This is a genomic window from Streptomyces sp. NPDC027189 (assembly GCF_055566975.1).
In genome coordinates this window covers 396231-452471 of sequence record NZ_JBVHRI010000005.1, presented here as the reverse complement: position 1 = coordinate 452471, position 56241 = coordinate 396231, and the positions used below count along the sequence as shown (strand labels likewise).

Sequence of the window (56241 nt, the reverse complement as noted above, 5' to 3'; positions counted from 1 at the left end):
CGTAGCGCCTCCGGCCGACTGCCGTTTTTCGGGTGCCGCTGCGCTGTGGCTGGTCGCGCAGTTCCCCGCGCCCCTGAGGGGCGCTTCCACTACGGCGTGCTTTCCAGGCGCTGTCCCCTCAGCAGGAACCATGCCGCCACCGCCGTGGCGAGCAGTACCACCGCGCCGCCGCCCGCCGCGAGCGTGAGGCCGTTGACGAAGGACTCGCGGGCCGCGTTCAGCAGGGCCTCGGAGGTGTGGGCGGGGAGGCCCTGCGCCGCCTCCACCGCACCGCCCAGCGACTCATGGGCCACGGCCGGTGTGCCCGCGGGGCCGGTGAAGCCCGCGTAGACGCCGGTCACAACGGAACCGAGCAGGGCGATGCCGAGGGCGGCGCCGAGTTCGTACGCCGTCTCGGAGACCGCGGACGCGGCGCCCGCCTGCTCCTTGGGCACGCTGGAGAGGATCACGTCGGCAGTGACGGTGAACGAGAAGCCGGCGCCGACGCCGACGACCAGCAGGGCGGCGCCGAGCAGCGGATAGCCGGTGCTCTGACTCAGCAGGGTGAGTGAACCGAGCGCCAGACCCACCGCGGCGAGACCGCCGGAGACCACGGCGCGCACCGAGAACCGCCGCGCGAACGTACCCGCGACCAGACCCGCCGCCACCGCGCCGACGGCGGCGGGGACTTCGGCGAGCCCGGCCTCGAACGGTCCCCTGCCCTGCACGAGTTGCAGGTACTGGGAGAGGAAGAAGACGAGCCCGGACATTCCGAGGACGGTGAGCAGGTCGGCGAGGACGGCTCCGGAGAAGCCCCGGTTACGAAACAGCCGTACGTCCAACAGTGGTGCGGGCAGCGTGAGTTGACGGCGCACGAACCAGTACAGGGCGGCGGCACCGAGCAGGCCGGTGGCCACCGGCTGCCAGCCGAGACCGTGCGCGGCGGCCTCCTTCACCCCGTACACGACACCGATCACGCCGACGAGCGAGAGGGCGACGCCGGCCAGGTCCCAGGGCCCGGGGTTCGGGTTCTTCGACTCGGGCAGCAGCTTGCTGCCGACGAGGACGAGGACGATCATCACCGGGAGGTTGATGAGGAAGACGGAACCCCACCAGAAGTGTTCGAGCAGGAAGCCGCCGGCCACGGGGCCGACTGCCGTACCGGCGGAGGCGGTTGCGCCCCAGATGCCGATGGCGAGGCTGCGCTCGCGCGGGTCATGGAAGAGGTTGCGGATCAGGGCGAGTGTGGCGGGCATCAGCGTCGCGCCCGCGACGCCTAGCAGCGCCCGCGCCAGAATCATCAACTCCGGCGTCGTGGCATAGGCGTTGAGCACCGATATCAGGCCGAACGCCACGGCGCCGAGGAGCAGCAGCTTCTTGCGGCCGATGCGGTCGCCGAGGCTGCCCATGGAGACGAGCAGGCCGGCGATGACGAACGAGTAGACGTCACCGATCCACAGGAGCTGCGTGCCCGAGGGCTTCAGGTCCTCGCTGATGTACGGGGTCGCGAGGCCGAGGACGGTCGCGTCTACGGCCACAAGGAGCACGGCAAGGATCAGCACCGCGAGCGCGGCCCAGCGGCCCGGGCGCTGCTCCACCGCCACCGTCGCTACCGGCTGCAGGGTGCTGGTCATGATTCCTCTCTCCGTAGTGCGCCGCCGAGCAGCAGCTCGACGATCATGTAGTGGAAGTCCTTGGCGGCGACCCGGCCCTCGGTCACGGCCCACGCCCCGGAGGCCATCAGTCCGTAGAGCGCCTCGGTGAGCCAGGCCGGGGTGAGGTCGATGCGGAACTCGCCGCTCTCCTGGCCACGTCGGAACAGGGCGGCCATCCGCGCGTCCAGCCGGGCCCAGCCCTCGTTCTGCTCCTCGCCCTCGAACAGCTGGTTCTCGGTGTAGAGGAAGGCGAGCAGCCCGGCCGCTGCTTCGAGCTCCTTCACCAGGCGGCGCACGGCCTCCTGAGCGGTGCCCTCGTCGAGGCGGGCTGCATCCAGAGCGGCCTCGCACTCCTGGATGCCGAGCGACTCCAGCGCCCTTACGAGGGCGTCGCGGCCCGCGAACTGGCGGTGCAGCGTGGCCCGGCTGATCCCGGCCGCCTTGGCGACCTCGTCCATGGTGGCGGTGGATTTGCGGGTGAGCAGGGCGGCTGCGCTGCGCAGCACGTGATCACGGTCGACGGCCATGAGACAACGATAGCCCATATGAGACATCCATGTCTCATTGAATACGCGCGAGTCTCATCGGCCGGGTGTCGGTCGGGAGGCGCTCAGTGCCAGGGCAGCTGCCCGCGCCGCTCCCAGTACGCCCGCGGATCCTCCACGAGCGCGGCGAGCCGGGACAGCTGGTCGTCGTCGAGGTCGACGACCGCTGCGTGCAGGTTCGAGGCGAGCTGATTGGCGGTGGCCGCCCCGGAGAGCACGACCCCGGCCCAGGGCTGCCGCAGGATCAGCGCCAGGGCCACCGCGTCACAGCCCAGGGAAGTCTCCGCGGCTACGGATTTCAGGGCCTCCGGCGCGTACGGCTCCACGAGCCGGCCGTTGGCCACGCCCTCCTTGACGATCACCGTCAGTCCGGCGTCGTGGGCCTCGGCGAGCGCGGGCGCGGCCGAGGTCTCCAGCACGTTGTACGTGGCCTGCACCGTGCGGAAGAGCGGTTCGCCCTCGACCGTGACCGCGAGCGCGGCGCGGATGGCCTCGGCCTGGGCGGGCCCGCTGGTGGAGAAGCCGATCGACAGACCCTGCGCGGTCGCTTCGGCGAGCTTCGCGTGGAGTTGCTTGTCGGTGAGGGCCGGGCTTTCCGGGGTCACCGAGTGGATCTGGTAGAGGTCGAGCCGGTCACCGAGCAGCTCCGCCGTCTCGGCGCGCTGCCGCTCGTACGTGGCGAGGCTGTGGTCCTTGACCTCGTGCGCCTCGGCGTCGATGTGCCAGTCCGCCGTGTAGGTGTAGCCCCACTTGCTGCCGATCACGACGTCGTCGATGTCGGGCCGGTGGTTCAGCCAGTCGGCGAGGAACTCCTCGGAGCGGCCGTAGGAACGGGCGACGTCGAAGTAGCGCACGCCCTGGGCGTAGGCGGCTTCGAGGAGTTCGTGCGTGCGCTCGCGCAGGGCGTCGACGCTGCGGTCGGCCGGCAGGTCCTGTTCACGGCCCAGATTGATGTAGCCGGGGCGGCCGACGGCGGCCAGGCCGAGGCCGATGTGGGCGGTGGGAGTCGTCGCTGCGGCCAGGCGGGCGAAGGGCATCGCGGGCTCCGTTCGGTCGGCTCCGTTACGGCTCCGGACCAACGTAACCCGCGATGCCCCTCGCGTACGCGACCTGCTACTTCTTCTGCTTGGCCGTGGCCCAGGCGTGCTGGGCTGCCACGTCCGCCTTGACCTCGGCGAGCTGGACGGCGACCGCGCTGGGCGCCGTACCGCCGCGGCCGTTGCGGGAGGCCAGGGCGCCGGGGACGTTGAGGACGGTCCGCACCTCGGGCGTCAGATGCGCGGAGATCTTCGCGAACTGCTCGTCGGTCAGACCGTCGAGCTCCTTGTCCTCGGCCTCGGCGACCTTCACGCACTCGCCCGCGACCTCGTGCGCGACACGGAACGGCACGCCCTGCTTGACCAGCCACTCGGCGATGTCGGTGGCGAGCGAGAAGCCGGCCGGGGCCAGCTCCTCCATGCGCTCGCGGTTGACGGTGAGCGTGGCCATCATGCCGGTGAAGGCGGGGAGCAGGACCTCCAGCTGGTCGCAGGAGTCGAAGACCGGCTCCTTGTCCTCCTGGAGATCGCGGTTGTACGCGAGGGGCAGCGCCTTGAGTGTCGCCATCAGGCCGGTCAGGTTGCCGATCAGTCGGCCCGACTTGCCGCGCGCCAGCTCGGCGATGTCCGGGTTCTTCTTCTGCGGCATGATCGACGAGCCCGTCGAGAACGCGTCGTGGAGGGTGACGAAGGAGAACTCCTTCGTGTTCCAGATGATGACCTCTTCGGCGATCCGGGAGAGGTTGACGCCGATCATCGCGGTGATGAAGGCGAACTCGGCGACGAAGTCGCGGGAGGCCGTGCCGTCGATGGAGTTGGCGGAGCTGCCGTGCTCGAAGCCGAGGTCCTTGGCGACCGCCTCGGGGTCGAGGCCGAGGGAGGAACCGGCCAGCGCACCCGAGCCGTACGGCGACACGGCCGTCCGCTCGTCCCACTGGCGCAGGCGTTCGGCGTCCCGGGACAGGGACTGGACGTGCGCGAGCACGTGGTGGGCGAAGAGCACCGGCTGGGCGTGCTGGAGGTGCGTTCGGCCGGGCATGGCGACGTCCGGGTGGGCCTCGGCCAGCCCGATCAGGGCGTCCTGGAGCTCGGCGATCAGGCCGCCGATGATGCGGGCGTGGTCGCGCAGGTACATCCGGAAGAGGGTCGCGACCTGGTCGTTCCTCGACCGTCCCGCGCGCAGCTTGCCACCGAGGTCGGGGCCGAGGCGTTCGAGCAGGCCGCGCTCCAGGGCGGTGTGCACGTCCTCGTCGGCGATGGTGCCCACGAAGTCGCCGGACGCAACGTCCGCTTCGAGCCGGTCGAGACCCGCGAGCATGCGCGTCAGCTCGTCCTCGGTGAGCAGGCCCGCCTTGTGCAGCACGCGCGCGTGGGCACGCGAACCGGCGATGTCGTACGCCGCCAGGCGCCAGTCGAAGTGGACCGACGCGGACAGCTTGGCCAGGGCCTCGGCGGGACCGTCGGCGAAACGGCCGCCCCAGAGCCGTACGTCACCGCTGTTGCTGCTCACTTGCTGTGCTCCTCGGAGGTGGTGGCTGTGTCGTCCGGGGGACACCCCCAGACCCCCGTGCGACCGCCTTCCCGTCGAATGCGGACGGGGAGGCGGCCAACACGCTACTGCTTGGGCGAGGTCTCGCTGCTCAGGCGAGGTCCCGCTGGGCGGCGATCTTCGACGACAGGCTGTAGATGTCGATGAAGCCCTTGGCCGCGGCCTGGTCGAACGAGTCGCCCGTGTCGTACGTCGCCAGGTTGAAGTCGTAGAGCGACGTGTCGGAGCGGCGGCCGGTGACGACGGCGCGGCCGCCGTGCAGAGTCATCCGGATGTCGCCGTTGACGTGCTGGTTGGCCTCGTCGATGAAGCCGTCCAGGGCGCGCTTGAGCGGGGAGAACCACTGGCCGTCGTAGACCAGTTCGCCCCAGCGCTGCTCGACCTGCCGCTTGTAGCGGGCGAGTTCACGCTCGACGGTGACGCTCTCCAGCTCCTGGTGGGCCGTGATCAGCGCGATCGCGCCCGGAGCCTCGTACACCTCACGGGACTTGATGCCCACGAGCCGGTCCTCGACCATGTCGATCCGGCCGATGCCCTGGGCGCCGGCGCGCTCGTTGAGCTGTTGGACGGCCTGGAGCACAGTGACGGGCTTGCCGTCGATGGCGACCGGGACGCCCTGCCGGAAGGAGATGATCACCTCGTCGGCGTCGCGCGGGGTGGCCGGGTTGGAGGTGTACTCGTAGATGTCCTCGATCGGCGCGTTCCAGATGTCCTCCAGGAAGCCCGTCTCGACGGCGCGCCCGAAGACGTTCTGGTCGATGGAGTACGGGGACTTCTTGGTGGTGGCGATCGGGAGCTGCTTCTCCTCGCAGAAGGCGATCGCCTTGTCCCGAGTCATCGCGTAGTCACGGACCGGGGCGATGCACTTCAGGTCGGGGGCGAGGGCGACGATGCCGGCCTCGAACCGCACCTGGTCGTTGCCCTTGCCGGTGCAGCCGTGGGCGACCGTGGTGGCGCCGTGCTTCTGGGCGGCGGCGACGAGGTGCTTGACGATCGTCGGCCGGGAGAGGGCGGAGACCAGCGGATAGCGGTCCATGTAGAGGGCGTTGGCCTTGATCGCCGGGAGGCAGTACTCGTCGGCGAACTCGTCCTTGGCGTCCGCGACCTCGGCCTCGACAGCACCGCAGGCGAGCGCGCGCTTGCGAATGACGTCCAGGTCCTCGCCGCCCTGGCCGACGTCCACGGCAACGGCGATGACCTCGGCGCCCGTCTCCTCGGCGATCCAACCGATGGCGACGGAGGTGTCCAGACCGCCCGAGTAGGCGAGTACGACGCGCTCAGTCACGGGGTTCTCCTCACACTGCATTCGCTGACGTGCATGAGTATGCAGCCCTCTGCATGATTCGTCAATCCCGCGGTCGTCGACTCGGAAATCTCGGGCGTGATTGAAGGCGGGAAACCGCTTTCTCGTACTTCACTCCGAACGCAGGCGCCGCGTTTGTAAACCCACTCCCGTGCACCCACTCCTGACCAAGTGAGGCTTCCGCATGTCCAGGGCTCTTCCGAAGTACCACAAGCGCCGCGTAGTGATGATCGGCGGCGCCGCCGCGGTGGTGTTGTCCGGAGCGGTGATCGCCGGCTCCGCCTTGGCCGGGGAGACGCCCAGGAGCGGCGGCCAGAACGCCACGACGAAGGCCGCGTCCCCGGGAACGGTGAACTGCCCGGCGGTCGCACCGAGCCTGCCCGCGGTTCCCGCCTCCGCCAAGGCCGAGGTGGACCGCAACCTCACGCTGCTGAACACGCAAATCTCCGAGGCCGACAAGCGGCTGGTCGACACAGTCGGCCAAGGAGGACCGAACTTCGTCCAGAACGCGATCCTCGGCCCGCTCAAGGACAAGCGGGTCGCCACCATCAATCGCATCGCGACGGCCATCGGTCGCACGCAACACCGGGAATGCGGGGAGCACCAACGCCGCGGGCACCATCTCCTGCCCCGACGTCGCGTCGAAGCTGCCCGCGGTTCCCGCCTCCGCCAAGGCGGAGGTCGACCGCAATCTCGCGCTGCTGAACACGCAGATCTCCGAGGCGAACACACGGCTGGCGAACACCGTCGGACAGGGTGGACCCAACTTCGTCCAGAACGCGATCCTCGGCCCCCTGAAGGACAAGCGGATCTCCACCATCGACCGCATCGCCATCTCCATCGGCCGCACCGCGGCCAAGCCGCAGGGCCTGGACTCCCTCGCCGCCTGCACGCTCACCAAGTGACATGACAGGTGCTGTGGCCGCCCCGCGGAGTGCCGGCCGGGGCGGCCATGGACCGACCGGAACCATCAATTCATTAGACAGGCGAAAGACTTTCCTCAATAATCGTTAGACATGGGAAAGACCTATGAGCGCATAGACGGCCGCCTGCGTACGTTCATCGAGGCACAACCCCTCTTCTTCACCGCGACCGCACCCCTGTCCGGGGACGGCACCATCAACCTCTCCCCCAAGGGACTCACCGGCTCGTTCGCCGTGCTCGACGAGCTGACCGTGGCCTACCTGGACTTCGCGGGAAGCAACGCCGAAACGATCGCGCATCTGCGGGAGAACGGCCGGATCACCCTCATGTGGTGCGCCTTCCAGGGCCCGCCCAACATCGTCCGGGTGCACGGCCGCGGTGAGCCCGTCTTCCGGGACGATCCGCGCTTTCCGGAGCTGCTCACCCACTTCCCGGACATCGACCCGACCCCGCACGGACTGCGCGCGATCGTCGTGGTCACCGCCGAACTCGTCCGTGACACCTGCGGTTACGCGGTGCCCTTCATGTCGTACGACGAGGATCGCGATCTGCACGCCAAGCGGTTCGCACGCGAGGACGACACCTCGCTCGACGCGTACTTCGCCAAGAAGGACCACATCGCCACGAGCCTGGATGGTCTGCCGGGGCTGCCTCTCCCACTGCCACCGAGTCCGACTGCGCCGTAGGGGTGCGAGCCGTCTCGTGGCCACCGGTCGTGTGTGGCTGGTCGCGAATTTCCCCGCGCCCCTTACGGGGCGCCGCCAGCCCCGTCCATCCGTAGGCGGACCGTGAAAGTCGTCGATCCCGGGCGGCTCTCCAACCGCACGCCGCCGCCGTGCGCCTCCACCACCGCCGCCACGATCGACAAGCCCAGCCCCGCGCCACCGCCCGCGCCCTCCGTGCGGCGACGGTCGGCTCGGGTGAAGCGTTCGAAGACGCCTGGCTGGACGTCCTCCGGCACCCCCGGTCCGTCGTCGTGCACCGTGAGGACGGCCGTCCTGTCGTCGGTCTCCAGCGACACCGTCACCTTGGTGCCCACGGGCGTGTGCAAACGCGCGTTGGCCAACAAGTTGGCCAACACCTGTTGCAGTCGGTGCGCGTCGCCGTTCACCGTCACCGGCTCCTCCGCCAGCTCCAGCGTCCAGCGGTGGTCGGGGCCCGCGGCCCGGGCATCGGTGACGGCGTCGAGGACGAGGTGGGTGAGGTCGACGGGGAGCCTCTCCAGAGGGCGGCCGGCGTCGAGCCGGGCGAGCAGCAGCAGGTCGTCCACCATCTCCCCCATGCGGGCCGACTCGGCGGCGATGCGTTCCAGTGCGCGGGTCACCTTGGGAGGCACCGGGCCCGGGTGCAACAGCGCCAGCTCGGCATGGCCGCGGACCGAGGCCACCGGGGTGCGCAGCTCATGGCTGGCGTCGGCGGCGAAGCTGCGCAGCCGTTCCTCGCTCGCGTGCCGCTTGGTCAGCGCGTCCTCGACATGGCCGAGCATGCGGTTGAAGGCACCGGCGACCCGGCCCACCTCGCTGCGCGGATCGGACTCGGGAGCACGCGGCGGCAGCGCCACCTCGCCGCTGGCGAGCGGAAGTTCACTGACCCGCGTCGCGGTCGCGGCGACCCGGCTCAGCGGGCGCAGCGACCAGCGCACCCAGAGGGCGCCGGTGACCCCGGCGACGGCTAGGGCAGCGCCGAAGACGGCGGAAGCCACCAGCTCCAGACGGTGGACCGCGGCCGTGACCGGCTCCATCGGCAACCCGGTGATCAGGACGTCGCCGTCGAGGCCCGGCACCGCCGTCACCCGGTACTCGCCCGCCACCGACAGGCAGATGGTGTGTCCCCCGCCGTCGAGCGGCACTCCGGTGAGGGCCTTCTTGTCGGCGGCTGTCACGGGCACGTTCACGGCGGTGGCCGTGCCGCCGGAGGGTACGACCGCCGCGTTGGTGACGTCCTGGCCCACCAGCCGGGCGCCGAGCGTCCCGGCGCTCTGGTTGCGTGTGTCGCCGTGCTCGTCGCCGTCGTGGTCCGACGGCTTCGCGGCGCCGTGCTCCAGGCTCGCGGGAAATCGCGCCCCGACGTCGTGCAGCTGCTGGTCCAGGCGGCCGGTGAGGAAGCCGTTCAGTTCGTACACGGCGGCCACCCCGACGGCGGCGCAGCTGACGGCGAGCAGCACCACAAGCCCGGCGGTGAGCCGGGCCCGCATCGTGCGCGGGCGCGGCAGCCCGCGCGCGCCCGCCGCCAGCCACGCCCGCCGCCCCCTCGCCCACGACCACCGCCGACTCACCCAGGGCCACGCCCGCGGGCTCATCGTCCCGCCACCGGCTTGATCACGTATCCGGCGCCGCGCACCGTATGGATCATGGGCTCGCGGCCCGCGTCCACCTTCTTGCGCAGATACGAGATGTAGAGCTCGACGACATGGGCCCGGCCGCCGAAGTCGTACGACCAGACGCGGTCGAGGATCTGCGCCTTGCTGAGGACCCGGCGCGGGTTGCGCATCAGGAAGCGCAGGAGCTCGAACTCGGTCGGCGACAGCTCGACCAGCTCGCCGCCCCGGGTCACCTCACGGGCCTCCTCGTCCATGACCAGGTCACCGACGACCAGCCGTGGTCCCTCGTCCAGTTGCCGGGCCATGCCCGCGCGGCGCAGCAGCCCGCGCAGCCGGGCGACGACCTCCTCCAGACTGAACGGCTTCGTCACATAGTCGTCGCCGCCCGCGGTGATACCGGCGATACGGTCCTCGACGGCGTCCCGCGCGGTGAGGAAGAGGACGCAGACGTCGGGCTTGACCGTGTGCAGGTCGCGCAGCACGTGGAACCCGTCGGTGTCCGGGAGCATCACGTCGAGGACGACGGCGTCCGGCAGCAGCTCCCGCGCCCCGGCGACCGCCGAGGCCCCGTCGCCCGCCGTGCGCACCTCCCATCCCTCGTAGCGCAGGGCCCCGGAGAGGACCTCGGCCAGATCAGGGTCGTCGTCGACGACGAGGACGCGGACAGGGGTGCCGTCGGGGCGGGTGAGCGCGGGCCGGCCGTTGCCTCGGGAGCGGGGAGTGTTCATGACGTCTTCCAGCATCGCTCTTCCCGGAGGCCGCACCCTCCCCCGGCGCCTCTGAGTTTCCTCTGAGTCACCTCTGGTCGTCGCTCTGGGCTTCCTCTGAGTCACCTCTCCTCCTCGCTCTCGGTTTCCTGTGAGTCCGCGCTGAACGCCCCTGTTCAGAGCTTCCTCAGAAGTTCCGGACGCACAGTTTCCTCCCGGACAGCCGGAAGGACGGACAGATGACCACGGTGTACGAGCGGGCGGCGGTCCCGCGCGCCACTCGAGGACGCAGGCGACCCCACCCCTCGCACGCCGGGCCGCTGCTGGCCCTGCTCTGGGCCGGAGCCGCCGCCGTCGTCGCCCTGTGGTGGACCGACACGCGCTCGGTGGTGGGCCTCGCCGGATGGCTGACCGACGCCGGGCGGATCGCCGGGCTGCTCTGCGGCTACAGCTGTGCGGTGCTGGTGGCGCTGGTGGCCCGGGTACCCCTTCTGGAGCGGCGCACAGGCTCCGACCGGGTGGCCCGCTGGCACGCCATGGCAGGCCGGTACACGATCTGCCTGCTTCTCGCGCACATCACGCTGATCCTCTTCGGGTACGCGGCCCAGGACGGGTCGGGCATCGCGCACGAGACGCTGAGCGTGGTGTTCGACTATCCGGACATGCTCAAGGCCACGATCGGCACACTCATCCTCTTCGCCGTCGGGATCACCTCGGCGCGTGCGGCCCGCCGTCGGATCCCCCACGAGTTCTGGTACTACGTGCACCTGCTCACGTACGTGGCGGTCTTCCTCGCCTTCTTCCACCAGCTCGCGCTCGGATCCGACTTCGTCGGCAACAGCCTCGCCCGGGCCGCCTGGTACGTGCTCTACCTGGGCACGGCCGCACTCGTCGTATGGTTCCGGCTGCTCATCCCGGTGCGGCTCAATCTGCGCCACCGACTGCGGGTGGAGTCCGTGTACCGCGAGGCGCCGGGGATCTTCTCCATCGTCGTCCGCGGGGAGCGGCTGGACGAGCTGAACGCCCAGGCGGGGCAGTTCTTCCGCTGGCGGTTCCTCTCGGACGGGATGCGGTGGACCTCCACGCCGTACTCGCTGTCGGCGCCGCCCCGGCCCGACCGGATGCGGATCACCGTGAAAGCGCTCGGCGACCACAGTGCCGCGGTGGGGCTGCTGCGGCCCGGCACCCGGGTGTGGGCGGAGGGCCCGTACGGCTCGCTGACCGCCGAGCGGCGCACCTCGTCGAAGGCGCTGCTGATCGCGGGCGGCGTCGGCATCACGCCGTTGCGCGCCCTGTTCGAGACCCTGCCGGGCCAGGTCACCCTCCTCTACCGGGCGCGCAGGGCCGAAGACCTCGCACTGGGCACCGAGTTGGAGGCCATCGCGAAGTGGCGCGGCGCGCGCGTCCTGTACGCGGTCAACGGCGCCGACGGAACGCGCCCGCGGTTCACCGCCGAGACCCTGCGGGCGAGCGTGCCCGACATCGCCGCGCACGACGTCTATCTGTGCGGCCCGCCCACGATGGCGCGGGACCTGTACGAGGCGCTGCGCGCGGCGGGTGTCCCCGACCGCCGTATCCACCACGAGTCGTTCGAGCTGTGAGGCCGCCTTGCACGCCCTGAAGAAGCAACATCCGCTGCGCCGCGTCGTCCTGGCGGCCGCCAGTACCGTCACCGGCGTCGTCCTGCTGCTGTCGCTGAAGCCGCACACACCACCGACCGTGGCCCAGGCGTCCTCGTCCGCCGGCCAGTCCCCGTCGCGGTCCTCGCAGTCTCCCTCTCCCACAAGTACTGCCGGCTCCCCCAAGAGCAGCACGGGCACCAAGACCGTCACCGGTGACACGGTCCAGACCCGTTGGGGCCCCGTCCAGGTGCGCATCACGCTGAAGAACGGAAAGATCACTGACGTCACCGCGGTCGCCTACCCTTCGGACAATCCGAGGGACCAGGAGATCAACAGCTACGCGATCCCCCAGCTCAGGCGCGAGGCGCTCGCCGCGCAGAGCGCCCAGATCGACTCCGTGTCCGGAGCCACGTACACCAGCGACGGTTACCGGCAGTCCCTTCAGTCGGCACTGGACTCGGCCGGCCTCTGAACGCACTGCAGTCGTGGACCGTATCTCTGGGCCAGGGGACCACTCCCCTTGCCCCGTCCCCCCGGACGAACACGGAGGAACCGTGTCCACGATCGCCGGTGGCCGCGCCGCGCGGCGCCAGACCATGCGCCGTATCCGCCCACGCCGCTCGCCCGCCGTCCCGTTGCTGCTCGCCGTCTGGGCGGGGGCGGCCGGGGTCATCTGGCTGTGGTGGAACAACACCCCGTCCATCGCGGACGACAACAGCAAGATCCTCAACGCGGGCCGGATCACCGGACTACTCGCCGGTTATCTGATGGCGCTCGTGGTGCTGCAGATGGCCCGTGTTCCCGCCCTGGAGCGCCGGGTGGGCTCCGACCGGGTCGCGCGCTGGCACGCCATGAGCGGCCGGTACACGATCTGTCTGGTCCTGGCCCACCTCTTCCTGACCATGTGGGGCTACGCCCTGCAGTCCGGCAAGGGGCTCGGCGGGATCGTGCAGCAGACCATCGACTCGGTCAACCAGCTGCCCGACATGGGCAAGGCCGCGATCGGCACGGGTCTGCTGGTGCTCATCGGGTTCATCTCCATCGGCGGCATCCGCCGCCTCATCCCGTACGACACCTGGTACCACGTCCATCTGCTGACATACGCAGCTGTGTTCCTGACGTTCTGGCACCAGCTGTCCACCGGCAACGACTTCGCCGTGGAGCCCGTCGCGAAGACGGTCTGGTACGGGCTGTACGGGTCGGTGACCGCGCTCGTGATCTGGTACCGGATCCTCGCGCCGATCCGGCTCAACCTGAAGCACCGGATGCGGGTCGAGGCAGTGATCGAGGAGACGCCCGGGATCGTGTCGGTGCTGATCAGCGGGCAGAAGCTGCACCGGATGGGCGCGGAGGCCGGGCAGTTCTTCCGCTGGCGCTTCCTGGCGCCGGGGATGCGGCTCAGCTCCCACCCGTACTCGCTGTCGGCGGCGCCCCGCCCCAACATGCTGCGCATCACCGTGAAGGCGATCGGCGACCACAGCGCCGCGCTGCGCGACCTGGAGCCGGGCACCCGGGTCTGGGCGGAGGGCCCGTACGGGGCGCTGACAGCGGGCAAGCGCAGCCGCGGCAAGGTGCTCCTGGTGGCGGGTGGCGTCGGCATCACGCCGATGCGGGCGCTCTTCGAGACGCTCCCCGGCGCGTCCGGCGACCTGACGCTGCTCTACCGGGCCAACAGCACCCAGGACCTGGCCCTGTGGGACGAGCTCGCCGCGATCTCCAAGGAGCGCGGGGCCCGCCTGATGTACGCGGTGAACAGCCCCGAAGGGGAGCGCCCGGACATCTCGGCGGAGTCGCTGCGCCGGAAACTGCCGGACATCGACCGCCACGACGTCTTCATGTGCGGGCCGCCCGGCTTCGCGCAGCAGGTGTACGAAGCACTGCGCGGCGCGGGGGTCCCCGCCCGCCGCATCCATCACGAGTCGTTCGAGATGTGAGCGACGGGAGTCAGGAGCGATGAAGAAGAGCCACCCCATTCGGCGCGTCGTGCTCGCCACCGCCGCCACCGTGTCCGGGATCGTCCTGCTGCTGTCGCTGAAGCCGTCCTCGGACCCGGCGGCCGCAGCCGCGGGAGCGGCCCCGCAGCAGACGGCGGCCGGGCAGGAGTCGCCCCAGGGCGGCAGCGCTCAGCAGACGGGCACGCAGACCGTCACCGGTGACGTGGTGAAGACCCAGTACGGGCCGGTCCAGGTACAGCTGACCATGAGCGGCGGCAAGATCACCAAGGCGGACGCGGTCCAGGCCCCCAAGGGCGGAACCAGCGACCAGAAGACCGCCCTGGCCATACCCAAACTCAACCAGGAAGCCGTCGCCGCCCAGAGCGCCGACATCGACGTGGTCTCGGGGGCGACCTACACGAGCGGCGGCTACAAGCAGTCCCTGCAGTCGGCCCTGGACAAGGCGAAGGCGGCCGGCGGTACGGCGGGATCCTCCGGGGCGGCCGGGTCGTCCTCGTCGCCGCAGGCGCCCGTCACGCAGGCCCGCTCCGTCACCGGAAACGTGGCCCAGACCCAGTACGGGCCCGTCCAGGTACGGCTCACGCTCACCGGCGACAAGATCACCAAGGCCGAGGCCGTCCAGGCACCCAGCGGCGGAACCAGCGACCAGAAGACCGCCCTGGCCATACCCAAACTCAACCAGGAAGCCGTCACCGCCCAGAGCGCCGACGTCGACGCGGTCTCCGGCGCCACCTACACCAGCGGGGGATACAAAGAGTCCCTGCAGTCGGCCCTGGACAAGGCCGGTGGCTGAGTCCGCGGAGGCCCCGCCCGCGCTGCGCCACGCAGAGGAGGTCATGGGTACGGTCTTCTCCTTCGACGTACGGGGAGGGGAACCGGCGGTCGTACAGACGGCGTTGGAGGAGGCGATCGCTCAACTCCACTGCGTGGACGAGGTGTTCAGCACCTACCGCGAGGGCAGCCAGATCTCGCGTCTCGCGCGCGGTGAGCTGACGGTCGAGGAGTGCGCTCCGGAAGTCACCGAGGTGCTCGGTCTGGGCGCGGAGGCGGAGCGGCTGAGCGAGGGCTGGTTCAGCACGACGTACCAGGGTGAGTTCGACCCGACGGGGATCGTGAAGGGCTGGGCGACCGAGCGCGCCGCCCGGCTCATCGCGGCGGCCGGGGCGAGCGGAGTGAGCGTCAACGGCGGCGGCGACGTCCAGCTGTGCGGTGTGCCCGGGTCGCACCGGCCCTGGCGGGTCGGCGTGTCGGACCCGCTGCGCCCGGGTTCGCTCGCCGCCGTGGTCTCCGCGGCCGGAGTCGACGAGCTCGCCGTGGCCACCTCCGGCACCGCCGAGCGCGGCACCCACATCGTCGACCCCCGCACCGGCCGGTCCGCGGTCACCGACCTGGTCGCCGTGACTGTGGTGGGCCCCCGACTGACCTGGGTCGACGCCTGGGCGACGGCGGCCTTCGCGATGGGCTCCCGCCAGGCTCTGGACTGGCTGGAGTCCCTCCCCGGCATCGAGGCCCTGCTGATCACTGCGGGGGACGAGGTGAGGTGCACCGGGGGGCTGGCTCAAAGACTGGGCTGAGCCCCGTAAGGGGAGCGGGGCTGTGACATTGTGCGGCTCCGCCGCGTGGGCGCGAGCAACCACGGGGCCCGCACCGGGACACACAAAGGCGCACCCCGACCGGGGGTGCGCCTCCACTGTCGTACACCTCAGAGCGCTTCTGTGAACTTGTCAGCCCGACGTGGTCCGTGCAGGCTCGGCCGAGGGCGCCCCCTGCCGCGATGAGTTCCGGCCGGGTCGCGAGTCTGTTCTGGTGAGCGTCATAGGACGTCGTACGACGCTGCCCGGCACGAGACACCACGGAGGACACCATGACGACCACGCCCGGCAACGCGAGCAGCGACCTCCCCGGCAAGCCGCCAGTCGTCGACCTGGCCACCTGGCAGGCGGCGCGCGAGGAGCTGCTGGTCCGCGAGAAGGCGCACACCCGTGAGGGCGACGCGATCGCCGCGGCCCGGCGGCGGCTGCCGATGGTCGAGCTCGACGGCGCGGTCGAGGTCACCGGCGTTGACGGGCCGGTCCCGTTCCTCAACCTGTTCCAGGGTCGCGACGAGCTCGTGGTCTACAAGCACATGTGGTACGACGGCGCGCCGCACCAGGGGCAGTGCGAGGGCTGCACCACCACGGCCTGGCACGTGAAGGACGCCGTCTACCTCAACGCCCGGGGCGTCTCGTTCGCCGTCCTGACCTCGGGTCCGTGGGACGAGGTGGCTCCCTACGTCGAGTTCATGGGTTACACCCAGCCCTGGTACTCGGTGCGGGGCGTGGAGGCGCCGGTCGGCGGAGGAATGGGGCACATCGTCTGTTTCCTGCGCGCCGGCGACCGCGTGTTCCTCACCTACTCCACTACGGGCCGTGGCAACGAGCCGGTCAACGGGTCCCTCGGCCTGCTCGACATGACGCCCTACGGCCGCGGCGAGGCGTGGGAGGACAACCCCGAGGGCCGGCTCGTGATCGGCGATGTCCGCGAGGGGCACCCGTCCGAGGGCCGCCAGGCCTGCTGGTACTGGCGCTCGGACGCCGACGGCGTCGCCACCTGGGGGCCGACCAGCCGGCCCGTGCCGCAGTGGACCCGCCCCGGCGCGACCCCCGTGGAGACCCTCGGCCGGCACGGCCACCACCACTGACGCGCCTTCGTCGACGGCGTCGGCACAAGGTGTTGGGTGCCGGGCGGAACCTCCGGACGATGCGAACGGCCCCCGCGTGCTCGATCGGTGAGCGGTTCGCCCGGAAGGTGAAGGACTCCTGGCAGGAGAGGGCCGTCCAGGCTTGCCGGTCCTACCAGGAGTCCGGGTGCACGTATCGTCCGAGTGCCCGTACTCGTCATGCCCTGGTCATGGCCGGGGTGGTGATCGTCCCTCGTGGCGGCACTCCTACCCCGGTTCGACGATGACCGACGGGCGGTTGGCGCCGCTGGCGCCGCCGCTCCCGGCGCGGCAGGGAGCCGGTCGACACCGGCGGGCTGCTGCTGGCCGTCGTGGTCACGGCCGTCTCCTTGCAGGACCGCGACGGTGCGTTCCGCATCACCGCGGCTGCGCGAGGCGTTCTCCACGATCAACCCTGGTGTGGGCCGACGCCGGGTACACAGGCCGGTTCGTCCGCGACGCGCGCAAGATCTGGGACCTGGCCGTGGCGATCGTCAAGCGCCCCGACCAGGCCAAGGGCTTTCTCCTGCTCCACCGCCGCTGGGGCGTGGAACGCTCCTTCGCCTGGCTGACCAAGTTCCGCCGCCTCGTACGCGACTACAAGACCCTCCCAGCCACCCACGAAGCCATGATCTGGACCGCCGCCACCTGGCAGCTCAGCAACCGCCTCACCCGCTGACCCAGCTCACAGACGCTCTCTCAGTGATTGTTCTGAGCCAACCGCAAGAGGTGATCGGCCAGCGCCTGACCGCCGGTCGGGTTGCGACTGATGAGCAGCAACGTGTCGTCCCCGGCGATCGTGCCGAGAATGTCATGCAGCTCGGCCTGATCGATGGCCGAGGCGAGAAACTGCGCGGCCCCCGGCGGGGTCCGCAGAACCACAAGATTCGCGGAGGCCTCCGCGGAGATCAGCAGCTCCGCGGAGAGCCGCCGCATCCGCTCCTCCTTCGCCGACTCGCCCAGCGGCGCGCGCGGCGTGCGGAAGCCGCCCTCGCTCGGTACCGCGTAGATGAGGTCGCCGTCGTTGTTGCGGATCTTCACCGCGTTCAGCTCGTCCAGGTCCCGGGAGAGCGTCGCCTGGGTGACGCTCAGCCCGTCGTCGGCGAGAAGCTTCGCCAACTGACTCTGGGAGCGCACCGGTTGCCGGTTGAGAATGTCCACGATCCGGCGGTGGCGTGCGGTGCGGGTCTGCGGCACGGCAGGCCCTGCGTGCTCGTGGTCCTGCGCCTGACTCATCGTCGTCGTCCCATTTCTCAGGATCATCCGTCCCCGTTGGCTGCGTCGAGGACGCCGGGAAGGGCCTGGAGGAACGCGTCCACTTCGTCATCGCCGAGGTTCAGCGGGGGCATCAGCCGTACGACATCGGGGGCGGGCGCGTTCACCAGGAAACCGGCGTCCTGAGCCGCCTGCTGCACCTGGGGCGCGAGCGGCTCGGTGAGCACGATACCCAGGAGCAGCCCCGCACCCCGGACATGGCCGATCAACGGGTGCGCGAGTGACTCGATTCCGTCCCACAGCTTCTCGCTCGTACGCTTCACGTTTTCAAGGAGTCCTTCGGACTCGATCGTGTCGAGTACGGCCAGTCCGGCGGCGCAGACGACCGGGTTGCCACCGAAGGTCGTGCCGTGGTGACCGGGCTTCAGCAGCCCGGCGGCCCGGCCGAAGGCGACGGTGGCGCCTAGCGGCAGCCCACCGCCGAGGCCCTTGGCGAGCGTGACGATGTCCGGCAGGACGCCCTCGTGGGCCTGGTACTCGAACCAGTGTCCGGTCCGGCCGATTCCGGTCTGCACCTCGTCGAGGACGAGGAGGGCTCCGGTGGCGGCGGTGATCGCCCGGGCGGCCTTGAGGTAGCCGGCGGGCGGCACGACCACGCCGTTCTCGCCCTGGATGGGCTCGATGATCACCAGGGCGGTGTCCTCGGTGACCGCTTCGGCCAGGGCCTGCGCGTCGCCGTACGGGACATGTGTGACGTCGCCGGGGAGCGGCAGGAACGGCTCCTGCTTGGCGAGCTGACCGGTGAGCGCGAGGGCGCCCATGGTGCGGCCGTGGAAGCCGCCGGTGGTGGCGACCATGTGCGTCCGCCCGGTGAGCCGGCCGATCTTGAAAGCGCCCTCGTTGGCCTCGGCGCCCGAGTTGCAGAAGTACACCCGGCCCTCGCGCCCGAAGAGCTGCAGCAGCCGTTCGGCGAGCGCGACGGGCGGCTCGGCGACGAAGAGGTTGGAGACATGGCCGAGGGAGCCGATCTGCTTGCCGACGGCCTCGACGATCGCGGGGTGGGCATGGCCGAGCGCGTTGACCGCGATCCCGCCGACGAAGTCGAGGTACTCCTTGCCGTCGGCGTCCCACAGCTTGGTCCCGGCGCCCCGGACGAGCGGCAGCCGCGGCGTGCCGTAGTTGTCCATGAGCGAGCCCTGCCACCGCTGGGTGAGCTCTTCGTTGCCGGTCATGCGGCGTCCCCCGTTTCCTCGTCGTCCGGCACGACCATCGTGCCGATCCCCTCGTCGGTGAAGATCTCCAGCAGGATCGAGTGCTGGACCCGGCCGTCGATGACGCGGGCCGTGGTGACGCCGTTGCGCACGGCGTGCAGACAGCCCTCCATTTTCGGCACCATGCCGCTGGCCAGCTCGGGCAGCAGTTTCTCCAGCTCGGAAGCGGTGAGGCGGCTGATCACCTCGTCGCTGTCGGGCCAGTCCTCGTAGAGGCCCTCGACGTCCGTGAGGACCATGAGGGTTTCGGCCCCAAGTGCCGCAGCGAGTGCCGCAGCCGCCGTATCAGCATTGACGTTGTAGACATGTCCGTCGTCCTGGGAGCGGGCGATCGAGGAGACGACCGGGATCCGGCCGTCGGAGAGCAGCGCCTCGATGGCGCCCGTGTCGATGTCGGTGATCTCGCCGACCCGCCCGATGTCGACCAGTTCGCCGTCGATCTCGGGTTGGTGCTTGGTGGCGGTGATGGTGTGCGCGTCCTCGCCGGTCAGGCCGACGGCGAGCGGTCCGTGCTGGTTGAGCAGCCCGACCAGCTCGCGCTGCACCTGTCCGGCCAGCACCATGCGTACGACGTCGATGGCGTCCTCGGTCGTGACACGCAGGCCGGCCTTGAACTCGCTGACGATGCCGTGCCGGTCGAGGGCGGCGCTGATCTGCGGGCCGCCGCCGTGCACGACGACGGGCTTCAGCCCGGCGTGGTGCAGGAACACGATGTCCTGCGCGAACGCCGCCTTCAGCTCCTCGTCGATCATGGCGTTGCCGCCGAACTTGACGACGACCGTCTTGCCGTTGTGCCGGGTCAGCCAGGGCAGCGCCTCGATGAGGATCTGCGCCTTGGGCAGAGCGGTGTGTTTCCTGGTGACATTGCTCATGAGGAGTACGCGCTGTTCTCGTGGACGTAGTCGGCAGTGAGGTCGTTGGTCCAGATCGTGGCGGTCTCGCCGCCCGCGGCGAGGTCGGCGACGATGTGGACCTCGCGGTAGCGCATGTCGACGAGGTCGCGGTCCTCGCCGACGCCGCCGTTCTTGCAGACCCATACGCCGTTGATGGCGACGTTGAGCTGGTCGGGTTCGAAGGCGGCCCGGGTCGTCCCGATGGCCGAGAGGACACGGCCCCAGTTGGGGTCCTCGCCGTGGATCGCGCACTTGAGGAGGTTGTTGCGGGCGATCGAGCGGCCCACCTCGACGGCGTCGTCCTCGGTCGCAGCGTTGATCACCTCGACCTTGATGTCCTTGCTCGCACCCTCGGCGTCGCGGATGAGCTGCTGCCCGAGGTCGTCGCAGACCGCCCGTACGGCCTCCGCGAACTCCCCGTATTCCGGGGTGATGCCGGAGGCGCCGGAGGCGAGCAGCAGCACGGTGTCGTTGGTGGACATGCAGCCGTCGGAGTCGACGCGGTCGAAGGTGACCTTCGTGGCCGCGCGCAGTGCCTTGTCGAGGGTCTCGCTGTCCACGTCGGCGTCCGTGGTCACCACGACGAGCATGGTGGCGAGGCCGGGGGCGAGCATGCCGGCACCCTTGGCCATGCCGCCGACGGTCCAGCCACCCTTCGTCGCAACCGACGTCTTGTGGACCGTGTCGGTGGTCTTGATGGCGATGGCGGCCTTCTCGCCGCCGTGCGGGCTGAGCTGGGCGACTGCCGCATCGACGCCCGGCAGCAAATTGTCCATGGGCAGCAGCACACCGATGAGGCCCGTCGAGCACACCGCGACCGCGCCCGCGCCGATCTCGCCGAACCCTGCGGCGTCGAGGGACTCGGCCACCTTCTCCGCCGTGGCGTGGGTGTCCTGGAAGCCCTTGGGCCCCGTACAGGCGTTGGCGCCACCGGAATTGAGGACGACGGCAGTCAGCTCGCCGCCCTTGAGGACCTGCTCGGACCACAGGACGGGCGCGGCCTTGACGCGGTTGGAGGTGAAGACGCCGGCGGCCGCGCGGCGGGGCCCGTTGTTGACCACGAGGGCCAGGTCCGGGTTGCCGTTCTCCTTGATCCCGGCGGCGATCCCCGCCGCCGTGAATCCCTGTGCTGCCGTGACACTCACTGCATCTCCTTGTTCGCCCCGCCGCGGTAGCGGCTGATGTCACCGTCGCCCGTGCAGCGCAGAGGTGCGGTCTTCGTCGTTGTCTGCGGCCCGGTGGCTGCGCATGCTCCCCCAGCTACCGCTGGGCGGTACCCCCAGCTCACGGTGCGACTCCGATCGTGGAAAGACCCAGCTCCTCGGGAAGCCCGAGGGCGAGGTTCATGCTCTGGACGGCACCGCCCGCGGTGCCCTTGGTCAGGTTGTCGATGGCGCTGATCGCGATGATGCGGTGCGCGGCGTCGTCGTACGCGACCTGGACCTGAACGGCGTTGGAACCGTAGACGGACGCCGTGGCGGGCCACTGCCCCTCGGGCAGCAGATGCACGAACGGCTCGTCGGCGAACGCCTTCTCGTACGCGGCCCGTACGGATTCGGCGGTGACGCCGGCCTTCGCCTTGGCGCTGCACGTGGCGAGGATGCCGCGGGGCATCGGCGCGAGGGTGGGTGTGAAGGAGACGGTGACGGGCTCGCCGGCGGCCGCGCCGAGGTTCTGGATCATCTCGGGCGTGTGCCGGTGGACGCCGCCGACGCCGTACGGGGACATCGACCCCATGACCTCGCTGCCGAGGAGGTGCGCCTTGGGCGCCTTGCCCGCACCTGACGTCCCGGAGGCGGCGACGATCACGGCCTCGGGCTCGGCGAGCCCGGCCGCGTACGCCGGGAAGAGGGCCAGCGAGGCGGCCGTCGGATAGCAACCGGGTACCGCGATGCGCTTGGACCCCTCCAGCGCGGCGCGGGCACCCGGCAGTTCGGGGAGGCCGTACGGCCAGGTCCCGGCATGCGCGGAGCCGTAGAACTTCTCCCAGTCGGCCGGGTCCTTCAGCCGGAAGTCGGCGCCCATGTCGACCACGAGGACATCCGGGCCGAGCTGCTCGGCGACGGCGGCGGACTGCCCGTGGGGCAACGCGAGGAAGACGACGTCGTGCCCGGCCAGCACGTCGGGGGTCGTCTCCTGAAGGATACGGTCCGCGAGCGGCAGCAGGTGCGGCTGCAGCGCGCCGAGGCGCTGGCCGGCGTTGGAGTTGCCGGTCAGGGCGCCGATCTCGATCTCGGGGTGCACCAGGAGCAGACGCAGCAGTTCCCCGCCCGCGTACCCACTCGCTCCCGCAACTGCCGCACGTACCGCCATGGAACCCTCCTCTTGGATGGCATGACTATACGTTTCGCTGCACGTTTATGCAATCCCGCCATCGGTGGTCCGGAGATCGGTTTGTGACCGAGAATTTTAGTTGGCACATGGGGTACGCAAGTTGGCAAATCTTGGGGCCGTCACACTGTGTTGCGGGCAGTACACAAGAAACGCCCCGATCACCGGTCGCGTGGTGCTTCCCTGGATGAATGGACGAGGCAGGGCGAGCGAAGATCCCGTCGGATTCAAGTCATCTGGACCAGCTTGTCACGGCGTACGACGGGGACGCCGGGTTCCGGGATCGACTGCGTCTCGGGGACGACTGGACTCGTCGGTGGAGCTCGACGTGGCGGATAGGCGCCGACGATGTCTGCTGGCCGATCCGGGATATGGCTCACGTGCCGGCGCTGTTGTCCCGGCCGATGCGAGGGTTCACGTGGCGGGCGAAGCAGGGACATCGCCCCGGACTCGAGATGATGACGTCAACGGGCGGGAAGCATGGCTTTGAGTCGCTGAAGGAAATGCGGCTGCTGGTCGCGTTGGACTTCCTGGGCGCATCGGAGGTGCTGTCGCAGCCGTTCCGGCTGGACTTTGAGCACGTCGGCGGGCAGTCCTGGCACATCCCGGACTACCTGGCCGTGTTCGGTGGAGGGATGTGGCTGCTGGACGTCCGCCCGATTGATCTGGTCAAGGATGCCGACGCGCTGAAGTTCTCGGCGTCCAGGGAGGTGGCAGCGGCCTGCGGGTGGCGGTATTCGGTGGTCGCGGGTTGGCGCCCGCATGTCTGGAGCGTCCTTGATCACCTGTCCTCGCGCCGCCGACCGACGAGGGATCTGCTGGGCATGCGGGACCAGTTGCTCACCGCTATCGGCGGCAAGGACAGGCGAGTGATGCCATTCTCAGAACTCGCGGACGCGACCAGCGTGCCTTCCGTTGGCCGGGCGAACATCGTCCGGCTGCTCTGGCAACGCGAGCTCGGCATTGACCTGGGCAGTCCCTTGCGCAACAGCTCACTGATCTGGGCGGTGTGATGGCAGCGAGGGGGTTCTTGCAGATCGCGGCGGGCAGGCGGATCGCGCTCAATGGCGTCGAGTGGACGATCGAAGACGTCCACGCCCAGCTCGGCCGACTCGCCCTCGTCGATGACGACGGCCGCGCGGAGACCCGCTCGTTCCGCTGGCTCATCAACCATGCTGACCTGCAGCTTCTTCCCGCAGTCGAATCGAGGCGCCCGCCGCCGGTCGCCCGGCAGCCGAGGACACTCGCCGACCTGACCAGGGACCAGTTGGAGCAGGCCCGGCTGCGTGCTGCGCACGTGCTGGAAGCCGAGACGGGGTTCCGGGAGGGCCACCCGGCTCGGGCCCTGCAGGGTGAGCCCCGGCCGGCCTACGACCCTGACCGCACGACGCTGACCCAGCGTCGGTACACGAAGGCTGCGGAGATGGAGGCTATGCCCCGTCCGGAAGCGGTCCGGTGCGGTCTACAGCACCTCAGCTACCGGACGCTCGTACGTCTGTCCGGACTAGCGGGCGAGAGTCTCTTGCTGGCCTGCGCGGACGGGCGCTGGACACGGCGACGCAGCGGGCACCGCAGCATCACGGAGGAGGTCCGGGAGGCGATCTTCGCGGTCAAGGCCGAGTGCGGCCCACGCGCCCGCCTGAGCCAGGCGGCCAAGTACCGGTTGATGCACCAGTACATGAGTGAGCGGTTCCCGACGTTTCCCACCGAGAAGATCCCTTCCCGCTGGACGTTCGCGGCCGTCTGGAAGGAGTGGTTCGCGCCCGACGGAGCCCGACCGCGTTACGGACGGACGGCCGAAGCCGCGGCGGAGGCCGGTGTCTCCGGCCGGATGGTTGTCCACCGCCCGGGCCAGGTTCTGGTGCTGGACTCGACCCCCATGCCGGTCAAGCTGCGCGAGACCGTGTTCGGCGACGCGATCAACTCGACACTGACCCTCGCACTCGATCTCTACACGCACGGACTGCCGGCCTTCAGGCTCACACTCCAGTCCGACACCTCGGTCGACATCGCGATGCTGCTGCGGGACGTGATGCTGCCGCTTCCGATGCGGGACGGCTGGGGCGAGGACATGGAATGGCCCTACGCAGGGGTCCCGGCAGAGGTGATCGCCGAGTTCACCGGGCACCGGGTCGCCGCGCTGCCGTTCTTCGCCCCGGAGACGGTCACCACCGACCACGGCGGCCCCTACAAGAACCACCACCTGGTAGAAGCCGAAAGGGAGATCGGCTGCCGGATCCTGCCTGCTCGCGTCCTGCGGCAGACCGACAAGTACGCGGTCGAGCGCCAGTTCCTCACCATCCAGACCATGCTCTTCGAGCACCTGCTGGGTTTCACCGGCGGCGACGTCGCGGACCGCGGGGCCGACCCCGAACGCGACGCGAGCCTCACGCTCGCGCAGGCCGAGCACATCATCGCCACCTGGATCGTCCAGATCTGGCAGAACCGCAAATTAGGCGAATACGCCCCCAGCTGGGCACCGGGTGAGGACCACAGCCCCAACACCCTGTTCGCCGCGGCCATGGAACAGGGCGGCTTCGACCTGGACTTTCCCGAACCGAGCTTCTACTACAAGGTTCTACGCAAGCACCACGTGAAGATCCATCCGCGACGGGGAGTGAAGATCCTCGGGCTTTGGTATCACCACCCGGTCCTCGACGAGCCGCGCTTCCTGCACCCTTCCGCTCGAGGCGGCAAACACGCGGGCACGTGGGTAGTCCGCAGTGACCGAAGGGACCGCAGGCAGGTGTTCTTCCAGGACCCTGCCGACCACGAGACCTGGCACATCCTGCGCTGGCGAGGGCTGCCGCCCGAAGGTGAGATCCCCGCGTTCTCGGACAAGACCGCCGACGCCCTCCTGACACGCGTGAAAGCAAACAACATCAGGATCCACTCCGAGAGCGAGCTCTTGGAACATCTGCTCGAGATCCTCGGCTCGGTCACCCCCGTCGACCAATGGCCCAGCCAGGCCAAGAAGAAGGCCGGAAAGAAGCGGCGGGTCGCCCAGGCCCGCGAGATAACCCGAGCGCAGGCGGCGGCCGCCGACCGCCCCGCCGCACCAGCCATCGCGGATGAGTCGGCTCCGGCTGAGATGCCCGCGGCCTGGGCCGAGCACGCTCGCGCGATCGACCTGACCGGCCTCTCCGACCGCGACCCGCAGCACAAACTGCCGGTCGTCGAGCAGCTGGAGGCCGCGCTCTACACCGACGCCCTGGTCACCGTCGCCGCCACGCGCACCTTCCCGGTGAAGTAGCCGCCCTCGGGGACGCTGATGAGCGCCATGCATCACGGCGTCCCCAACCGGCATTGGACCGGCCCGGAGCCGGTCACCAATAGTGCTGGGCATGGGCGCAGACGCCGTGACGGAGGTTCGCCGATGACCATCTCCCCAACACCCGGAACCGCCGAGCCGGCCCGTGCCGCCTCGCCGTTGACGATCAGCGAGCAAGGCGCGTTCTGGGTCGGTGTCGGGCGCAAGCCGACCGAGGCTGGGACCGCCGCCGAGGCCGCGATGTACGTCCAGTACCAGATCCCGGCCGATCTCCGGCATCCGCTGCCCGTGGTGATGGTCCACGGGGGCGGCGGCCAGGGCACGGACTACCTGTCGACGCCGGACGGGCGCCCCGGCTGGGCCACCCGGTTCCTCCAGGCCGGTTACGCCGTGTACGTGGTCGACCGTCCAGGTCATGGGCGCTCCCCGTACCACCCCGATGTCCTCGGGCCCATCGAGGGCGCGGCGCCGACGTACGAGTTCATCCGCTGGCTGTTCTGCGACGGGGCGGGACGACCTGGCAGCCAGTGGCCCGGCAGCGGCGAGGTCGGCGACGACTCCGCGCTGGACCAGTTGATGGCGAGCCAGGGCCCGACGCTGCCCACCTTCGCCGAGAACGAGGAGCAGATGCGGCGCTGCGGGGCCGAGTTGCTGGACCGTATCGGACCGGCCGTGCTGATCACCCACTCCATGGGGGCGCCGTTCGGCTGGCTGGTCGCCGATGCCCGGCCTGGGCTGGTCAAGGCCATTGTCTCCATCGAGCCGATGGGGCCGCCGTTCATCGAACTGCCCGGCCTCGGAAAGCTGGAGTGGGGGCTCACCGCGGCCCCGATCACTTACGAGCCGCCGACGCGGACCCCGGAGGAACTGCGCCTCCGGCTGCGCGAGGCCGGGGGCGACGGACTGCAGGACTGCCTCGTCCAGGACGAACAGGCCGGCCCCGTGCGGTCCCTGCCAGGGCTCCAGGGCTTCCCGATCGCCGTGGTCGCGGCCGACACCTCGCCGTTCGCGCCGTTCCAGCACGGTGTCGCCGACTACCTCGCCCAGGCCGGTGCGGACGCCGAGTTGCTGCGCCTGGCGGACCTGGGGCTCACGGGCAACGGTCACCTGCCCATGGGCGAGAAGAACTCCGACGACGTGGCCGAGGCACTGATGACCTGGCTGAACAAGCGACTGGCCGATGTGGAGGAAACGTCCCGATGACAACCGTGCCGACCGTGCCGAGCGTCGAGACCGATGTGCTCATCGTGGGAAGCGGGCCCGCGGGAGCGAGCGCCGCACTGGCGCTGAGCACCTATGGCGTGCCGAACGTCATAGTCACCCGCTATTCACGCCTCGCGGACACGCCCCGGGCGCACATCACCAACCAGCGCACCATGGAAGTGCTGCGTGACCTGGGTGTCGAAGAGGATGTGATCGCCCAGGCCACCCCGCAGCATCTGATGGGCAACACCGTCTTCTGCACCGCCATCGCGGGCGAGGAGCTCGGCCGGCTGAGGTCCTGGGGCAACGAACCGCTCGTGCAGGCCGCGCACGAGCTGGCGAGTCCCACCCGCATGTGCGACATGCCGCAGCACCTCATGGAGCCGGTGCTCGTGAACGCGGCCATAGCGCGCGGAAGCCAACTGCGGTTCGACACCGAGTACCTGTCGCACGAGCAGGACGCCGACGGCGTGACCGCCACGGTCCGCGACCGGCTGCGCGGCGACACGTACACCATCCGCGCCAAGTACCTGATCGGCGCGGACGGCGGCCGCAGCAAGGTGGCCGAGGACGCCGGGCTACCGATGGGCGGCCAGATGGGCGTGGCCGGCAGCATCAACATCGTCTTCGACGCGGACCTCACCAAGTACGTGGCGCACCGCCCCGCCACCCTCTACTGGGTGCTGGCGCCCGGCGCGACCGTGGGCGGCATCGGCGCCGGCCTGGTGCGCTGCGTACGGACGTGGAACGAGTGGCTGATCGTGTGGGGCTACGACGTCGACGCCGGGCCGCCGGACCTCACCAAGGAGTACGCCCTGTCCGTCGTCCGCAAGCTGATCGGCGACGACGAGATCCCGGTGACCATCAAGTCGTCCTCCGCGTGGACGGTCAACGAGATGTACGCCGAGACGTACTCCAACGGCCGGGTGTTCTGCGCGGGCGACGCCTGCCACCGGCACCCACCGTCCAACGGGCTGGGCTCCAACACCTCCATCCAGGACTCCTACAACCTGGCGTGGAAGCTGAAGCTCGTCCTGGACGGCACCGCGTCCCCGTCCCTGCTGGACACCTACAGTGACGAGCGGGCACCGGTCGGCAGGCAGGTCGTCACCCGGGCCAACCAGTCCATCGGTGAGACGGCACCCGTCTTCGAGGCGCTCGGCGGCCTGGCGCCGCAGACCCCCGAGCAGCTGTGGCGGAACATCGCCGCCCGCAAGGACGCCACTACGGAGGCCGAGGAGCAGCGGGCGCGGCTGCGGGAGGCGATCGCCTTCAAGGCATACGAGTTCAACGCCCACGGCGTGGACCTCAACCAGCGCTACACCTCCGCCGCGATCGCCCCGGACGGCACCGAGGACCCCGGCTTCGCACGCGACCCCGAGCTGCACTTCCAGCCGAGCACCCGCCCCGGCGCCAAGCTCCCGCACGCCTGGCTCTCCGCGGGCACCCGCAATCTGTCCACCCTGGACCTGGGCGGGAACGGCCGGTTCACCCTGATCACCGGCATCGGCGGCGAGCCCTGGACGGAGGCCGCCCGCATCCTCGGCAAGGAGTTCGGCCTGGAGATCGCCACGGCGGTCATCGGACCCGGCCAGGAGCACGAGGACCCGTACGGGGACTGGGCCCGGCTGCGGGAGATCGGCGACTCGGGCGCGCTGCTGGTGCGGCCGGACAACCACGTGGCCTTCCGCCGCCAGGACGCCACCGGTGACGTCACGGCCGCACTGCGGGACGCGCTGCGGCAGATCCTCGGGCGGGGCTGAGCGGCCATGGACCTCACGGCGAAGACCGCGAAGCCCGCGGAGACCGAGACGACGACGGCGGTGCTGGAAAGCTTCGCCCACACCTCCGATCCCCGACTGCGCGAGGTGCTGGCCTCCCTGACGCGTCACCTGCACGATTTCGTACGGGACATCGAGCCGACCCAGGCCGAGTGGGAGCGGGCGATCGACTTCCTCACCGCAACCGGGCACATGTGCGACGACACCCGGCAGGAGTTCATCCTGCTGTCGGACGTCCTGGGTGTGTCGATGCTCGTCGAGACGATCAACGACCACAAGGCGGCCGCCGCGACCGACTCGACGGTGCTCGGCCCCTTCCACATGACCGAGTCCCCGGTCCGTGAACTCGGGGCGAACATCGATCTGGTCGGCGGCAGCGAGCCGTGTGTGATCAGCGGACGGGTCGTCTCCGTCGACGGCACCCCGCTGCCCGGTGCGACGCTGGACGTGTGGCAGGCCGACGACCAGGGCTTCTACGACGTCCAGCAGCCGGAGAAGCAGCCGCCGGGCAATGGGCGCGGGCTGTTCACGGCGGACGCGGAGGGGCGGTTCTGGTTCCGCTCGTGCGTTCCGAGCCCGTATCCGATTCCGACGGACGGGCCGGTCGGCTCGCTGCTGGAGGCGACCGGCCGTCACCCCTACCGTCCGGCCCATGTCCACTTCATCGTGGGCGCCGAGGGGTACAGCCCGGTGACGACGCACATCTTCGTGGCGGGCAGCGACTATCTGGAGTCGGACGCGGTCTTCGCCGTGAAGGAGAGCCTGGTCGAGGAGTTCGTCGAGGTGGACTCCCGCGCGGAGGCCGCGGAGTTGGGCCTGGCCAATCCCTTCCGCCGGGCGCGCTTCGACATCGTGCTGCAACCGGTGATCGCGTGAGGGAAAGCGCCTTGGACTTCACCTATCAGGCCCAGCCGATGCGCGTCCTGTTCCGGTCGGGTGCCGTCCCGGACGCGGTGCCCGACGAGGTCGCGCTTCTCGGCCTGCGCCGCGTCCTCGTGCTGTGCGACGACCATGGCCTGGACACGGCCCGTGCCGTCGCCGCGTCTCTCGGCGACGCCTGCGCCGGGCTGCACGCGGGGGCGGTGACGCACGTCCCGGTGGAGGTCGCCGACCTGGCCGTCGAGGCGGCTCGCGAGGCCAGGGCCGACGGCTGCGTGGCGGTCGGCGGCGGTTCCGTGACCGGCCTGGCCAAGGCCGTCGCGCTCAGGACCGGCCTGCCGATCGTCGCCGTCCCGACGACGTACGCCGGATCGGAGATGACACCCGTCTGGGGCCTGACCGAGGGCGCGGTCAAACGCACCGGGCGCGACCCGAAGGTGTTGCCGCGTAGCGTCGTGTACGACCCGCTGCTCACGCTCACCATGCCGCCCGTGGGGTCCGCGACGAGCGGCATGAACGCGATCGCGCACGCCGTCGAGGCTCTGTACGCCCCGGACTGCACTCCGATCGTCTCCCTCATGGCGGAGGAGGGTGTGCGGGCGCTGGCCTCGGCCCTTCCCGAGATCGTCGCCGACCCCTCGGGGCATGACGCGCGCGGCCGCGCGCTGTACGGGGCGTGGCTGTGCGGTGCCTGTCTCGGCGCCACCACCATGGGGCTGCACCACAAGCTCTGCCATGTGCTCGGCGGCACCTTCGACCTGCCGCACGCCGAGACACACGCCGTCGTCCTGCCCCATGTGCTGGCCTTCAACGCGCCGGCGGTTCCCGAGGCACTGGCGGCGCTGCGCCGGGCGCTCGATGTCCCGGATCCGGTACGGGAGTTGCACGAGCTGGGCGAGCGGCTGGGCATCCCGCGATCGCTCGCCGACCTCGGCCTGACCGCCGCCGACGTGGACCGTGCGGTCGACGTCGCTCTCGGGGCGCCGTACGCGAATCCCCGCCCGGCCTCCGCCGACGATCTGCGCGCCGTCCTGCACGCGGCCTGGGCGGGCGAGCCGCCGTACGGCGGCTGACCGCTTCTACCGGGCGAGTTCGGCGTACGGAACGCCGCTCGCACGTCGGGCCACCCGGCGTGCGAGCTCGGCGAAGGCCGGGGCGGCGGGCGAGTGACCCGCCTCCGGAAAGGCGACGGCGGCCACCAAGCCGAGGGGCTCCTTCGGAGCGACGTTCTCGACTCCCGGGTGCGGGAACATCCGGGTGGCCGACAGCGGCATCAGTCCCACCATGTAGTGGTAGGCGATCTTCAAGGACACGTCCAGGGCCAAGCGGGCGTGGGAGCCGACCGTCGGGGCGTCGTCGTCCCCGTTTCATCCGCTCACCCAGAAGTCGAGGCCCGGCTCGGGGGTGACCCAGGGCTGGTCGTAGACCTCGGTCACGTCCACCGCGGCTGCCGAGGCCAGCGGATGCCCCTTCCACAGCGCGAGAGAAAGGGGCTCGGTGAAGATCGGTACGCGTGTCAGGCCCGGCATGTCGACGTTCAGGGGCACCAGCGCCACGTCGTACTCGTCGGCCAGCAGCGGGGCCAGACCCTGGTGGAAGTCCGCTTCGTGCACCCGGATCGTGACGCTGGGATACCGCTCGCAGAACGCCTCGATGACCGGATGAGTGAGTTCGGCCAGAGCCACGCCGTAGCACGCGACCCGCACCTCGTCCCGCCGCCTGGCCCTGATGGCGCCCGCGGCGGCGGAGAGCCGCTCGGCGTCGGCCAGCACCTCGCCCGCCCGTTCGAGCAGTTCCCCGCCGTCGGCGGTGAGCGCCACATGCCGTTTGTCGCGGTCGAACAGCTGGACGCCCAGCTCACGCTCGAGGGCGGCGATCGAGCGCGTCAGCGCGGGCTGGGTGAGGTGCAGACGCTCGGCGGCGACCCGTAATTCAAGGTCTCGGCGAGCGCCGAGAAATGGCGCAAACTCCGGAGATCCACTTAGACGGTGTCCTATGTGGTGAGGCGGAGTAGTCGCTTGTAGCAGCACAGTGCTGCGGCGAGGCCGAGAAAGGCCAGGTAGTTGCGGGAGTGGCGTTCGTAGCGGTGACTGAGTCGGCGGTAGCCGGACAGCCACGAGATCGTCCGCTCGATCACCCATCTTCGGCGGCCCAGCCGTTCGCTGGACTCGATGCCTTTGCGGGCGATGCGCACGCCGATGCGCTTGCCTCGTAACCATTTCCGCAGGTGGGGGATGTCATACGCCTTGTCAGCGTGCAGGCGTTGGGGCTTGAAGTGGCGGCCGCGGTGGGGGTCGTGTCTCGTTTGGTGGCCCTCGACCATGGGCTTCAGCGCTTCGCTGTCGTGCGTGTTGGCGGCCGAGACGCCGACGAGAAGGGGCAGTCCGTTCGCGTCCGACAGGACGTGCATCTTGGAACCCGGCTTACCTCGGTCCACGGGGCTCGGACCTGTGAGTTCGCCCCCTTTTTAGCCCGCACGTGAGCGGAGTCGAGGACCACGCGCGAGACGTCGATGAGGCCGGCGTCATCGAGGCGGTGCAGCACCGCTTCGTGCAGCCGGCCCCACACGCCGGCCCGCGACCAGATCAGGAACCGGCGGTGCGCGGTCGACTTCGATATCCCGAAACACGGCGGTAGGGCCCGCCAGGCACAACCGCTGACCAGCACGTAGATGATCGCCGCGAACAGCGTCTCATCAGGCGTGTCCTGCGTTCCGCCGCCCTGCGGCCGCACCTTCGACGGTGGGATCAGCGGCTCGGCGATCTCCCATAGCCCGTCCGGAACAATCCAACTCCACGTACCCCGCCCCATAGACAGCCCAACGAGCGATCACCACATAGGACACCGTCTTAAGCCCTCCAGAAAGGCGAGGTCCACGGCGTCGTGGTCCGCGCCAGGTTACAGCGCGCTTCCCCGCACGTCACCAGGCAGAAATGTGCGGCATTCCCGTCCCCTCTCCGACCTGCCGTGATGCACGGCACTCATCAAGCCCACAGTCACCGGCATTGGACGGTCCTCCGCCGCGCCGCCAACACTCCCTTCAGGCCGACCAGAACAGCAGCGGATGGGGTGCGAATTGTCCGAGACAACCGAGACAGCCGAGAAAATCATCGAGATTCCGCAGCCGGAGCCGGACCTGACACCGGAGGAACTGGTGCGCCGGGCCGCCCGCATGAGGTCCTGGCTACGTGATCATCAGGACGAGACCGAACAGCGAACCGGTATCTCCGAGGTTGGATGCTCGCTCTCCAGCCCCGCAAGCGGTTCTCAAAGGACACCGTGGTCGTCGTGGACGGCACCCTCGTGCCCACCCGGGATCACACGTGGAGCTGAACGACGGCGAGGAACTCACCGAGATGGAACTCATCGCCTACTGCCGTCCGCGACTCGGCGGCATCAAGACACCTAAGCGGGTCGTGTTCGTGCCCGAAATCCCGCGCAGCGCCAACGGAAAGGTCCTCAAGAAGGACGTACGCGAGCCGTTCTGGCGCGGTCACGAGCGACAGATCTGAGGATCGGAGCACCACATGCACCGCACCCTTTTCAACAAGGATCACGACAGTTTCCGCGATGCCGTCCGCCAGTTCACCGAACGCGTTCTCGCGCCCCGTCACGAGGAGATGCTCAGGCGGAAGTCCATCCCCCGGGACATCTGGCAGGAGGCGGGCGCACTCGGCATCCTCGGCCTGTCCGTCCCGGAGGAGTACGGCGGGACAGGCGCGGGCGACTTCCGCTTCAACGCCGTCGCGGACGAGGAACTCGCCGGTTTCAGTTTCGGCGTCGGGGCCAGTCTCGCCCTGCACACCGACACCTGCCCGCCCTACCTCGTGGAACTCGGCACAGAGGAACAGAAACAGCGCTGGCTGCCCGGCATCGCCTCGGGCGACCTGATCAGCGCCATCGCCATGACCGAACCCTCCGGCGGTTCCGACCTCGCCGCGTTGAAGACCACCGCGGTCCGGCACGGCGAGGACTGGCTGGTCAGCGGCTCCAAGACCTTCATCACCAACGGCCACCAGGCGGACCTCGTCATCGTGGCCGCCCGCACCGGCCCCGGCGAGCGGGCCAAGGGCATCAGCCTCTTCGTCGTCGAGGCCGGCATGCCAGGCTTCGAACGCGGCCGCAAGCTGGACAAGGTCGGACAGGAGGAGGCCGACACCGCCGAGCTCTTCTTCACCGACGTCCGCGTCCCCGACAGCCACCGTCTCGGCGAGGTTGGCCAGGGATTCGCCTCGATGATGCGGCTCCTGCCGCAGGAACGGCTGTCGACCGCCGTCACCAACACCGGCCATGTCGCGCGGCTCCTGCACGAGACCATCGAATACGCCAAGGAGCGCCGCGCGTTCGGAGAGACCATCGGCTCCTTCCAGCACAACAAGTTCCTGATAGCTGAACTGGTTACCCGGGTGGAGGTGACCCAGGCGTACGTCGACCAGTGCGTCCTCGCGCACACGCGAGGCGAACTGACCCCCGTGGATGCGGCCAAGGCCAAGTGGTGGGCCGCCGAGACGCAGAACGCCGTACTGGACGAGTGCGTCCAACTGCACGGCGGCTACGGCTATATGAACGAATACCGCATCGCACGCGCCTGGCGGGACGCCCGCGTGACGAAGATCTGGGCCGGGTCCAACGAAATCATGAAAGAGGTCATCGGCCGCGACCTGGGCCTGTAATGCCGCACGCCGAAATCCCCGAGGGAGAACCGCTCATGGCCATGCCCACCGTCAACCGTCAATGGCTGCCGGCCCGCCGCCCCGTCGGCGCCGTCACCACCGACGACTTCCATTCGCCGAGTCGGACCCGCCGGCCCCCGGAGAGGGGGAGATCCTGGTCCGCACCCTGTACTTCGCCTACGACGCCAGCCAGCGCATCCGGCTCACCGACGACGGGGGCTGCCTGCCGCCGATCCAGGTCGGTGAGCCGATGCGGACCATGGGCATCGGCCAGGTCGTCACGTCGAGGAGAACGTCGTGGACGGCTTCGAGAACGCGCCCGCCCTGCTGCCGACGATGTTCAGCGGAAAACAGCCCGGCAAGCTGCTCCTCAAGCTCGGTGACCCGGAATGAACGAGACAGCCGGGGCCGTGCATGCGCGCCTGGTCAGCCTGAGGAGTCTCGGTGCAGGTCGGCGTCGGCGTGCTCGGGGGCGATGGCGTACAGGATGCGCCGGCCGATGCGGCCGAGCAGCGCTCACCATCTTCCGGTACCCCTCGTCGGTGAGCGTGGCAACGGTGTGACGGCCGTCAGCCGGGTCGGGGTGGCGGCGGACGTAGCCCTTGCGTTCCAGACGGGCCACGACCTGGGACAGACGGGAGAGCGAACCCTCGGCGAACGCGGCGAGGGCGCTCATGCGCAGTTCCCGCTGTGACGCCTCCGACAGAGCCGCCATCACGCTCACTGCCCTCACCGCCAGCCGCCGGCCCGTCGTCATCACCGACCGACTCGACCCGCTCCCTGTCCCCACCCGACACCTGATCCGGAGAAACACCATGAGTGAACAACTCGCCACCCAGCCGGCCCGCCCCCGCGGCCTCGTCGTCACCGGCGGTCTGATCGGCACCGCGGCCGTCGCCGCCGTCCTCAACGCCGTTGTCGCCACAGCAGCCCACGCCCTCGGCGCCTCGCACGATTTCCAGCCGCTCCAGCCGTCCGCCTACGTGCCCTTCACCGTCTTCGGCGTCCTGGCCGCAGCTGCCGCCTGGGCGATCATCCGCGCACGATCGACCCGCCCCGCCCGAGTGCTGCGCGTCCTGGTCCCAGCTGTCGTGCTCGTCAGCTTGGTCCCGGACATCATGGTCGGCGCCACCGCCAGCCAGCCCGGTACGAGTTGGGGGGCCGTCGTCGCCTTGGTGGTGATGCACCTCGTGGTCGCCGCCGTCGCCGTCCCCGCCTACCAGCGCCTGCTCCCTCCCCCCACCGCCCAGAACTGACCCCGCGTCCCGTCGCAGTGCGGGCCGCCACGGTCGTATGGCATCCGGTGAGTGTCGTACGGCCGTGGACGGGCTCTTCCCGATCCTGCGCCCGGCGTCCGGCGCCCGCCTGCTGCCGATGACGGCCGCCACCGAACCTCCCCCCACGTCCCGCGCTCGTGACATCACAAGGAGGTGTGTCATCGTGACCGACGACATCGACCGCGACCGGCCGCAGACCGAGCCGTCGCCGCCCGCACTGAACCTGGCGCCCGCACCGCACCTGACGCCTGTACCGGACCAGGCGACCCCACCGGACCAAACGGTCCCCGGCGCAGTCGAACGCCCAGCAGGACGTGCCCAGCTGACGCTGCTGGTGGCGGGGATCTGTATGCCCGTGCTCGGCTCCGCCCTGATCGCGCCCGTGCTGCCGCACATGCAACGGCATTTCCACAGCACACCCGGCAGCGACGTCCTGGTCCCGATGGTGGTCGCCCTGCCGGGACTGTTCCTCGCCCTGTCCGCGCCACTTCTCGGATCCGTCGCCGACCGGACCAACCGCAAGGCGCTCCTGCTGATCGCCATGGCGCTCTATGCCGTGGTCGGCAGCGCCCCGCTCTACCTGGCCTCGCTGGTGGCGATAGACGTCAGCAGGGTGCTGCTGGGGGCCTGCGAGGGAGTGATCCTGATCTGTTGCACGTCTCTGATCGGCGACTACTGGACGGGAGCGCGGCGGGCGAAGTACCTCTCCGTATCGACGCTGGCCACGTCACTGGCCGCGACGGCGTTCCTGGCCGTGGGCGGAGTGCTCGGGGTGTCGGGCTGGCGGACCCCGTTCTGGATGTACGTGCTTCCGCTGCTGTTGCTGGTGCCGATGGCCAGGCTGCTGTGGCAGCCGCCCCGCACCATTACGCCGGGCGTCGGCACACGGCTGGAGCCGCTGCCGCGCCGTCAGGTCCTGGTCCCGTGCCTGGTCACGCTGTTCGGCGGGCTGTACTTCTTCACCCTGGTCGTCGAACTGCCGTTCATCCTGGACGGCATCGGGATCCACTCGACCGCCGTCGTGGGCACCATCTCCGCCGTCATGGCGCTGGCCACGGCCACCGGTTCGGCACTCTTCCCCCGGCTGGCCGCCAGACCGGCGCGCGTCCTGGTTCCCCTCGAGTTCGCGGGTGTGGCCGTCGGCCTGGCCACCGTCTTCGCGACCGGGGCGCTGCCCGTCGTCGTGACCGGCGCGATCATCACCGGATTCAGCACCGGGGTCATACTGCCGACCCTGCTGGTCTGGGCGATCCACCGGCTGAACTACTCCCAGCGCGGCCGGGGCACCGGCTGGTGGAGCGGCGCGCTGACCCTCGGGCAGTTCTTCTGCCCCCTGGTCGTCGCGGGCCTGAGCGCCGCGTCCGGAGGCCTCCAGCCGGCCCTGCTCGTCCTGGCGCTCGCGGCAGCCCTGCTCGCCGCGACGGTCCTGCTGGGCCTGCGCCACCAGCACGACCCGCTGGACCCGTCCCCCGGCGAGCCGGTCGCCGCTCCGGCAGCGCCCTGACCCTGCGCGACACCACGTGGCCTCCGCCCCGGCACTACCTGAACGTCACGAGAAGGCCTGGCGGCGTTCATGCTTCTCGGCGCCATGAACCGTAGCGACCTCCTCGGCCAGCAGGACGCGGACGACCTCGGCAGGGTCCCAGCGTTGTGCCTTGGCGGTGGGGATCAGGTCGGCCAACACCCGCCGCAGGTGCGGGAGTTTGAGCCGCCGGGTCAGCTCGATGGCCTCGGCGAGCGGATCGCCGTTGGTGCCGGGAACGGTGCGAAGTGGGGTGGCCATCAGGCGAGATCGCTTTCGTCGTACTCGTAGACGTCGGAGGCGGGCTGGGTGGGCAGGCCGAAAGAGGCCCAGGCGGAGGTGCTGGGCTGCAGGGAGGGTTCCTCGCTGCGACGGACGGGTTCGGTGTGCTCGCGGGTGGCCTGGTAGTCGACGATGGACAGCAGGCCCTTGTCTGCGAAGCGTCCGGTGACCGCGGCGGTGCCCAGGGCCCGTTCGACCTCGGCCAAGGAGTGGAGCTTGGACAGGGCGGCGGCCTCGGCCATCTTCGCCTTGATGCGGCGGACCCCGCCGGCCGCGGCCTGGACCAGCCAGGCCGCGGCCCCGGGACCGAGCTGGAGGAAGGCAGTCTCTTCTGCCGAAGTGGCTTTCGGGGCACGCTCGTTGTCCTGTTTCTCCCGCGGCGGGTAGCGGGCGTCGTCCAGGACCGGGGTGCTCGGCCGGCCGCGGCGGTGGCGGGCGGCCTCGCGGGCCGAGCCGTCCTCGCCGCCCGCGGTGACGATCAGTTCGTCGCCGTGGAAGCGGGCCCAGACCCGGTTGTGTCGATCAGGGCCGGTGATCGTGCCGGAGTTCCGGTGCCCGGGTGAGCTGTTCCACGATCACCACGGCGGCCTCCAAGCGGGTCGCCTGTTCCTGGAGATCTGTCACGACATCGGCGACCTCCTTCTTCCGGTCCCCCGATGCACACTGCAGCAACGCGCCGTCCATCAGGCCGAGATAGTCGACAACCAGAAAGTCCAGGCGGCCGTGCCGGCCCACCACGGCGGCGCACCGGCGCTCGATCTCGGCGACGGCAGGCGTGGTGCCGTCACCTCCGAAACTCGACAGCGCCTTGCTGTCGGCCTCCGCAGCGACTGCGTGAAGGAGGTCGAGTTCGGAGGGATCCAGCGTCCGGCGGCGGATCTTCTCGGTCGGCACGCCGGTTTCCGCGGCGAGCGTCCCCTCGAGGAGTCCCTCCTTCGACATCTCCAGAGAAGCGACCTGAGCGGGACGGCCCTGGCGGAAGGCACAGTTACGGGCCATGGTCAGGGCGAGCATGGACTTGCCCATCGAGGTACGGGCAGCGACCACGGTCGTCCAGGCCGCCGCCCGCCACCGAGGAGATCATCGAGGGCCATCAAGCCGGTCAGGACCCGGGGCTTGGGCTCGTGCTGCTTCACCGCGGATCCGGTACGGGAGTTGCACGAGCTGGGCGAGCGGCTGGGCATCCCGCGATCGCTCGCCGACCTGGGCCTGACCGTCGCCGACGTGGACGGTGCGGTCGACGTCGCTCTCGGGGCGCCGTACGCGAATCCCCGTCCGGCCTACCGGGAGATCTCGGCGTACGGAACGCCGGTCGCGCGTCGGGCCACCCGGCGTGCGACCTCGGCGAACGCCGGGGCGGCGGGCGAGTGGCCCGTCTTCGGATAGGCGACCGCGGCCACCGCGTGGAGGGGCTCTTTCGGAGCGACGGCCTCCACTCCCGGATGTGGCGGAAACATCCGGGTGCCCGACAGCGGCATCAATCCCACCATGTGCTGGTAGGCGATCTTCGAGGACATGTCCAGGACCGAGCGGGCGTGGGAGCCCACTGTCGGGGCGTCGTGGTCCCCGTGGCGTCCCCCCACCCACCAGTCGTCGCCCGGGTGGGGGGTGACCCAGGGCTGGTCGTAGACCTCGGCCATGTCCACCGCGGCGGCCGAGGCCAGCGGATGCCCCTTCCACAGCGCGAGGGAGACGGGCTCGGTGAAGATCGGTACGCGTGTCAGGCCCGGCATGTCGACGCTCAGACACATCAGCGCCACGTCGCACTCGCCGGCCAGCAGCGGGGCGTGCCCCTGGTGGAAGTCCGCTTCGTGCACCCGGATCGTGACTCTGGGATACCGCTCGCAGAACGCCTCGATGACCGGATGCGTCAGCTCCGCGAGAGCCACCCCGTAGAGCGCGACCCGCACCTCGTCCCGTCGCCTGGCCCTGATGGCGTCTGCGGCGGCGGCGAGCCGGTCAGCGTCGGCCAGCACCTCGCCCGCCCGTTCGAGCAGTTCCGCGCCGTCGGCGGTAAGGGCCACATGCCGTTTGTCGCGGTCGAACAGTTGGACGCCCAGCTCACGCTCGAGGGCGGCGATCGATCGCGTCAGCGCGGGCTGGGTGAGGTGCAGACGCTCGGCGGCGACCCGGTAATTCAAGGTCTCGGCGAGCGCCGAGAAATGGCGCAGGCTCCGGAGTTCCACTCCGCCCTCCAGAAAGGCGAGGTCCACGGCGTTGTGGTCCGCGCCAGGTTACAGCGCGCTTCCCCGCACGTCACCAGGCAGAAATGTGCGGCATTCCCGCCACCCCCTCCGACCTGCTGTGATGCACGGCACTCATCAAGCCCACAGATACCGGCATTGGACCGTCCTTCGCCGCGCTGCCGACACTCCCTTCAGGCCGACCCAGAACAGCAGCGGATGGGGTGCGAATTGTCCGAGACAACCGAGACAGCCGAGAAAATCATCGAGATTCCGCAGCCGGAGCCGGACCTGACACCGGAGGAACTGGTGCGCCGGGCCGCCGGCATGAGGACCTGGCTACGTGATCATCAGGACGAGACCGAACAGCGAACCGGTATCTCCGAGGACACGCACAAGGCGTTCCTGGAGGCGGGCTTCTACCGGTCCCTCCAGCCACGCCGCTTCGGCGGCTACGAGTTCGACCTGCGGACCTACTCCCGGACGGTCACCGAGGTGGCCCGCGGCTGCCCGTCCAGCGGCTGGAACCTGTGTCTGGCCGCCTCCCACAGCCTGGTGGTGGCCGGCCGCTTCCCCGAGAGCACCCAGCGCGAGGTGTTCGGTCCGGACGGTGACTTCCGGGCCCCGCTGCCGATCGCCCCGAGCGCCAGCGCGACGAGGACTCCCGACGGGTACCGGGTCAACGGCCGCTGGGACTACTCCTCCGGAGTCAACGTCTCCACGCACTTCCTGGGTGGCGTGCTCATCATCGACGAAGAGGGCGGCATGCCCACGCCGGGCATGGTGCTCGTGCCCTCCGGCTGGCGGATGCTCGACAACTGGGGGGAGATCCTGGGCTTCCGCGGCAGCGGCTCCAACAGCGTCGTGGCCGAGGACGTCCTCGTACCGTACGAGTACGTGTCCAGGACCCACCTCCTGGCGAACGACGCCACCGACGGGCCGGGGGTGGAACTGCACGGCAACCCGATGTACGCGGGCCGGCTGATGTCGTTCTTCAACATCCAGCTGTGTTCGGTCGTGGCGGGCACCGCCTGGGCCGCGGTCGACGAGTACCGGCGGATCATCACCACCAAGAACAGCCCGATGCCGCCCTTCAAGCCGCGCAGCCACGATCCGGAACACCAGCGCAACCTCGGCCTGGCCACGGCCCTGGCCGACAGCGCGCAGCGGATCATCCTGTCGGTCACCGACGACTACACCGCCTACGCGGCCCGGGGCCTGGCAGGGGGCGAGCCCTTCTCCGAACTGGACGACCGGGCCCTCTCCCTCACGGCCCGGCAGTCCGGCCAACTCGCCTGTCAGGCCGTCGAGATGCTGGCCTCGGCCAGTGGCTCCAGCGCGCTGGCGAACGGCGAGCGCATGCAGCGGTACCTGCGCGACGTCGCCACGTACAAGACGCACATCAACGCCCAGCACGGCTGGTGGGCCACGGGATACGCCCGCTCTCTGCTCGGCGTGGAGAACCCGGCGTGAACCGGTCGACGTCCGCCGCGACGACGCCCGGCGGCGGCCCGGCGGACGACCCCGGCCGGTTCCGGCACGTGCTCGGCCACTACCCGACGGGTGTCACGGTGGTCACCGCGAAGGAACCCGACGGCACCCCGGTCGGCATGGTCATCGGCTCGTTCACCTCGGTGTCCCTCGACCCCCCGCTCGTCGCGTTCTTCCCCGGCCGCTCCTCCACCACCTGGCCAAGGATCATGGCCGGCGGCGCCTTCTGCGTGAACGTGCTGGCCGCCGGCCAGGAGGGCCTCTGCCGGGATGTCAGCGCCAAGGCCCCCGACGTCTTCGACCGCCACCCGTGGCGCGGCGCGCCCTCGGGCAGCCCCGTCCTGGCGGGCGTCGCCGCCTGGATCGACTGCGACATCGCCGACGTGTGGACCCTCGGCGACCACTACTTCGTCCTCGGCCGCGTACGGGAACTCGGGGTGGAGAAGACCGGCGTCTCGCCGCTGGTCTTCTCCCGGGGGCGGCTCGCCCCGTTGCCGCCCCGCCGGGACCACGACGACTCGGCCGACTACACATGGCCCGACTGGCTCTGAGAGATCTGAGAGAAGAGAGACGCACCATGCGCAATCAAGGGCTCGGCTCGTGGCCCGCGCGGCGCGCCCGCATGGCACCGGAGGCCACCGCCGTCGTGCACGACGGTGGATCCCTGTCCTACGGAGAGCTGGCCGCCCGCGTGACGCGGCTCGCTCACGCCCTGCGTGCCCTGGGGGTCGGCCACGGCGACCGGGTGGCCTACCTGGGCGCGAACCATCCGGCCCTGGCGGAGACCCTGTTCGCCGCGAACGCGCTGGGCGCCGTCTTCGTACCGCTCAACACCCGCCTCGCGGCACCTGAGTTGGCCTTCATCCTGGGGGACGCGGGGGCGGCGGTACTGCTGTACGGCGCCGAACTCACCGATGTCGTGGACGCGTTGAGGGACGACGCGGAGGTGAAGCACTACGTCGAGGTGGGGAGCGCGTACGAGGAGCTACTGGCGAACGCACCCGACGACCCCCTGGACGAGACGGTCGGCCTCGACGAGGTGTGCATGATCCAGTACACCTCCGGCACCAGCGGCCGTCCCAAGGGCGTCATGCTGACTCACGCCAACATCGCCTGGAACTGCTTCAACATGCTGCTGGACGGGGACATCGCCTCCGACGACGTCGCTCTGGTGGTAGCACCGATGTTCCACACCGCCGCCCTCAACACCGTCTTCCTGCCGGGCTTCCTCAAAGGGGGGACGTCGGTGCTGATGCGCGGCTTCGACCCGGACCGGGTGCTCGACGTCATCGCCGAGCACCGGGTGACGAGGATGTTCGGCGTGCCCGCGATGTACCAGGCCATGGCCCGGTCGTCGCGGTGGGCGACGGCCGACCTGTCGTCGGTCCGGATCCTGATGTGCGCGGCGGCACCCGTCCCCAAGGCCCTCATCCACACGTACCAGGACCGTGGCCTGCCCTTCCTCCAGGCATACGGCCTGACCGAGACCGCCCCCGCCGCACTGGGCCTGCGCGCACGGGACAGCATCCGCAAGGCCGGCTCGGCCGGCACGCCCTGCTTCTTCACCGACGTACGCGTGGTGGGGCCCGACCTCACCGATGTCGCACCGGGCGAGGTCGGCGAGGTGATCATCCAGGGCCTCAACGTGATGAAGGGCTACTGGCAGTGGCCCGAAGCGACCAAGGACGCCTTCGTGGAAGGAAGTTGGTTCCGCTCCGGAGACGCGGCCACCGTCGACGAGGAGGGGTACGTCACGATCGTCGACCGGATCAAGGACATGTACATCTCCGGTGGGGAGAACGTCTATCCCGCAGAGGTCGAGCAACTCCTCTACCAGCATCCCGCGGTCGCCGAATGCGCGGTGATCGGCGTACCCGACGAACGATGGGGCGAGGTCGGCAGAGCGCTGGTCGTGCCCCGCGCGGGCGCCGAGGTGTCGCCCGACGACATCATGGACTCCCTGTCCGGCCGACTCGCCAAGTACAAGCTCCCCAAATCGGTCGTCCTCGTCGACACCCTGCCCCGCAACGCCACCGGCAAGATCCTCAAGGCCCGCCTGCGCAGCCAGTACGGCTCAATGCCGGCCCGAGGCGCCGAGGAGGCATGAGGCCCGGGGACCCGAAAACGCCGGGTGGCGGCTGATCCACTTCGACCTCACGGTCACGAAAGGGGTGCGGAGGCCGTTCGCCGACGCGCTTCCTGCCGCCGCGGGAATCTGGACAGTGCAAGCCCCAGCACGGGCGCTCTCGTCTTTCCCAGCACGAATCCAGCACGGTTTGAGATGAGCAGGGGTCTGCTACCCGATGGAGCGTCGCTACTCGATGGCCGACCACCACCGCGCCGGCCTTGTCGTCGACGTGCTGAAAGCGAGCTGTGCGAGCGCTGGTTCACCCGGATGCTCGCACCGGACCACGTCGTTCACTGCTTCGTCGGCAGCCTCGCCAAACGACCCAGGACGTTCATGCTGCTCAGTCTCTTCTATCCTGCGGCGCGACATCGTCGAGAACCACCAGGAGGAGCTGTTCTACCTGTAAATGGGCCGCACAGGACGCCTCATCCGAACGAAGGTACTCTCGTGACACCCGGAATTCCTGCGAAAGCGACGGGCATTGTGTCCGGGGCAGCACGCCCAGGGAACCACGGGAGCACCGTATGCGCAGGGGCCTCAACGAGCGGCAGCAGGCCGTGCTCGATCGGAGTCTTCTTGGGACGGTGCGAGTTCGGCGATGACTTGCCGGGTGGCCTCCAGGTCCGTGAGCTGTACGAACTCCTCGGCATGCCCATCGACGAGGCATCGGTCAACGTCACCCGCGCTCGCCTCGGACGCCTCCTTCGTCAAGGCTTCCCCACCGAGCCCGGACGAGGCCCTACCAGAATCGGACTTAACGTCCACTCGGAACATGCGTCATTCGTGCGTCAAGAAATCGCCATGGCCCGGCGACGCCGGCGCGCGGACCGCTGCCGAAGCTCCGGAAACCGCAGCTCAGGCATGCCCTCCACGTCCACCCGTTGCAACTCCCGAAGTAGGTCGTCGAACCGAGGGACAATTCCCCAAACCGCAGGTCAGGGGCCTTGGCGGTCGACTCATGGATCGCCACGCACTCCGGGTGACGCGTCATCGGGAAAGTATGCAGTCTGACCCACCCGGGAAACATGCAGCTCAGAGGCGCTTTCAAGGACGAATCCAGGCCCCTCGGAAGGCTTCGTGCGTCATCACCACAGCCGTGCGTCAGCAACCGCTGGGGCGCGCGGGCCGAATTCATCGACGAAGCAGGCGGTCACGGCATCTACCACACACCGTGTGATTCAACCCGTTGCGGCGTCGCCGTCAACGCCTGGCGGCGGCTGCTGAGCGCCCGGCGCGCCTGCCGAGCACCGAACCGGCGGTGAGGCCGGAGCCACCAGGGTAGTTGAACCAGAAGAGCCCGCCGACGAGTTCGCCGGCCGCGTACAGCCCAGGGACGGGGCGGCCGCTCAGGTCCAGCACGCGCGCGTCGGCGTCGATCCGCAGCCCGCCGAAGGTGAAGGTGATGCCGCAGGTCACCGGGAAGGCGACGTACGGAGGAGTGGTCAGCGGCTGGGCCCAGTTGGACTTGGGAGGGGTGATGCCCTCGGTCCGGCAGCCGTCCTTGACCGTCGGGTCGAAGCGACCGGAGACAACGGCGGCGTTGAACCGCTCAACCGTCTCCGCCAGCCGGCCCTCGTCTATGCCGAGTTCCTTGGCCAGGCCCTCCACGGTGTCGGACTCCACCCTGGTGATGCCCGCAGAGGCGTACTCCTCGGGGCGCAGCAGCGGCGCGGACGTCGCGTCGAAGAGCTGGTAGGCGACGCCTGCCGGTTGCTTGAGGATCTCGGCACCGTACTTGGCGTAGGTGTAGTTGCGGAAGTCCGCTCCCTCGTCGACGAACCGGCGGCCCTCGGCGTTGACTACGATGCCGAACGGGTAGCCGCCGCGAGTGAGTTGGTTGGTCAGCTCCCGGTCGCCGGTCGCTCGGGCTTGGCTGTCCCAGGCCACCGCGTGGCAGCCGCTCCAGTGGCCGTAGGGTTGCGCGCCGGCCGCCAGGGCCATGCGGATGCCCTCGCCGGTGTTGTACGGGGTTCCGCGCACCAGGGCCAGGTCCCAGCCCGCGCCCAGGTAGCCGGCCCGCATCTGCAGGTTGGCCTCGAAGCCGCCGCTGGTGAGTACCACGCCGTCGGCCTCGATGCGCTGCCCGTCGGCGAGCATCACGCCGCCAACGGAGCCGTCGGCTGCGGTGGCCAGGCCGGTGACGGGGCTGTCGAAGCGGACTTCGATGCCGCTGCGATCGGCGGCGGCAAGGTGCTGGTCGATCATTCCTTTGCCCCCGCCGACCACGCCGACGGCCAGTCCGCCCCAGAACCGGTAGCGCCCGTCCACCTCGTAAGCCTGCCGGTGGAACATGAGCTCGAATCGCAGGCCGAGGCTGCGCAGCCAGGTCATCGTCTCGCGGGATTCACCGACCAGGATCCGGGCGAGTTCGGGGTCGGTCCTTCCCTGGGTTACCTGGGTCAGGTCGGCGAGAAAGTCGTCCTCGGTGTAGGGGGCGAGGTCAACGCGTCCTGCACGGTCCCCGGGAAGTGGCTCGACCAGCGAGGTGAGGTCGGTGAGCCCGCCGTGGCTGGTGCGCATCGCCCCGGCAGTGAAGTAGGAGTTGCCTCCGGCCCACTGGCGGGGGGCCTTCTCCAGCAGCAGCACCCGTGCTCCCTGCTGTCGGGCGGACTGAGCCGCGCTGAAGCCGGCGTTCCCGCCGCCGACCACGACGACGTCCCACTGCTCGGTCATGTGTACTCCCATGGGTTCGGACAGCAGATGCCCGGATCGGAGATCCTTTCGGGGCTGGGGCGTACGGATCAGGGACTGTGTGCGTACGCGACCGCAGCTTGAATCTCTTTCACCAGGGCCCGGCAGGCGGGTTGACGGCTGCGCGGCCCGCCCGCCGGGCAGTACGACGATGCGCCAGCAGCGCCATCAGTACAATCGAAAGAAATTGAAGCTGCTTTCACAAATGCTTAAGGCGGTCGCGATGAGCCTCGATGTACGCCGCATGCTGGTGCTGGCCGAGGTGGCTCGCCGGGGCTCCATCACGGCGGCCTCGATCGCCCTGAGCTATACGCCCTCGGCGGTGTCCCAGCAGATCAGCAGGCTGGAAGCGGAGGCCGGGCAGCCGCTGATCGCGCGGCACCCCCGGGGCGTCACGCTCACCGAGGCCGGCCGCACTCTGGCCGAGCATGCCGCACGGATCGATCGCCAGTTGCGAGCCGCACGCCGATCCCTCGATGACATCGCGGGCCTGCACAGCGGGACCTTGCACATCGGTACCTTCCCCACCATCGCCGCATCCCTGCTGCCCCGCGTCGTGCGCGCCTTTCGCACCCGGTACCCGCAGGTTGAGCTGGCCGTGCACAGCGACCGCAACGCCGGCCTGATGGACCTCCTCGAGAGCCGGGAGATCGAGCTTTCCTTGATGTGGGACTACCCGTGGCGGCGCCTGGACGAGACCAACCTCGATGTCACCCATCTGCTGGACGACCACACCTGCCTGGTCGTCGCCACCAGCCACCCGCTCACCGCCCGGCACTCCGCCGGTTTTGAGGAGCTGGCCGAGGAGAACTGGATCGTCCGGGGCGATCACCCGGTCGCCGAGCTGCTCACCCGTAGCTGCCGTGCCGCCGGCTTCGAGCCGAAGATCGCCTACCGGGCACACGACTACCAGGAAGCCCAGGCCATGGCGGCGGTCGGCCTGGGCATCACGCTCGCCCCCAGGTTCGCCCTGGCCAGCCTGCGGGACGACGTCACCACCATCGACCTGGGCCCCTCGGCCCCCGTTCGCCGCATCCTGCTCACCCGGCTGCGCGACAATCCACCGACACCGTCAGCCAAGGCCATCGCAGAACTGTTCATCGAGACCGCCGGGACCCTGCGTTCCTAGACACGCGTTCCGCGGCGTGACGGCCGGCGACCGCCGCCGTCCCGCGGGGCATGCCCAGGACCCGTGGCTGCCGAGCTGCTCGGGCCGATTGCCGCACACAGTCAGAGTCGGATGAAGGAGGCCCGGGACTGTTCGAACGGCAGGTTCGTCATGCCTGCGCCCACCCGGGCACGTGGTGCCTTCTCATAGAGCGGCAGACGATCCTCTGTTCGTGGTGGCGGTCACGTGGGCGTCGGACGGATGCCTTCGCTCAACCCGGTGTGTACGCCGCAGCGAAGAGCGGCGTCGGCCAGCGTTCTTGTGACCGCCACCACGAACGAAGAAGTCGACGGTTGTGATCGCGCTGACGGCGGGCGTCGCCCTGCCCGCGGCGCTGCTGGCCCTCGCGGCGCTGCGGTCCTCGGCCACACACCGGTCCAGCACGTGCGGGGCACTAGCAGCCGGGGTGCAGGAAGACGGCCGCCGGGCGTTCGGAGCGGGACTTAAGATGATCTGCATGACGTCCTCCAGCCAGATCCGTCAACCGACGAGGCGACCGCGGGTCGGGCGCAGTGCATTCCTGACATGCACGCCCCTGTACTGGGGCTTGGCGCGGAGCACCGCCCTGTTGGACATCGACCTTGTCCAGGACACACCCGACCGGCTGACGGGACGGTTGCTCTCCGGCGACCTGGACGTCAGCTCGATCTCATTGGTCGAGTATCTGCGGCACAGCGATGACCTCGTGATGCTGCCCGACATCGCCGTCGGAAGTGACGGGCCGATCCAGTCCTGCGCGATCGTCACGAAAGTGCCGCTGAGCGCGCTGGATTGCCGCACGGTCGCACTCGCCACGACCAGTCCCACCTCCGCACAGATGTCCCGGCTGCTGTTGGAGCAGCACTACGGGGTCACTCCGAGGTATGTGACGCGGCCGCCTGATCTTGAGGTCATGCTGGATTCTGCCGATGCCGCTGTTGTGACCGGGGACGCCGCCCTGGCGGCGACGATGAACCGGCCCGTCTCTCCCGGTGTTCGGGCCTACGACCTGGGTGAGCTGTGGAGACGCTGGTCAGGGCTGCCTTTCGTACTGGCCGTGTGGGCGGTACGGAAGGAGACAGCGGCGCGGCAGCCGGACATCGTCGGCATGGTGCACCGCAGTCTGCTGGCCGCGCGCGGCCTCGCGCGGAGTGAGTCCCGCGAGCTTGCCGACCGGGCGGCCGTCTGGGAGCCCTTCACCGCCCCGATGCTGCAGGACTTCTTCACCCGGGCCCTCGCCTTCTCCCTCGGGAAGCGGGAACGGCTGGGGCTCAGCGAATTCGCGCGCCGTTCGGGATATGTCACGGCTGCTCTCCCCTCCTAGCTCAGCCTGAGCCTCGGAAAGCATTCCAAGGGCAGGAGCATCACCTCGGCCCTGCCGCGGCACGGGACGCCGAGGCAGGGCGTCAACTGCTGGAGCGGGTGGTCCCCGGCCCGGTGGACCTGGCTGGTGATCGCCGCCTATGCCCAGCTCCGGCTCGCCCGACCGCTGGCCACCGACCTCCGCAGGCCCTGGGAGAAGCCCACCGAGCCGAACAGACTGACACCCGCCCGCGTCCGCAGAGGGTTCAGGAACCTGCACGCGAGGACCGGGTCTCCGGCCGGTGCACCGAAACCTTCCCGGCCGGGGCCAGGCAGGCCGCCGGGCTCGAAGAACCGTCGCGGGCCACCCGGCATGACGTGGGCGGAGTCCTCGCCACCGGCGAGGCGTTCAGTCGTCCCGCTCACCACAAAGTCGGCACGAAACCGCGTCGAACTGGATAAATGACAAGCTGAGGGTGCGCCGCACCGTCACCGAGCGGCTGGAGCCCCGAGAGTCCGCTTGAGGAAGGCGATCTGGTCGGGAACCACCTGGTCGAAGCCCTCTCCGACGTAGGGGTCCCAATGGCCGCCGCGGTAGGCGAGCAGCTCGCCGTGCGGAGCCGCGGCCGCGAGAGCGGCACCGGGGCCCGGCGGCGTGAGGTCGTCGTGGTCCATCACCTGGACCAGCAGGGGGCAGGTGAGCCGGGGGGCGGCCGCGACGGCGCGGAAGAAGGGCAGCGACAGGATCACGCGCGCGCTGACCTCGTTGTCGTAGGGCACTTCGGCCGGAAGGAGGCGCAGCATTCCCTCGTAGGCGTCCGCAGTGGCCAGCACGGCGCCATGCTCACCGCGGCGCCCCACGGCCTTCACGGTGTACGGCTCACGGCCGAGGCGAGCCCCGAGGGCGTCCCAGACGCCCGCCACGCCCAGGCCCAGCACATGGGTCGCCGACCTCTTCACCATGCGCACCAGCGCGGCCCGGCCGTCGGCGAGGGGCGCCTGCGACACCACTGCGGCGATGCTCGGGTCCTCCGCGGCGACCAGCACCACGGTGCCGCCGGACATGGAGCTGCCCCACACGGCGACACGCCTGGAGTCGACCTCAGGACGGGACCTCGCCGCGGAGACGGCGGCGTGATAGTCGGCGACCAGCCGCTTGATCTCGAGCAGGTTGCGCGGACGCCCGCTGGATTCGCCGAAGGACCGGTAGTCGAAGACCAGGGCGCCGAGCCCCTCGGCGGCGAACCGCTCGGCGTAGGCTGCGAGCCGCATCTCCTTGATGCCGCCGAAACCGTGCGCCAGGACGACGCAGGGGGCGGGTCCGTCGACGCCTTCGGGGGCGTACCACCAGGCGTCCAGTTCGTCTCCGTCGATCGGGATCCGTATGGGCAGACGTTCACCCATGGGCTTTCTCCTTACTGTGTGTCAGTTCACGGACCTGGTAGCCGGGTTGGACATCAAGTCGAGTGCGATGTCCACGATCATGTCCTCCTGGCCTCCGACCAGGCCGCGCCGGCCGACTTCCAGCAGGAGGGTGCGGGCGTCGACGCCGTAGCGCTCGGCGGCGATCTCCGCGTGGCGCAGGAAGGAGGAGTAGACGCCGCCGTAGCCGAGGGTGAGCGTCTCGCGGTCGACTTGTACGGGGCGGTCGCGCAGGGGGCGGACCAGGTCGTCGGCGGCGTCCTGGAGGTCGAACAGGTCGCAGCCGTGCTTCCAGCCCTGGATGTTCGCCACGGCGATGAACGCCTCGATGGGGCAGTTTCCGGCACCCGCTCCTTGTCCGGCCAGGGAGGCGTCGACGCGGGTGACGCCCTCCTCGACGGCGACGACACTGTTGGCGACCGACAGGGAGAGGTTCTCGTGCGCGTGGATGCCGATCTGAGTGCTCTCGTCGAGTACGTCGCGGTAGGCGCGGACCCGTTCGCGTACGCCGTCCAGGGTGAGGCGGCCGCCGGAGTCGGTGACGTAGACGCACTGGGCGCCGTAGGACTCCATGAGCTTTGCCTGCGCGGCGAGTTGGGGCGCCTCGGCCATGTGGCTCATCATCAGGAAGCCCGAGACGTCCATGCCCAGCTCGCGCGCCTTGGCGATGTGCTGGGCCGAGATGTCGGCCTCGGTGCAGTGGGTGGCGATGCGCACCGAGCGGACGCCGAGGGCACAGGCGCGCTCCAGTTCGGCGATGGTGCCGATGCCGGGCAGGAGGAGGGTGGTGAGGACGGCGTTGTCGATCGCGTCCGCCGCGGCCTCGATCCACTCCCAGTCGGTGTGGCTGCCCGGGCCGTAGTTGAGGGAGCCGCCGGCGAGTCCGTCGCCGTGGGCGACCTCGATGGCGTCGACGCCGGCTGCGTCGAGGGCGGCCGCGATGCGGCCCACGTCGGCAGGATCGATGCGGTGCCGGATGGCGTGCATGCCGTCCCGCAGGGTCACGTCCTGTATGTAGAGCTGATGAGTCATCGGCTGGCCTCCGCGGTGACGGTGGTGCTGTGCCGGGCGATCGACTCGGCGGTGCGCAGGGCGGCCGAGGTCATGATGTCGAGGTTTCCGGCGTAGGCGGGCAGGTAGTGGGCGGCGCCCTCGACTTCGAGGAACACCGAGACACGGGTGGTCACCGGGCCGGCGCCCTCGGGGAGCAGGGTGTGCACGGGCTCGCCGTCCGCGATCGGGGTGAACTGCACCTCCTGCTTGAGGCGGTAGCCCGGCACGTACTGGGCGACCCGCTCGGCCATCTCCTTGACGGAGGCTCGGATGGCGTCGTGGTCCGCGTCCCCGATGAGGCAGAAGACGGTGTCTCGCATGATTAGCGGGGGTTCGGCAGGGTTCAGGATGATGACCGCCTTGCCGCGGGCCGCTCCGCCGACGTTCTCGATGGCGTGGGAGGTGGTCTCGGTGAACTCGTCGATGTTGGCGCGCGTGCCCGGCCCCGCCGACTTGGAGGCGATGGAGGCGACGATCTCCGCATAGTGGACGTCGGTCACCGCGGAGATGGCCGCGACCATGGGGATGGTGGCCTGGCCGCCACAGGTGACCATGTTGAGGTTGTCCGCGCCGGCCGCCAGGTGCTCGTCGAGGTTGACGGGCGGGACGACGAACGGGCCGATGGCGGCGGGGGTGAGGTCGATGAGCCGCTTTCGGAAGGGCGCGAGCCGGTGGGCGTTGGCCAGGTGGGCCTTGGCCGAGGTCGCGTCGAAGACGATCTCGATGTCGTCGAAGTGCTCCATTGCGATCAGACCCTCGACGCCCTCGTGGGTCGTGGGGACCTTCAGCCGGGCGGCGCGGGCGAGGCCGTCGGACTCCGGGTCGATGCCCACCATGGCGGCCACTTCGAGCGTGTCCGACAGGCGGAGGATCTTGATCATCAGGTCGGTGCCGATGTTGCCCGACCCGATGATGGCGACCTTGGTCTTTGACGTCTTGGGGGAAGTCATGCGTCCCTCTTCTCGGAGAATGCGGCGGTGACCTCGCCGAGCGAGCTGATCTCGGCGCGGATCCGGGTGCCGGGCGGGGCCGGGACCATCGGGCCCAGCGCGCCGGAGAGGACGACCTGTCCGGCCCGCAACGGGTCACCCAGGTCACGGGCCGTCCGGGCGAGCCAGGCCAGCGCGTTCAGAGGGTCGCCGAGGCAGGCGGCGCCGTTGCCCTCGGAGACGAGGACGTCGTCGGCGTACAGCCGCATCACGGTCTCGCGGGGCTCGAACTCGTCCAGCGTGAGGCGGCGTTCCGCCAGCACGAACAGTCCGCTGGAGGCGTTGTCGGCGACCGTGTCGGTGAGGGAGATGTCCCAGTCGGCGATACGGCTGTCGACGATCTCCAGCGCGGCGACGGCGTAGTCGACCGCAGCGTGCACCTGCGCCGGGTCCAGGTTGCCGTCGGCCAGGTCCTCCATGATGACGAAGGCGATCTCCGCCTCGGCCTTGGGCTGCAGCAGCCTGCCGGAGGGGACCTCGGCCTCGGCGGAGACGTCCATGTCGGCGAAGAGCACCCCGAAGTCAGGCTGGTCGACGCCGAGTTGGCGCTGGACGGCCGGGGAGGTCAGGCCGATCTTGCGGCCGACGACGACCGCACCGTTGTCCACTCTGCTGCGGGTGAGTTCCTGCTGTACGGCGTACGCGGCGTCGATGTCCTGTGTACCGAGCAGATCGCGTACCGGGGCCACGGGCCGTCCCTCGGCGAAGGCGGCGGCGAGCCGGGCGGCCGCCAGCTCGACGGGTGTGACTGCCATGCCGGTCACCGCCCTTCCGCCGTGGTCACGGCGAATCCGGCGATCCAGGCAGGGATGGCCTCGTAGAAGCGAGACGTCATCTCGTACTTGCCGGTGGCCGCGAGGGATGCGTACGCCGCGATCCAGGTGCGGACCTCGTGGGCGGAGCCGCCGCCCTGTACGGCCATGTCATCGACGGTCCAGGAGTCGAACTCCGCGAGGTCGCCGCGCTCCAGGTGGTCGAGGAGGAGGTTGTCCCAGGCGGGGTTGATCGGGATCATCTTCGTCGACCCGGCGGCGTAGTCGCGGCCGGCCTGGACGACCCGCTCCTCGCCCTTCGCACGCTGCTCCGGGGTGGGCGGGTTTCCCTCGATGAGCGCGTCGGCGACCCGGGGCGGTGCGCCCTCCAGCACCGGCACCGGCGGGTCGTGGGACAGACCACCGGAGGCGACGAACAGCACCCGCTTGTCCAGGGCGGCCGCGGCCTGACCGACCGCGGTGCCGAGAGCGCGGATACGGCTGACCGGGCCGAGCGGGGTCGCCACGCCGTTGACGAAGACGGGCACCACCGGCACGCGGTCGATACCGCCGAAGAGTACCTCCAGGGGCTGCGCGAAGCCGTGGTCCACGGTCATCCGGGCCGAGACGGTGAGATCGATGCCGCGGTCGAGCACCCCCTTGGCCAGCGTCTTGGCGGCGTCGGTGTCGACCGACAGCGGCCCGCCCTGGGAACCGAAGTCGCCCACCGCGTGGGCCTCGGTGGCCAGGCAGAACGGGGGCATCTCCTTGTAGAAGAAGCCGTTGTAGTGGTCGGGCGCGTAGAGGACGACGAGCTCCGGGTCGAAGCGGCGGACGAAGGCCCTGGCCCTCTCGACGGCCTCGTCGACACGGGCCAGAACCTCGGGCTCGGGGTCGTTCCTGCCGATCAGGGGCGAGTGCGAGAGCCCGACGACAGCTGCGGTCATGGGAGAGGGTCCTTAACTCTGGGGGGCCGGCGGGTGGATGACGAGCTTCCCGGTCAGACCGCCGTCGATCATGAGCTGGAAGCCCTTGTGGATGTCCGTGAGGGGCAGGGTGCGGTCGATCACAGGGCGGACTCCGGTGGCCTCCATCAGCCGGAGCAGCGCGACGAGCTCGCCCCGGGTGCAGCCGGTGGAGCCGAGGACACGTCCCTGGAGGTAGAAGATGCGGGCCAGGTCTGCGGGCGGGTTGGCGCCGCTCGTCGCTCCCGCGATCACGACCGTGCCGCCGCGCCGCAGCGACTTCAGCGAATGGGACCAGGTCGCCTCGCCGACCGTCTCGATCACGACGTCCACCCGCTCGGGCAGCCGTGCACCGGGGGCCATCGCGGCGCGCACCCCCCAGGTGAGGGCCTCGGCACGCTTGGCCTCGCTGCGGCTGGTGGCGTAGACGACGGCCCCGGCGGCCACCGCAAGCCGGATGGCGGCGGAGGCGACCCCGCCGCCCGCACCCTGTACGAGCACCCGGTCGCCGGCGGTGATCCGGGCCTGGGTGAAGAGCATGCGGTAGGCGGTGCCCCAGGCGACCGGCAGGCAGGCCGCCTCGTCGAAGGACAGCCACGCGGGCTTCGGCACCAGGTTGCGGGTGGGCACGGTCAGGTACTCGGCGAAGGCCCCGTCGTGCTGTTCGGACAGCAGCGCACGGTTCGGGTCGAGCGTCTCGTCGCCCCGGCCCGCGTCCGGGTCGCCGATCACCGGATGCACGATGACCTCGTTGCCGTCCTCGTCGTGTCCGGCCGCGTCGCAGCCGAGCACGATGGGAAGGCGCTCCGGGGGATGGCCCACGCCACGCAGCGTCCACAGGTCGTGCATGTTCAGGGAAGAGGCCACGACCCGTACCCGGGACCAGCCGGGCTTCGGGTGAGGTACCGGTACGTCGCGCAGCACCAGCCCGGACAGCGGGTCGGCGGCGCTCTGGGAGATGGCGGTTGCTGCAAGCACGCAGCCACGTTCACCCGCACCCGGAGGCAGGACCTAGCCCGTGTGCCACGGTGCAGCACACGTCCGGGCTCCTGCCGGATGGCGGCCCGTGCCCGGCCCCCTGCACTCCCCTCGGGCGCCTGGCACGCCGACCAGCGCGCGGCGTGGCCGCTCGGCTTGAAACCTGCCACCCTCAGGGGGATCGTGAACATGGTCAGCAAGTCCGGCAACAAGGCCACTGAGGACACGACAACAAGGCCACCAAGGACACGACGATGACGTCCGACGAGCCGCCCAGCCGACTCCCTCCGGCGTCGACAGGGTCCTTCCTCGGCACGGCTGCGGCCATCGCGGTCACGGACCCGGACGGCCGGGTGACCCATTGGAGCAGCGGCGCCCAGACGCTGTGGGGCTATGCCCCCGAGGAGGTCATCGGCAAGCCTCTGGCCGATCTGTTCACCGCTGACTGGGCAGTGCTGAGGCACCGGGACGGCAGGCTGTCGGATGCTCAGGTGCGCCTCTATCCGCTGCCGTCCGACAAGCGGCCGACCGGGTGCCTGGTGATTGTCGTACCCGGGACGGACTCCCCGGACGAGTGTTCACTCAAGCGATGGATGTTCCAGGAGCAGCCCCTCGCCCTTTCGATCTTTGACCGCGAGGGCCGCATACTGTTCGGCAACGAGGTCACGGAGCAGGTGACGGGCCTCTCCGAGCACGACGTCCGCGGCCGGTTCCTGGCCGAGTTCCTTCAGGGCCCCGCATACGAGGAAGTCGAGCAGCGGATCCGCCGGGTTCTTCAGACCGGGAAGCCCGAATTCACCGAGCTCTTCGTGAGGCTTCCGGGCGAGCCGAAGGCGCACCCCTGGGCTCTCGACATCTTCCCGCTCACGGACGAAGCCGGCCAGGTGCATGGGGCGGGTCTGTCGGCGTACGACTACTCCCAACAGTACGAGTCGCGGGAGCGGCTGGCCCTCGTGAGTGAGGCCCGGACCCGCATCGGCGCCAGCCTGGACGTGGTGGGCACCGCACGCGAGCTCACCGAGGTCGCCGTACCCCGCTTCGCCGACCTCGTCAGCGTGGACCTGCTCGACCCCGTCTTCCAGGGCGATGTGCCCGCACCTGTCCTGTCCGGTCCCGTCCCGCTGCGCCGGGCGGCATACAGGGTGGCGTGCGCGACGTCCGGAGAGCATCCGGCCCCGGACGAGATCAGTGACCATGTTGCTTCTTCGCCGATCGCCCGGTGTCTGGCCAGCGGCCGGGCGGAACGGCACCACGTCAACGACTCCCAGGTCGTCCGCTGGTTCGCCGACGACCCTGTCCAGGCGGCGCAGGCCCGCGCGTGCGGAGTGCGTTCGCTGATCGCAGTACCCATCCGCGCCCGTGGCACCACCCTCGGAGCAGTCATGTTCGTCAGATGCTCATCTCGCGAGCCATTCGGCCCTGACGATCTGGCCGTCACCGAGGACCTGGTCGCGCGGGCCGCGGTCTGCCTGGACAACGCCCGCCGGTTCACCCGCGAACGCGGCATCTCGCTGGCGCTGCAACGCAACCTGCTGCCGCGCGGCCCGACCACGCATCCTGCCGTGGAGACGGCTTCCCGTTATCTCCCTGCGGGCGGCGGCGCGCAGGCGGGCGGCGATTGGTACGACGTGATCCCGCTGCCCGGCGCCCGCGTCGGCCTGGTCGTCGGCGATGTCGTCGGCCACGGCATCAACGCCTCAGCCACCATGGGCCGCCTGCGTACGGCGGTGCGCACCCTCGCCGACATCGACCTCCCGCCGGATGAGCTCCTCACCCACCTCGACGACATCGTCACCCACACCGAGGACGACACAGTGGCCACCGGTGAGATCCCCGGCGCCATCGGAGCTGGTTGCCTGTACGCGGTCTACGACCCCCTCTCCGGCATCTGCTCCCTTGCCCGGGCCGGCCATCCCCCGCCGATTATGGTCCACCCGGACGGCACCAGCACGGTCATCGACCTGCCCGCCGGCCCGCCTCTGGGGCTGGGCAGCCTGCCCTTCGAGGCGGCCGAGGTCACCGTGCCCGAAGGAAGTCTGCTCGCCCTGTTCACCGACGGCCTCCTCTCGGCCGGCGATCGCGACATCGACGAGGGACTCGACGCCCTGCGCCACACTCTGGCCCGGCCCGCGTCCTCGCTTCCAGCGCTGTGCGACACCGTCCTGGGCACCCTGAGCCCCGAAGCGCGCACCGACGACATCGCCCTTCTCCTGGTCCGCACCCGTCTCTTCGGCGAGGACCGCGTCGC

49 protein-coding genes and 8 pseudogenes (2 of these 57 running past the window's edge) are annotated in these 56241 nt (G+C 70.0%); 29 read left to right on the top strand and 28 right to left on the bottom strand.

Annotation, left to right across the window (positions count from 1 at the left end; translation table 11 throughout):
• Positions 1–5 carry the 3' portion of a lysophospholipid acyltransferase family protein gene (locus ACZ4RZ_RS15675; protein WP_467744930.1) on the top strand. 685 nt of this gene lie to the left of the window's left edge, so only the last 5 of its 690 coding nucleotides appear in the window; its start codon lies off the left edge, out of view; its stop codon occupies positions 3–5.
• An 84-nt stretch (positions 6–89) separates the two neighbouring features.
• On the opposite strand, the gene ACZ4RZ_RS15670 is transcribed toward ACZ4RZ_RS15675, so the two are convergent.
• From ACZ4RZ_RS15670 to ACZ4RZ_RS15650, 5 genes are all read right to left on the bottom strand, one after another.
• A complete protein-coding gene (locus ACZ4RZ_RS15670) occupies positions 90–1613 on the bottom strand; it encodes an MFS transporter (protein ID WP_467744928.1) in 1524 nt (507 codons plus the stop codon).
• Positions 1610–2161 carry a TetR/AcrR family transcriptional regulator gene (locus tag ACZ4RZ_RS15665; protein ID WP_467744927.1) on the bottom strand — a complete coding sequence of 184 codons (552 nt, stop codon included), beginning with the start codon at positions 2159–2161 and terminating at the stop codon, positions 1610–1612. The genes ACZ4RZ_RS15670 and ACZ4RZ_RS15665 overlap by 4 nt, the downstream gene beginning before the upstream one ends.
• Positions 2162–2244: 83 nt before the next feature.
• Positions 2245–3216 carry an aldo/keto reductase gene (locus tag ACZ4RZ_RS15660; protein WP_467744925.1) on the bottom strand — a complete coding sequence of 324 codons (972 nt, stop codon included), beginning with the start codon at positions 3214–3216 and terminating at the stop codon, positions 2245–2247.
• A gap of 76 nt (positions 3217–3292) precedes the next feature.
• The gene (gene argH, locus ACZ4RZ_RS15655) at positions 3293–4726 is read right to left on the bottom strand and encodes an argininosuccinate lyase (RefSeq protein WP_467744923.1); all 1434 of its coding nucleotides are present in this window, start codon (positions 4724–4726) and stop codon (positions 3293–3295) included.
• Positions 4727–4856: 130 nt separating this feature from the next.
• Positions 4857–6050, bottom strand: a complete 1194-nt coding sequence (locus tag ACZ4RZ_RS15650; protein WP_467744921.1) for an argininosuccinate synthase — start codon at positions 6048–6050, stop codon at positions 4857–4859.
• A gap of 202 nt (positions 6051–6252) precedes the next feature.
• Between ACZ4RZ_RS15650 and ACZ4RZ_RS15645 the strand changes: the two are divergent.
• Positions 6253–6973, top strand: a pseudogene (locus ACZ4RZ_RS15645) (hypothetical protein).
• A gap of 111 nt (positions 6974–7084) precedes the next feature.
• On the top strand, positions 7085–7678 hold the full coding sequence (locus tag ACZ4RZ_RS15640; RefSeq protein ID WP_467744919.1) for a pyridoxamine 5'-phosphate oxidase family protein: 594 nt from the start codon (positions 7085–7087) through the stop codon (positions 7676–7678).
• Between the two features lie 62 nt (positions 7679–7740).
• Here the strand turns inward: ACZ4RZ_RS15640 and ACZ4RZ_RS15635 are convergent, their stop codons facing one another.
• Positions 7741–9186, bottom strand: coding sequence for a sensor histidine kinase (locus tag ACZ4RZ_RS15635; RefSeq protein ID WP_467745074.1), 1446 nt, complete (start codon positions 9184–9186; stop codon positions 7741–7743).
• A gap of 101 nt (positions 9187–9287) precedes the next feature.
• Entirely contained in the window at positions 9288–10040 is a 753-nt protein-coding gene (locus ACZ4RZ_RS15630; protein WP_467744917.1) for a response regulator transcription factor, read from the bottom strand.
• A gap of 218 nt (positions 10041–10258) precedes the next feature.
• On the opposite strand from ACZ4RZ_RS15630, the gene ACZ4RZ_RS15625 reads away from it, so the two are divergent.
• From ACZ4RZ_RS15625 to ACZ4RZ_RS15595, 7 genes are all read left to right on the top strand, one after another.
• Complete coding sequence (locus tag ACZ4RZ_RS15625; RefSeq protein ID WP_467744915.1) at positions 10259–11620, top strand: ferredoxin reductase family protein; 1362 nt, start codon at positions 10259–10261, stop codon at positions 11618–11620.
• A 7-nt stretch (positions 11621–11627) separates the two neighbouring features.
• The gene (locus ACZ4RZ_RS15620) at positions 11628–12113 is read left to right on the top strand and encodes an FMN-binding protein (RefSeq protein ID WP_467744913.1); all 486 of its coding nucleotides are present in this window, start codon (positions 11628–11630) and stop codon (positions 12111–12113) included.
• A gap of 124 nt (positions 12114–12237) precedes the next feature.
• Positions 12238–13575: a ferredoxin reductase family protein gene (locus ACZ4RZ_RS15615; RefSeq protein ID WP_467745073.1), complete on the top strand. Its 1338-nt coding sequence runs from the start codon at positions 12238–12240 to the stop codon at positions 13573–13575.
• 19 nt (positions 13576–13594) lie between these two features.
• Positions 13595–14389 (top strand): FMN-binding protein, encoded by a 795-nt coding sequence (locus ACZ4RZ_RS15610; RefSeq protein ID WP_467744911.1) that lies wholly within the window; start codon positions 13595–13597, stop codon positions 14387–14389.
• A gap of 43 nt (positions 14390–14432) precedes the next feature.
• Complete coding sequence (locus ACZ4RZ_RS15605; RefSeq protein WP_467745071.1) at positions 14433–15170, top strand: FAD:protein FMN transferase; 738 nt, start codon at positions 14433–14435, stop codon at positions 15168–15170.
• 290 nt (positions 15171–15460) lie between these two features.
• Positions 15461–16276 carry a DUF899 family protein gene (locus ACZ4RZ_RS15600; protein ID WP_467744909.1) on the top strand — a complete coding sequence of 272 codons (816 nt, stop codon included), beginning with the start codon at positions 15461–15463 and terminating at the stop codon, positions 16274–16276.
• 262 nt (positions 16277–16538) lie between these two features.
• Positions 16539–16973, top strand: coding sequence for a transposase (locus ACZ4RZ_RS15595; protein WP_467744908.1), 435 nt, complete (start codon positions 16539–16541; stop codon positions 16971–16973).
• A 20-nt stretch (positions 16974–16993) separates the two neighbouring features.
• On the opposite strand, the gene ACZ4RZ_RS15590 is transcribed toward ACZ4RZ_RS15595, so the two are convergent.
• From ACZ4RZ_RS15590 to argC, 5 genes are all read right to left on the bottom strand, one after another.
• A complete protein-coding gene (locus ACZ4RZ_RS15590) occupies positions 16994–17530 on the bottom strand; it encodes an arginine repressor (protein WP_388868828.1) in 537 nt (178 codons plus the stop codon).
• 23 nt (positions 17531–17553) lie between these two features.
• The gene (locus tag ACZ4RZ_RS15585) at positions 17554–18741 is read right to left on the bottom strand and encodes an acetylornithine transaminase (protein ID WP_467744906.1); all 1188 of its coding nucleotides are present in this window, start codon (positions 18739–18741) and stop codon (positions 17554–17556) included.
• Entirely contained in the window at positions 18738–19652 is a 915-nt protein-coding gene (argB, locus tag ACZ4RZ_RS15580) for an acetylglutamate kinase (RefSeq protein ID WP_467744904.1), read from the bottom strand. Before argB ends, ACZ4RZ_RS15585 begins: the two co-directional genes overlap by 4 nt.
• On the bottom strand, positions 19649–20818 hold the full coding sequence (argJ, locus tag ACZ4RZ_RS15575) for a bifunctional glutamate N-acetyltransferase/amino-acid acetyltransferase ArgJ (RefSeq protein ID WP_467744902.1): 1170 nt from the start codon (positions 20816–20818) through the stop codon (positions 19649–19651). Before argJ ends, argB begins: the two co-directional genes overlap by 4 nt.
• 139 nt (positions 20819–20957) lie before the next feature.
• Positions 20958–21986, bottom strand: a complete 1029-nt coding sequence (gene argC, locus ACZ4RZ_RS15570) for an N-acetyl-gamma-glutamyl-phosphate reductase (RefSeq protein WP_467744900.1) — start codon at positions 21984–21986, stop codon at positions 20958–20960.
• A 209-nt stretch (positions 21987–22195) separates the two neighbouring features.
• On the opposite strand from argC, the gene ACZ4RZ_RS15565 reads away from it, so the two are divergent.
• From ACZ4RZ_RS15565 to ACZ4RZ_RS15540, 6 genes are all read left to right on the top strand, one after another.
• Positions 22196–23017 (top strand): hypothetical protein, encoded by an 822-nt coding sequence (locus ACZ4RZ_RS15565; protein WP_467744898.1) that lies wholly within the window; start codon positions 22196–22198, stop codon positions 23015–23017.
• Complete coding sequence (locus ACZ4RZ_RS15560; protein WP_467744897.1) at positions 23017–25257, top strand: transposase; 2241 nt, start codon at positions 23017–23019, stop codon at positions 25255–25257. Before ACZ4RZ_RS15565 ends, ACZ4RZ_RS15560 begins: the two co-directional genes overlap by 1 nt.
• Positions 25258–25380: 123 nt before the next feature.
• Entirely contained in the window at positions 25381–26478 is a 1098-nt protein-coding gene (locus ACZ4RZ_RS15555; protein WP_467744896.1) for an alpha/beta hydrolase, read from the top strand.
• Positions 26475–28241, top strand: coding sequence for an FAD-dependent oxidoreductase (locus tag ACZ4RZ_RS15550; protein ID WP_467744895.1), 1767 nt, complete (start codon positions 26475–26477; stop codon positions 28239–28241). Before ACZ4RZ_RS15555 ends, ACZ4RZ_RS15550 begins: the two co-directional genes overlap by 4 nt.
• A 6-nt stretch (positions 28242–28247) precedes the next feature.
• On the top strand, positions 28248–29135 hold the full coding sequence (locus ACZ4RZ_RS15545; protein WP_467744894.1) for an intradiol ring-cleavage dioxygenase: 888 nt from the start codon (positions 28248–28250) through the stop codon (positions 29133–29135).
• Positions 29136–29173: 38 nt separating this feature from the next.
• Positions 29174–30211: a maleylacetate reductase gene (locus ACZ4RZ_RS15540; protein WP_467745069.1), complete on the top strand. Its 1038-nt coding sequence runs from the start codon at positions 29174–29176 to the stop codon at positions 30209–30211.
• Positions 30212–30217: 6 nt separating this feature from the next.
• On the opposite strand, the gene ACZ4RZ_RS15535 is transcribed toward ACZ4RZ_RS15540, so the two are convergent.
• The 4 genes and pseudogenes from ACZ4RZ_RS15535 to ACZ4RZ_RS15520 all read right to left on the bottom strand — a co-directional run bounded on the left by ACZ4RZ_RS15535 (position 30218) and on the right by ACZ4RZ_RS15520 (position 31949).
• The gene (locus ACZ4RZ_RS15535; protein WP_467744893.1) at positions 30218–30463 is read right to left on the bottom strand and encodes a hypothetical protein; all 246 of its coding nucleotides are present in this window, start codon (positions 30461–30463) and stop codon (positions 30218–30220) included.
• A 42-nt stretch (positions 30464–30505) separates the two neighbouring features.
• Positions 30506–30958 carry a LysR family transcriptional regulator gene (locus tag ACZ4RZ_RS15530; RefSeq protein WP_467745068.1) on the bottom strand — a complete coding sequence of 151 codons (453 nt, stop codon included), beginning with the start codon at positions 30956–30958 and terminating at the stop codon, positions 30506–30508.
• A gap of 39 nt (positions 30959–30997) precedes the next feature.
• Positions 30998–31168, bottom strand: a pseudogene (locus tag ACZ4RZ_RS15525) (helix-turn-helix domain-containing protein); the annotation flags it as partial.
• Positions 31132–31949, bottom strand: a protein-coding gene (locus tag ACZ4RZ_RS15520; protein ID WP_467744891.1) for an IS5 family transposase whose coding sequence is annotated in 2 segments (ribosomal slippage) — positions 31132–31607 and positions 31607–31949 — 819 coding nt in all. Because the reading frame shifts where the segments join, the coding sequence is not laid out codon by codon here. The pseudogene ACZ4RZ_RS15525 and the gene ACZ4RZ_RS15520, both read right to left, overlap by 37 nt.
• Positions 31950–32369: 420 nt before the next feature.
• Between ACZ4RZ_RS15520 and ACZ4RZ_RS15515 the strand changes: the two are divergent.
• From ACZ4RZ_RS15515 to ACZ4RZ_RS15500, 4 genes and pseudogenes are all read left to right on the top strand, one after another.
• Positions 32370–32462 (top strand): annotated as a pseudogene (locus ACZ4RZ_RS15515) (IS5/IS1182 family transposase); the annotation flags it as partial.
• Complete coding sequence (locus ACZ4RZ_RS15510) at positions 32462–32650, top strand: AMP-binding enzyme (protein WP_467744889.1); 189 nt, start codon at positions 32462–32464, stop codon at positions 32648–32650. The pseudogene ACZ4RZ_RS15515 and the gene ACZ4RZ_RS15510, both read left to right, overlap by 1 nt.
• Positions 32651–32665: 15 nt before the next feature.
• The gene (locus tag ACZ4RZ_RS15505) at positions 32666–33811 is read left to right on the top strand and encodes an acyl-CoA dehydrogenase family protein (RefSeq protein ID WP_356760777.1); all 1146 of its coding nucleotides are present in this window, start codon (positions 32666–32668) and stop codon (positions 33809–33811) included.
• A 61-nt stretch (positions 33812–33872) separates the two neighbouring features.
• Positions 33873–34049, top strand: a pseudogene (locus ACZ4RZ_RS15500) (hypothetical protein); the annotation flags it as partial.
• Positions 34050–34181: 132 nt separating this feature from the next.
• On the opposite strand, the gene ACZ4RZ_RS15495 reads toward ACZ4RZ_RS15500, so the two are convergent.
• Complete coding sequence (locus tag ACZ4RZ_RS15495) at positions 34182–34487, bottom strand: MarR family winged helix-turn-helix transcriptional regulator (protein ID WP_467745067.1); 306 nt, start codon at positions 34485–34487, stop codon at positions 34182–34184.
• 139 nt (positions 34488–34626) lie between these two features.
• Between ACZ4RZ_RS15495 and ACZ4RZ_RS15490 the strand changes: the two genes are divergently transcribed.
• Positions 34627–35067 carry a DUF6069 family protein gene (locus tag ACZ4RZ_RS15490; protein WP_467744886.1) on the top strand — a complete coding sequence of 147 codons (441 nt, stop codon included), beginning with the start codon at positions 34627–34629 and terminating at the stop codon, positions 35065–35067.
• A 184-nt stretch (positions 35068–35251) separates the two neighbouring features.
• Complete coding sequence (locus tag ACZ4RZ_RS15485; protein ID WP_467744885.1) at positions 35252–36592, top strand: MFS transporter; 1341 nt, start codon at positions 35252–35254, stop codon at positions 36590–36592.
• A 57-nt stretch (positions 36593–36649) separates the two neighbouring features.
• Here ACZ4RZ_RS15485 and ACZ4RZ_RS15480 read toward each other — a convergent pair.
• The 4 genes and pseudogenes from ACZ4RZ_RS15480 to ACZ4RZ_RS15465 form a co-directional block, all read right to left on the bottom strand.
• Positions 36650–36871, bottom strand: a pseudogene (locus ACZ4RZ_RS15480) (ATP-binding protein); the annotation flags it as partial.
• Positions 36871–37404, bottom strand: a pseudogene (locus tag ACZ4RZ_RS15475) (IS21 family transposase); the annotation flags it as partial. The pseudogenes ACZ4RZ_RS15475 and ACZ4RZ_RS15480, both read right to left, overlap by 1 nt.
• A gap of 10 nt (positions 37405–37414) precedes the next feature.
• A pseudogene (locus tag ACZ4RZ_RS15470) lies at positions 37415–37954 on the bottom strand (DnaB-like helicase C-terminal domain-containing protein); the annotation flags it as partial.
• Positions 37955–38172: 218 nt separating this feature from the next.
• Positions 38173–39105, bottom strand: a complete 933-nt coding sequence (locus ACZ4RZ_RS15465; RefSeq protein WP_467744883.1) for a LysR family transcriptional regulator — start codon at positions 39103–39105, stop codon at positions 38173–38175.
• Between the two features lie 201 nt (positions 39106–39306).
• On the opposite strand from ACZ4RZ_RS15465, the gene ACZ4RZ_RS15460 reads away from it, so the two are divergent.
• From ACZ4RZ_RS15460 to ACZ4RZ_RS15450, 3 genes are read left to right on the top strand one after another with little or no spacing between them, the layout of a single operon-like run.
• On the top strand, positions 39307–40548 hold the full coding sequence (locus ACZ4RZ_RS15460; RefSeq protein WP_467744881.1) for an acyl-CoA dehydrogenase family protein: 1242 nt from the start codon (positions 39307–39309) through the stop codon (positions 40546–40548).
• The gene (locus tag ACZ4RZ_RS15455) at positions 40545–41117 is read left to right on the top strand and encodes a flavin reductase family protein (protein WP_356760786.1); all 573 of its coding nucleotides are present in this window, start codon (positions 40545–40547) and stop codon (positions 41115–41117) included. The genes ACZ4RZ_RS15460 and ACZ4RZ_RS15455 overlap by 4 nt, the downstream gene beginning before the upstream one ends.
• A 26-nt stretch (positions 41118–41143) precedes the next feature.
• A complete protein-coding gene (locus tag ACZ4RZ_RS15450) occupies positions 41144–42673 on the top strand; it encodes an acyl-CoA synthetase (RefSeq protein ID WP_467744879.1) in 1530 nt (509 codons plus the stop codon).
• Between the two features lie 1221 nt (positions 42674–43894).
• Here ACZ4RZ_RS15450 and tcuA read toward each other — a convergent pair.
• Positions 43895–45367 carry an FAD-dependent tricarballylate dehydrogenase TcuA gene (tcuA, locus tag ACZ4RZ_RS15445; RefSeq protein ID WP_467744877.1) on the bottom strand — a complete coding sequence of 491 codons (1473 nt, stop codon included), beginning with the start codon at positions 45365–45367 and terminating at the stop codon, positions 43895–43897.
• Positions 45368–45608: 241 nt separating this feature from the next.
• On the opposite strand from tcuA, the gene ACZ4RZ_RS15440 reads away from it, so the two are divergent.
• The 3 genes and pseudogenes from ACZ4RZ_RS15440 to ACZ4RZ_RS15430 form a co-directional block, all read left to right on the top strand.
• The gene (locus tag ACZ4RZ_RS15440) at positions 45609–46514 is read left to right on the top strand and encodes a LysR family transcriptional regulator (RefSeq protein WP_467744875.1); all 906 of its coding nucleotides are present in this window, start codon (positions 45609–45611) and stop codon (positions 46512–46514) included.
• A gap of 487 nt (positions 46515–47001) precedes the next feature.
• Entirely contained in the window at positions 47002–47856 is an 855-nt protein-coding gene (locus tag ACZ4RZ_RS15435) for a menaquinone biosynthetic enzyme MqnA/MqnD family protein (RefSeq protein ID WP_467745065.1), read from the top strand.
• Positions 47857–47967: 111 nt separating this feature from the next.
• Positions 47968–48296 (top strand): annotated as a pseudogene (locus ACZ4RZ_RS15430) (NF041680 family putative transposase); the annotation flags it as partial.
• A 27-nt stretch (positions 48297–48323) separates the two neighbouring features.
• Here the strand turns inward: ACZ4RZ_RS15430 and ACZ4RZ_RS15425 are convergent.
• Genes ACZ4RZ_RS15425 through ACZ4RZ_RS15400 form a run of 6 tightly spaced genes read right to left on the bottom strand, consistent with a single transcriptional unit; the run spans position 48324 to position 53993 of the window.
• The gene (locus ACZ4RZ_RS15425; protein WP_467744874.1) at positions 48324–49238 is read right to left on the bottom strand and encodes an alpha/beta hydrolase; all 915 of its coding nucleotides are present in this window, start codon (positions 49236–49238) and stop codon (positions 48324–48326) included.
• A gap of 21 nt (positions 49239–49259) precedes the next feature.
• Positions 49260–50288: a 4-hydroxy-2-oxovalerate aldolase gene (gene dmpG / locus ACZ4RZ_RS15420; protein ID WP_030928119.1), complete on the bottom strand. Its 1029-nt coding sequence runs from the start codon at positions 50286–50288 to the stop codon at positions 49260–49262.
• Complete coding sequence (locus ACZ4RZ_RS15415) at positions 50285–51259, bottom strand: acetaldehyde dehydrogenase (acetylating) (RefSeq protein WP_467744872.1); 975 nt, start codon at positions 51257–51259, stop codon at positions 50285–50287. The genes dmpG and ACZ4RZ_RS15415 overlap by 4 nt, the downstream gene beginning before the upstream one ends.
• On the bottom strand, positions 51256–52053 hold the full coding sequence (locus ACZ4RZ_RS15410; RefSeq protein ID WP_467744870.1) for a 2-keto-4-pentenoate hydratase: 798 nt from the start codon (positions 52051–52053) through the stop codon (positions 51256–51258). Before ACZ4RZ_RS15410 ends, ACZ4RZ_RS15415 begins: the two co-directional genes overlap by 4 nt.
• Before the next feature lie 5 nt (positions 52054–52058).
• Positions 52059–52997, bottom strand: coding sequence for a 3-carboxyethylcatechol 2,3-dioxygenase (locus ACZ4RZ_RS15405; RefSeq protein ID WP_467744869.1), 939 nt, complete (start codon positions 52995–52997; stop codon positions 52059–52061).
• A gap of 12 nt (positions 52998–53009) precedes the next feature.
• Positions 53010–53993: a zinc-binding dehydrogenase gene (locus tag ACZ4RZ_RS15400; protein ID WP_467744868.1), complete on the bottom strand. Its 984-nt coding sequence runs from the start codon at positions 53991–53993 to the stop codon at positions 53010–53012.
• A gap of 254 nt (positions 53994–54247) precedes the next feature.
• Here ACZ4RZ_RS15400 and ACZ4RZ_RS15395 point away from each other — a divergent pair, with 254 nt between their 5' ends.
• Positions 54248–56241 carry the 5' portion of a SpoIIE family protein phosphatase gene (locus ACZ4RZ_RS15395; RefSeq protein WP_467744866.1) on the top strand. 373 nt of this gene lie beyond the right edge of the window, so 1994 of the gene's 2367 nt are visible here — the first part of the coding sequence; it begins with the start codon at positions 54248–54250; its stop codon lies off the right edge, out of view.

Bases quoted from the DNA above. Each gene is read 5' to 3' on its own strand.
- ACZ4RZ_RS15670 (WP_467744928.1), bottom strand. From the start codon at position 1,613: ATGACCAGCACCCTGCAGCCGGTAGCGACGGTGGCGGTGGAGCAGCGC.
- ACZ4RZ_RS15665 (WP_467744927.1), bottom strand. From the start codon at position 2,161: ATGGCCGTCGACCGTGATCACGTGCTGCGCAGCGCAGCCGCCCTGCTC.
- ACZ4RZ_RS15660 (WP_467744925.1), bottom strand. From the start codon at position 3,216: ATGCCCTTCGCCCGCCTGGCCGCAGCGACGACTCCCACCGCCCACATC.
- ACZ4RZ_RS15640 (WP_467744919.1), top strand. From the start codon at position 7,085: ATGGGAAAGACCTATGAGCGCATAGACGGCCGCCTGCGTACGTTCATC.
- ACZ4RZ_RS15635 (WP_467745074.1), bottom strand. From the start codon at position 9,186: ATGCGGGCCCGGCTCACCGCCGGGCTTGTGGTGCTGCTCGCCGTCAGC.
- ACZ4RZ_RS15630 (WP_467744917.1), bottom strand. From the start codon at position 10,040: ATGAACACTCCCCGCTCCCGAGGCAACGGCCGGCCCGCGCTCACCCGC.
- ACZ4RZ_RS15625 (WP_467744915.1), top strand. From the start codon at position 10,259: ATGACCACGGTGTACGAGCGGGCGGCGGTCCCGCGCGCCACTCGAGGA.
- ACZ4RZ_RS15615 (WP_467745073.1), top strand. From the start codon at position 12,238: ATGCGCCGTATCCGCCCACGCCGCTCGCCCGCCGTCCCGTTGCTGCTC.
- ACZ4RZ_RS15610 (WP_467744911.1), top strand. From the start codon at position 13,595: ATGAAGAAGAGCCACCCCATTCGGCGCGTCGTGCTCGCCACCGCCGCC.
- ACZ4RZ_RS15605 (WP_467745071.1), top strand. From the start codon at position 14,433: ATGGGTACGGTCTTCTCCTTCGACGTACGGGGAGGGGAACCGGCGGTC.
- ACZ4RZ_RS15600 (WP_467744909.1), top strand. From the start codon at position 15,461: ATGACGACCACGCCCGGCAACGCGAGCAGCGACCTCCCCGGCAAGCCG.
- ACZ4RZ_RS15595 (WP_467744908.1), top strand. From the start codon at position 16,539: ATGACCGACGGGCGGTTGGCGCCGCTGGCGCCGCCGCTCCCGGCGCGG.
- ACZ4RZ_RS15590 (WP_388868828.1), bottom strand. From the start codon at position 17,530: ATGAGTCAGGCGCAGGACCACGAGCACGCAGGGCCTGCCGTGCCGCAG.
- ACZ4RZ_RS15585 (WP_467744906.1), bottom strand. From the start codon at position 18,741: ATGACCGGCAACGAAGAGCTCACCCAGCGGTGGCAGGGCTCGCTCATG.
- argB (WP_467744904.1), bottom strand. From the start codon at position 19,652: ATGAGCAATGTCACCAGGAAACACACCGCTCTGCCCAAGGCGCAGATC.
- argC (WP_467744900.1), bottom strand. From the start codon at position 21,986: ATGGCGGTACGTGCGGCAGTTGCGGGAGCGAGTGGGTACGCGGGCGGG.
- ACZ4RZ_RS15565 (WP_467744898.1), top strand. From the start codon at position 22,196: ATGGACGAGGCAGGGCGAGCGAAGATCCCGTCGGATTCAAGTCATCTG.
- ACZ4RZ_RS15560 (WP_467744897.1), top strand. From the start codon at position 23,017: ATGGCAGCGAGGGGGTTCTTGCAGATCGCGGCGGGCAGGCGGATCGCG.
- ACZ4RZ_RS15555 (WP_467744896.1), top strand. From the start codon at position 25,381: ATGACCATCTCCCCAACACCCGGAACCGCCGAGCCGGCCCGTGCCGCC.
- ACZ4RZ_RS15550 (WP_467744895.1), top strand. From the start codon at position 26,475: ATGACAACCGTGCCGACCGTGCCGAGCGTCGAGACCGATGTGCTCATC.
- ACZ4RZ_RS15545 (WP_467744894.1), top strand. From the start codon at position 28,248: ATGGACCTCACGGCGAAGACCGCGAAGCCCGCGGAGACCGAGACGACG.
- ACZ4RZ_RS15540 (WP_467745069.1), top strand. From the start codon at position 29,174: ATGCGCGTCCTGTTCCGGTCGGGTGCCGTCCCGGACGCGGTGCCCGAC.
- ACZ4RZ_RS15505 (WP_356760777.1), top strand. From the start codon at position 32,666: ATGCACCGCACCCTTTTCAACAAGGATCACGACAGTTTCCGCGATGCC.
- ACZ4RZ_RS15495 (WP_467745067.1), bottom strand. From the start codon at position 34,487: ATGAGCGCCCTCGCCGCGTTCGCCGAGGGTTCGCTCTCCCGTCTGTCC.
- ACZ4RZ_RS15490 (WP_467744886.1), top strand. From the start codon at position 34,627: ATGAGTGAACAACTCGCCACCCAGCCGGCCCGCCCCCGCGGCCTCGTC.
- ACZ4RZ_RS15450 (WP_467744879.1), top strand. From the start codon at position 41,144: ATGCGCAATCAAGGGCTCGGCTCGTGGCCCGCGCGGCGCGCCCGCATG.
- tcuA (WP_467744877.1), bottom strand. From the start codon at position 45,367: ATGACCGAGCAGTGGGACGTCGTCGTGGTCGGCGGCGGGAACGCCGGC.
- ACZ4RZ_RS15440 (WP_467744875.1), top strand. From the start codon at position 45,609: ATGAGCCTCGATGTACGCCGCATGCTGGTGCTGGCCGAGGTGGCTCGC.
- ACZ4RZ_RS15435 (WP_467745065.1), top strand. From the start codon at position 47,002: ATGATCTGCATGACGTCCTCCAGCCAGATCCGTCAACCGACGAGGCGA.
- ACZ4RZ_RS15425 (WP_467744874.1), bottom strand. From the start codon at position 49,238: ATGGGTGAACGTCTGCCCATACGGATCCCGATCGACGGAGACGAACTG.
- dmpG (WP_030928119.1), bottom strand. From the start codon at position 50,288: ATGACTCATCAGCTCTACATACAGGACGTGACCCTGCGGGACGGCATG.
- ACZ4RZ_RS15415 (WP_467744872.1), bottom strand. From the start codon at position 51,259: ATGACTTCCCCCAAGACGTCAAAGACCAAGGTCGCCATCATCGGGTCG.
- ACZ4RZ_RS15410 (WP_467744870.1), bottom strand. From the start codon at position 52,053: ATGGCAGTCACACCCGTCGAGCTGGCGGCCGCCCGGCTCGCCGCCGCC.
- ACZ4RZ_RS15405 (WP_467744869.1), bottom strand. From the start codon at position 52,997: ATGACCGCAGCTGTCGTCGGGCTCTCGCACTCGCCCCTGATCGGCAGG.